At 60.9% G+C, this 57,241-nt stretch carries 47 protein-coding genes and 1 pseudogene (1 of these 48 running past the window's edge); 24 read left to right on the forward strand and 24 right to left on the reverse strand.

Going from position 1 to position 57,241, the window contains the following annotated elements:
* The 4 genes and pseudogenes from NW812_RS05055 to thrC all read right to left on the reverse strand — a co-directional run.
* Positions 1 to 607: pseudogene (locus NW812_RS05055) on the reverse strand (hypothetical protein); the annotation flags it as partial.
* 416 nt (positions 608 to 1,023) lie between these two features.
* Positions 1,024 to 1,611: a DNA-3-methyladenine glycosylase gene (locus NW812_RS05060; RefSeq protein ID WP_414394683.1), complete on the reverse strand. Its 588-nt coding sequence runs from the start codon at positions 1,609 to 1,611 to the stop codon at positions 1,024 to 1,026.
* A 17-nt stretch (positions 1,612 to 1,628) separates the two neighbouring features.
* Entirely contained in the window at positions 1,629 to 1,904 is a 276-nt protein-coding gene (locus tag NW812_RS05065) for a ubiquitin-like small modifier protein 1 (protein WP_414394685.1), read from the reverse strand.
* Positions 1,905 to 2,059: 155 nt separating this feature from the next.
* Positions 2,060 to 3,400, reverse strand: coding sequence for a threonine synthase (gene thrC, locus NW812_RS05070; protein ID WP_414394687.1), 1,341 nt, complete (start codon positions 3,398 to 3,400; stop codon positions 2,060 to 2,062).
* A 295-nt stretch (positions 3,401 to 3,695) separates the two neighbouring features.
* Between thrC and mnmG the strand changes: the two genes are divergently transcribed.
* On the forward strand, positions 3,696 to 5,630 hold the full coding sequence (gene mnmG, locus NW812_RS05075) for a tRNA uridine-5-carboxymethylaminomethyl(34) synthesis enzyme MnmG (RefSeq protein ID WP_414394689.1): 1,935 nt from the start codon (positions 3,696 to 3,698) through the stop codon (positions 5,628 to 5,630).
* On the opposite strand, the gene tsaD is transcribed toward mnmG, so the two are convergent.
* Positions 5,591 to 6,688 carry a tRNA (adenosine(37)-N6)-threonylcarbamoyltransferase complex transferase subunit TsaD gene (tsaD, locus tag NW812_RS05080; RefSeq protein WP_099812538.1) on the reverse strand — a complete coding sequence of 366 codons (1,098 nt, stop codon included), beginning with the start codon at positions 6,686 to 6,688 and terminating at the stop codon, positions 5,591 to 5,593. The genes mnmG and tsaD overlap by 40 nt on opposite strands.
* A gap of 166 nt (positions 6,689 to 6,854) precedes the next feature.
* Here tsaD and NW812_RS05085 point away from each other — a divergent pair, with 166 nt between their 5' ends.
* From NW812_RS05085 to thiD, 9 genes are all read left to right on the forward strand, one after another.
* Entirely contained in the window at positions 6,855 to 7,400 is a 546-nt protein-coding gene (locus tag NW812_RS05085; RefSeq protein WP_414394691.1) for a Photosystem I reaction center subunit III, read from the forward strand.
* A 40-nt stretch (positions 7,401 to 7,440) separates the two neighbouring features.
* Positions 7,441 to 7,560 (forward strand): Photosystem I reaction center subunit IX, encoded by a 120-nt coding sequence (locus NW812_RS05090; protein ID WP_099812540.1) that lies wholly within the window; start codon positions 7,441 to 7,443, stop codon positions 7,558 to 7,560.
* Positions 7,561 to 7,631: 71 nt separating this feature from the next.
* Positions 7,632 to 8,102 (forward strand): photosystem I reaction center subunit XI, encoded by a 471-nt coding sequence (locus tag NW812_RS05095; protein ID WP_414394693.1) that lies wholly within the window; start codon positions 7,632 to 7,634, stop codon positions 8,100 to 8,102.
* A 317-nt stretch (positions 8,103 to 8,419) separates the two neighbouring features.
* Entirely contained in the window at positions 8,420 to 8,800 is a 381-nt protein-coding gene (locus tag NW812_RS05100) for a ribonuclease III domain-containing protein (protein ID WP_414394695.1), read from the forward strand.
* 11 nt (positions 8,801 to 8,811) lie between these two features.
* The gene (gene rlmB, locus NW812_RS05105; protein ID WP_414394697.1) at positions 8,812 to 9,672 is read left to right on the forward strand and encodes a 23S rRNA (guanosine(2251)-2'-O)-methyltransferase RlmB; all 861 of its coding nucleotides are present in this window, start codon (positions 8,812 to 8,814) and stop codon (positions 9,670 to 9,672) included.
* Between the two features lie 64 nt (positions 9,673 to 9,736).
* Entirely contained in the window at positions 9,737 to 9,994 is a 258-nt protein-coding gene (locus tag NW812_RS05110) for a DUF1816 domain-containing protein (RefSeq protein WP_414394699.1), read from the forward strand.
* A gap of 8 nt (positions 9,995 to 10,002) precedes the next feature.
* Positions 10,003 to 10,308: a 2Fe-2S iron-sulfur cluster-binding protein gene (locus tag NW812_RS05115; protein WP_414394701.1), complete on the forward strand. Its 306-nt coding sequence runs from the start codon at positions 10,003 to 10,005 to the stop codon at positions 10,306 to 10,308.
* Positions 10,309 to 10,377: 69 nt separating this feature from the next.
* Positions 10,378 to 10,545 (forward strand): hypothetical protein, encoded by a 168-nt coding sequence (locus tag NW812_RS05120; RefSeq protein ID WP_414394702.1) that lies wholly within the window; start codon positions 10,378 to 10,380, stop codon positions 10,543 to 10,545.
* Positions 10,546 to 10,643: 98 nt separating this feature from the next.
* Positions 10,644 to 11,501 (forward strand): bifunctional hydroxymethylpyrimidine kinase/phosphomethylpyrimidine kinase, encoded by an 858-nt coding sequence (gene thiD, locus NW812_RS05125; protein WP_414394704.1) that lies wholly within the window; start codon positions 10,644 to 10,646, stop codon positions 11,499 to 11,501.
* On the opposite strand, the gene leuC is transcribed toward thiD, so the two are convergent.
* Positions 11,498 to 12,901 carry a 3-isopropylmalate dehydratase large subunit gene (gene leuC, locus NW812_RS05130; protein ID WP_414394705.1) on the reverse strand — a complete coding sequence of 468 codons (1,404 nt, stop codon included), beginning with the start codon at positions 12,899 to 12,901 and terminating at the stop codon, positions 11,498 to 11,500. The two genes, thiD and leuC, sit on opposite strands and share 4 nt — an antisense overlap.
* Before the next feature lie 79 nt (positions 12,902 to 12,980).
* On the reverse strand, positions 12,981 to 13,925 hold the full coding sequence (gene ispE / locus NW812_RS05135) for a 4-(cytidine 5'-diphospho)-2-C-methyl-D-erythritol kinase (protein ID WP_414394707.1): 945 nt from the start codon (positions 13,923 to 13,925) through the stop codon (positions 12,981 to 12,983).
* A gap of 175 nt (positions 13,926 to 14,100) precedes the next feature.
* On the opposite strand from ispE, the gene NW812_RS05140 reads away from it, so the two are divergent.
* On the forward strand, positions 14,101 to 15,024 hold the full coding sequence (locus NW812_RS05140) for an NAD(+) kinase (RefSeq protein ID WP_414394708.1): 924 nt from the start codon (positions 14,101 to 14,103) through the stop codon (positions 15,022 to 15,024).
* A gap of 17 nt (positions 15,025 to 15,041) precedes the next feature.
* Here the strand turns inward: NW812_RS05140 and NW812_RS05145 are convergent, their stop codons facing one another.
* The 3 genes from NW812_RS05145 to NW812_RS05155 all read right to left on the reverse strand — a co-directional run bounded on the left by NW812_RS05145 (position 15,042) and on the right by NW812_RS05155 (position 17,737).
* Positions 15,042 to 15,692: a class I SAM-dependent methyltransferase gene (locus tag NW812_RS05145; protein WP_414394710.1), complete on the reverse strand. Its 651-nt coding sequence runs from the start codon at positions 15,690 to 15,692 to the stop codon at positions 15,042 to 15,044.
* 127 nt (positions 15,693 to 15,819) lie between these two features.
* The gene (locus NW812_RS05150; RefSeq protein ID WP_414394712.1) at positions 15,820 to 16,674 is read right to left on the reverse strand and encodes an ABC transporter permease; all 855 of its coding nucleotides are present in this window, start codon (positions 16,672 to 16,674) and stop codon (positions 15,820 to 15,822) included.
* A 46-nt stretch (positions 16,675 to 16,720) separates the two neighbouring features.
* Entirely contained in the window at positions 16,721 to 17,737 is a 1,017-nt protein-coding gene (locus NW812_RS05155) for an ATP-binding cassette domain-containing protein (protein WP_414394714.1), read from the reverse strand.
* 511 nt (positions 17,738 to 18,248) lie between these two features.
* Here NW812_RS05155 and NW812_RS05160 point away from each other — a divergent pair.
* From NW812_RS05160 to NW812_RS05180, 5 genes are all read left to right on the forward strand, one after another.
* Positions 18,249 to 19,349, forward strand: coding sequence for a hypothetical protein (locus tag NW812_RS05160; protein WP_414394716.1), 1,101 nt, complete (start codon positions 18,249 to 18,251; stop codon positions 19,347 to 19,349).
* A gap of 210 nt (positions 19,350 to 19,559) precedes the next feature.
* Positions 19,560 to 24,149 carry a glutamate synthase-related protein gene (locus NW812_RS05165; RefSeq protein WP_414394718.1) on the forward strand — a complete coding sequence of 1,530 codons (4,590 nt, stop codon included), beginning with the start codon at positions 19,560 to 19,562 and terminating at the stop codon, positions 24,147 to 24,149.
* Between the two features lie 100 nt (positions 24,150 to 24,249).
* The gene (gene acsF / locus NW812_RS05170; protein ID WP_414394720.1) at positions 24,250 to 25,341 is read left to right on the forward strand and encodes a magnesium-protoporphyrin IX monomethyl ester (oxidative) cyclase; all 1,092 of its coding nucleotides are present in this window, start codon (positions 24,250 to 24,252) and stop codon (positions 25,339 to 25,341) included.
* Between the two features lie 47 nt (positions 25,342 to 25,388).
* On the forward strand, positions 25,389 to 26,870 hold the full coding sequence (locus tag NW812_RS05175; RefSeq protein ID WP_414394721.1) for a site-2 protease family protein: 1,482 nt from the start codon (positions 25,389 to 25,391) through the stop codon (positions 26,868 to 26,870).
* Positions 26,871 to 28,772 carry a tetratricopeptide repeat protein gene (locus NW812_RS05180; RefSeq protein ID WP_414394722.1) on the forward strand — a complete coding sequence of 634 codons (1,902 nt, stop codon included), beginning with the start codon at positions 26,871 to 26,873 and terminating at the stop codon, positions 28,770 to 28,772.
* An 8-nt stretch (positions 28,773 to 28,780) separates the two neighbouring features.
* Here the strand turns inward: NW812_RS05180 and lgt are convergent, their stop codons facing one another.
* From lgt to NW812_RS05195, 3 genes are all read right to left on the reverse strand, one after another.
* Complete coding sequence (gene lgt, locus NW812_RS05185) at positions 28,781 to 29,917, reverse strand: prolipoprotein diacylglyceryl transferase (RefSeq protein ID WP_414394724.1); 1,137 nt, start codon at positions 29,915 to 29,917, stop codon at positions 28,781 to 28,783.
* Between the two features lie 74 nt (positions 29,918 to 29,991).
* On the reverse strand, positions 29,992 to 30,684 hold the full coding sequence (locus tag NW812_RS05190; RefSeq protein WP_414394726.1) for a response regulator transcription factor: 693 nt from the start codon (positions 30,682 to 30,684) through the stop codon (positions 29,992 to 29,994).
* 193 nt (positions 30,685 to 30,877) lie between these two features.
* Positions 30,878 to 32,095 carry a glycosyltransferase family 2 protein gene (locus tag NW812_RS05195; RefSeq protein ID WP_414394728.1) on the reverse strand — a complete coding sequence of 406 codons (1,218 nt, stop codon included), beginning with the start codon at positions 32,093 to 32,095 and terminating at the stop codon, positions 30,878 to 30,880.
* 106 nt (positions 32,096 to 32,201) lie between these two features.
* Between NW812_RS05195 and NW812_RS05200 the strand changes: the two genes are divergently transcribed.
* Complete coding sequence (locus NW812_RS05200; RefSeq protein WP_414394729.1) at positions 32,202 to 32,561, forward strand: STAS domain-containing protein; 360 nt, start codon at positions 32,202 to 32,204, stop codon at positions 32,559 to 32,561.
* A gap of 53 nt (positions 32,562 to 32,614) precedes the next feature.
* Here the strand turns inward: NW812_RS05200 and NW812_RS05205 are convergent, their stop codons facing one another.
* The 4 genes from NW812_RS05205 to larC all read right to left on the reverse strand — a co-directional run bounded on the left by NW812_RS05205 (position 32,615) and on the right by larC (position 38,722).
* Positions 32,615 to 33,406 (reverse strand): tetratricopeptide repeat protein, encoded by a 792-nt coding sequence (locus NW812_RS05205; protein WP_414394731.1) that lies wholly within the window; start codon positions 33,404 to 33,406, stop codon positions 32,615 to 32,617.
* 113 nt (positions 33,407 to 33,519) lie between these two features.
* Positions 33,520 to 35,301, reverse strand: coding sequence for an NADPH-dependent assimilatory sulfite reductase hemoprotein subunit (locus tag NW812_RS05210; RefSeq protein WP_414394732.1), 1,782 nt, complete (start codon positions 35,299 to 35,301; stop codon positions 33,520 to 33,522).
* A 117-nt stretch (positions 35,302 to 35,418) separates the two neighbouring features.
* Complete coding sequence (locus tag NW812_RS05215; protein ID WP_414394734.1) at positions 35,419 to 37,413, reverse strand: ABC transporter ATP-binding protein/permease; 1,995 nt, start codon at positions 37,411 to 37,413, stop codon at positions 35,419 to 35,421.
* A 115-nt stretch (positions 37,414 to 37,528) separates the two neighbouring features.
* A complete protein-coding gene (gene larC, locus NW812_RS05220) occupies positions 37,529 to 38,722 on the reverse strand; it encodes a nickel pincer cofactor biosynthesis protein LarC (protein ID WP_414394735.1) in 1,194 nt (397 codons plus the stop codon).
* 38 nt (positions 38,723 to 38,760) lie between these two features.
* On the opposite strand from larC, the gene NW812_RS05225 reads away from it, so the two are divergent.
* Together NW812_RS05225 and gndA are read left to right on the forward strand one after the other, a co-directional pair.
* Positions 38,761 to 39,288 (forward strand): pentapeptide repeat-containing protein, encoded by a 528-nt coding sequence (locus NW812_RS05225; RefSeq protein WP_414394737.1) that lies wholly within the window; start codon positions 38,761 to 38,763, stop codon positions 39,286 to 39,288.
* A 90-nt stretch (positions 39,289 to 39,378) separates the two neighbouring features.
* Positions 39,379 to 40,788, forward strand: a complete 1,410-nt coding sequence (gene gndA, locus NW812_RS05230) for an NADP-dependent phosphogluconate dehydrogenase (RefSeq protein WP_414394738.1) — start codon at positions 39,379 to 39,381, stop codon at positions 40,786 to 40,788.
* Here the strand turns inward: gndA and NW812_RS05235 are convergent.
* The 3 genes from NW812_RS05235 to nadC form a co-directional block, all read right to left on the reverse strand.
* Positions 40,785 to 42,293 (reverse strand): L-aspartate oxidase, encoded by a 1,509-nt coding sequence (locus NW812_RS05235; RefSeq protein ID WP_414394739.1) that lies wholly within the window; start codon positions 42,291 to 42,293, stop codon positions 40,785 to 40,787. The two genes, gndA and NW812_RS05235, sit on opposite strands and share 4 nt — an antisense overlap.
* A gap of 39 nt (positions 42,294 to 42,332) precedes the next feature.
* Complete coding sequence (gene nadA / locus NW812_RS05240) at positions 42,333 to 43,265, reverse strand: quinolinate synthase NadA (RefSeq protein ID WP_414394741.1); 933 nt, start codon at positions 43,263 to 43,265, stop codon at positions 42,333 to 42,335.
* A gap of 137 nt (positions 43,266 to 43,402) precedes the next feature.
* The gene (gene nadC / locus NW812_RS05245; RefSeq protein ID WP_414394743.1) at positions 43,403 to 44,245 is read right to left on the reverse strand and encodes a carboxylating nicotinate-nucleotide diphosphorylase; all 843 of its coding nucleotides are present in this window, start codon (positions 44,243 to 44,245) and stop codon (positions 43,403 to 43,405) included.
* 30 nt (positions 44,246 to 44,275) lie between these two features.
* Here nadC and NW812_RS05250 point away from each other — a divergent pair, with 30 nt between their 5' ends.
* A complete protein-coding gene (locus NW812_RS05250; RefSeq protein ID WP_414394745.1) occupies positions 44,276 to 45,355 on the forward strand; it encodes an ABC transporter substrate-binding protein in 1,080 nt (359 codons plus the stop codon).
* A gap of 483 nt (positions 45,356 to 45,838) precedes the next feature.
* On the forward strand, positions 45,839 to 46,240 hold the full coding sequence (locus tag NW812_RS05255; RefSeq protein ID WP_414394747.1) for a SaoD/DsrE family protein: 402 nt from the start codon (positions 45,839 to 45,841) through the stop codon (positions 46,238 to 46,240).
* Between the two features lie 5 nt (positions 46,241 to 46,245).
* Here NW812_RS05255 and clpB read toward each other — a convergent pair whose 3' ends face one another.
* The 3 genes from clpB to phoU form a co-directional block, all read right to left on the reverse strand.
* On the reverse strand, positions 46,246 to 48,888 hold the full coding sequence (clpB, locus tag NW812_RS05260; protein ID WP_414394818.1) for an ATP-dependent chaperone ClpB: 2,643 nt from the start codon (positions 48,886 to 48,888) through the stop codon (positions 46,246 to 46,248).
* A gap of 94 nt (positions 48,889 to 48,982) precedes the next feature.
* Positions 48,983 to 51,274: a ribonuclease R family protein gene (locus NW812_RS05265; protein WP_414394748.1), complete on the reverse strand. Its 2,292-nt coding sequence runs from the start codon at positions 51,272 to 51,274 to the stop codon at positions 48,983 to 48,985.
* A 48-nt stretch (positions 51,275 to 51,322) separates the two neighbouring features.
* Entirely contained in the window at positions 51,323 to 51,964 is a 642-nt protein-coding gene (gene phoU, locus NW812_RS05270) for a phosphate signaling complex protein PhoU (RefSeq protein WP_414394749.1), read from the reverse strand.
* 135 nt (positions 51,965 to 52,099) lie between these two features.
* On the opposite strand from phoU, the gene NW812_RS05275 reads away from it, so the two are divergent.
* The 3 genes from NW812_RS05275 to NW812_RS05285 all read left to right on the forward strand — a co-directional run bounded on the left by NW812_RS05275 (position 52,100) and on the right by NW812_RS05285 (position 55,494).
* Positions 52,100 to 53,428 carry a four-carbon acid sugar kinase family protein gene (locus tag NW812_RS05275; RefSeq protein ID WP_414394751.1) on the forward strand — a complete coding sequence of 443 codons (1,329 nt, stop codon included), beginning with the start codon at positions 52,100 to 52,102 and terminating at the stop codon, positions 53,426 to 53,428.
* Between the two features lie 16 nt (positions 53,429 to 53,444).
* On the forward strand, positions 53,445 to 54,965 hold the full coding sequence (locus NW812_RS05280; protein WP_414394752.1) for an FAD-binding oxidoreductase: 1,521 nt from the start codon (positions 53,445 to 53,447) through the stop codon (positions 54,963 to 54,965).
* Positions 54,966 to 55,104: 139 nt separating this feature from the next.
* Positions 55,105 to 55,494: a hypothetical protein gene (locus tag NW812_RS05285; RefSeq protein ID WP_414394753.1), complete on the forward strand. Its 390-nt coding sequence runs from the start codon at positions 55,105 to 55,107 to the stop codon at positions 55,492 to 55,494.
* A 62-nt stretch (positions 55,495 to 55,556) separates the two neighbouring features.
* Here NW812_RS05285 and treZ read toward each other — a convergent pair whose 3' ends face one another.
* Positions 55,557 to 57,241: the 3' portion of a malto-oligosyltrehalose trehalohydrolase gene (treZ, locus tag NW812_RS05290; protein WP_414394755.1), read on the reverse strand. 169 nt of this gene lie beyond the right edge of the window; 1,685 of the gene's 1,854 nt are visible here — the last part of the coding sequence; its start codon lies off the right edge, out of view; its stop codon occupies positions 55,557 to 55,559.

Raw genomic sequence — 57,241 nt, forward strand, 5'->3', positions numbered from 1 at the left:
GCACCCCTGCCCCTGCGTGCAGCAGCGGCACTTCCACCTCGGAGAGCACCAGCAGGCTCAGGCGGCGACTGCTGCTGTCAGCGCTTCCAGAGCGGGCAGAAAGAGTCAGGGATCCCTTTCCTTGTGCCAAGGTGGTGGATCCCCGGTAGGCGACAGCCCTAAGCTCGGCTTCGCCAGCGGGCGGGTCGGTAAAGGTGAAGGTGGCTGGTTGACCCAGGCGCAGGGGCGCGTTGGCAGTCTGGCGATAGCTGCCCAGGTTAATGCTCAGGTCGATCCCTTCCACCCCCGGCCAGGTGGGGGTGCGGGCCAGCCAGCGCTCCACCTCAGAAGCCGGCAGCTGGGCCACCAGATCGGATCCCTGTTCTTGGAGCAGCAAAACGATGCGGTTGCTGGGCACCGCCAAACCCGATTGGCGGGCCTGTTCGAGCGTGAGGGCAAAGGTGGAAAGACCAAGGGGAGTTGGCGTGAAAACTGGCTGCAGGGTAGAAGGGGGAACAAGGCTGGGAGAGACATTCGAGGAAGAGAGCTGGCCGCAGGCTGAGAGGGCCAGCACCAGGGCACTGAGTGCAGGCAGGGAGAGCAGCGCAGGGGAAACCCGTCGTGGCATCGTGCAGCTCATCCTCTTCCACAAACTGGGAAGTGGCAGCAACCCAAACCCCTCATGTTGACACCGACTACCTAAAAGCCGGCAGAAATTGCCCCGCTGCCTTCCTTCCGACAGCCACGCCCCAGCGTCTATTGGGCAAGGAGAAGCCCCCGAACCACCGTCCTGGGCCTTTAACCCTAACTCTATTCAATTCATGCTTAACCTGTCTCACCCAAGGGTGAGTTGCACCCCTCACTCCCTCTATCCTTACGCAAATCCCTTTCGAAAAGCCAGCTGCAATCTGAGGACTACCGGCACCCCTAGCGCAATTCAGGTTTCTGCCGCCAAAGAGGTGAGGCTGCCCCAAGCGCCAGAGCAGCCAGAAGCATCAAGCTCCCCCACTGGCGACCCGCAGGGCTTGGGTTCATCTTGCCCTTCTAGTAGCAGGACACTGCCGGATGCCCCTTAATGTACCAGCGCCACGGGAGCTCCGCACCGCGGGTAATGCCGATGCGGGTGGTCTGGACAATGGGGAACTGTGCCTCCCAGGCAGGGGATCCCTCCAGCCAAATGCCTTCCTGGCCGACGGCCACCGGCTCCAGCCGCCAGCCGTTGTGGGATCCGTCAATGCGCAACGCCTGACAGAGCAGGCCTGGCCCCGCCGCCACCCGCGCCGGTTTCATGCGCTTATTGGCCGGGATCCACTCCGGCAGGCAATCCAACTGGGCTGCGCGGATTAGAACGGCTGACGCGATCCCCTCCGCGTCGGTGACGATGTTCAGGCAGTGGTAGAGGCCGTAGATGCGATAGACGTAGAGATGCCCTGGCGGCCCAAACATCACCTGGTTGCGGCGGGTCTTACGGCGATAGGCGTGGCAGGCCGGATCCCCAGCTGTATAGGCTTCTGTTTCCACAATCTGGGCCCGCACCTGCAGCCCATCGGCAAATTGCCGCACCAGCACCATGCCCAGCAGAGCAGGCGCCACCATCGGCGCCGGCTGGCTCAGCCAGTCCCTAGCGTCCACCGTAGGCTCACTAGCCCTCAGCCCCCTGCCACAGCAGGGACAATGCTCACCTCATCTCCATCCTGCAGAGGGGTGTCGGATCCCTTCAGGAAGCGAATGTCTTCGCTGTTAACGTAAAGATTGACAAAGCGGCGCAATTCTCCCCTCTCATCGCACAGCCGCGCCTTGATGCCTGGATAGCTTTGCTCCAGAGCCTCCAGCAGTTCACGGATGGTGGATCCCTCGCAACTCACCACCTCCTGGTTCCGGGTGAGCGCCCGCAGCGTGGTGGGAATTAACACCTTGACTGCCATAAGCCCAGTGCTTCGTCCATCAACCAACATTAGAAGACCAAGGTAGCAGCACCCTGTCAATGCCTTGAATTGTTCACGTTGGCCCCCTTGACCCGAAGGCGGGTCTGTAAGAAGGCGGGTCTGTAACAGGAAAGTTCTTGGGGGATCCCCCCTCTTCAAACCGAGGCCTCCTGCCAGTCCAGCCGCTCCAGGGTGCGGGCCCGCTCCAGCGCCTGTTCAAAGCTCTCCAGCCTAGGCGAAATTACCAGCGGGTGGCCCACATGCGCCTGCACCGCCTCCTGGGTTTTCAAGCCATTACCGGTAATATAGGCTACCGTAATCGCCTCGGGATCGAGCTGGCCGGCTTCGGCCAGGCGTTTGAGCACGGCAATGGTGGTGCCGCCAGCCGTCTCGGTGAAGATGCCCTCAGTCTCGGCCAGGAGCTTGATGCCGGCGATGATCTCGGGATCCGTGGCCGTCTCGATCTGGCCGCCGGTCTTGCGGGCAATCTCCAGGGCATAGATGCCATCAGCGGGGTTGCCGATGGCAATGGATTTGGCGATGGTGTTCGGCTTAACGGGAGTAACAAAATCCCGCCCCTCGCGGAAGGCCTGGGCGATGGGCGCACAGCCTCGGGCCTGGGCGCCGTGGAAAATAACTGGCTTCTCCGCCACCAGGCCCACCTTCACGAACTCCTGAAAACCTTTGTAAACCTTAGTGTACAGGGATCCCGACGCCAGCGGAATCACCACCTGATCCGGCAGTTGCCAACCTAGTTGCTCCGCCACCTCGTAGGCTAAGGTTTTCGAGCCTTCTGCGTAGTAGGGGCGCAGGTTGATGTTGACAAAGCCCCAGCCGTAGCGATCCGCCACTTCGGCGCAGAGGCGGTTCACCTGGTCGTAGTTGCCCTCCACAGCCATGACGGTGGGCCTGTAGATGAGGGATCCCAGTACCTTGCCTGCCTCCAGATCCGCCGGGATGAAGATAGTGCACTCCAGGCCGGCATGGGCGGCAATGGCAGCCGTGGAGTTGGCCAAATTGCCCGTGCTGGCGCAAGAGACCGTGGTAAAGCCCAGCTCCTTGGCGCGGGTCAAGGCTACCGACACCACCCGATCCTTGAAGCTGAGGGTAGGCATGTTGACGGCATCGTTCTTGAGGTAGAGGTTTTTTAACCCCAGTCGCCGCCCCAGCCGCTCCGCTTTCACTAGGGGAGTCATGCCGGTGCCGACATCGATAGGGCGCTCCGAAACCACCGGCAGGAAAGGCCGATAGCGCCAGATAGACAGCGGCCCAGCTTGGATGCTCTGCCGGCTGACGACGCTCTTGAGCCAGTCGTAGTCGTAGACCACTTCCAGGGGGCCAAAACACAGGTCGCACACGTGCTTGGCGACCGGCTCGTACTCGGCCCCACATTCTCGGCAGCGCAAACGGCTAAAGCCCACCTGCGGGTTGCGCAAGGCAGAGCTGGAGGGCAAGTCGGCAGAGCCGAGCAGGCGTTGGGAAAGGGTTGGCGTCATAGGAAGCCTTCAGCGAGAGAAATGGATCCGGCTTACCCAGCCCGAGGTCAATCCTATCACCCGCGATCTAGCCCGTCAACCAAACCCGACTAAAATAGTCTGGATTTGGCTCTGGCCAAGAGGCAGGAAGGTTCCTACCCTGGAGTGTCAAGTGACGAGCAAGGGACTGGCTGGCGCTGCTGGGGTCAAGGGCCCCCACAATCTCAGGCGTTGCCCCTCTCGCTAAACTGGAAAAACAAGCTGAAACAATCTGATGCCCTTTGGGATCCCGGTACTCACCAGCAGAAGCCAGCGTATGCTCAAAGTCGGACGGGACAACGTGGACTTTCTTGACCACTACGACGTGATCGTCGTGGGTGGGGGGCACGCCGGCTGTGAAGCGGCCCTGGCGTCAGCGCGACTGGGCTGTAGGACCTTGATGCTGACGTTGAACTTGGACAAGATTGCCTGGCAGCCTTGTAACCCCGCCGTGGGTGGCCCGGCCAAGTCGCAACTGGTGCATGAGATTGACGCCCTCGGCGGTGAGATGGGCAAAGTTACCGACCGCACCTATTTGCAAAAGCGGGTGCTCAATCGCTCGCGGGGCCCAGCAGTATGGGCCTTGCGGGCGCAAACCGACAAGCGGGAGTACGCGCGGGTGATGCGCTCGGTGGTGGAAAACCAGCCCAACCTGAGCCTTCGGGAGGGCACTGTCACCGACCTGGTGCTGGGGCGCAACGACGAAGTAGTGGGCGTGGTTACCCATTTCGGCAGTGTCTTTGGCTGTCGGGCGGTGATCCTGACCACGGGCACCTTTCTGGGAGGGCGCATCTGGATTGGCCGCCACTGGCAACCTGCTGGACGTGCGGGGGAATTTGCCGTCGAAGGCCTGACTGACACCCTGCGCCAACTGGGCTTTGAGGTAGGCCGGCTGAAGACGGGCACCCCTGCCCGCGTGGATCGCCGCAGCGTTGATTTCTCCGTGATGGAGCGGCAGCCAGGGGATCCAGACCTACGCTGGTTTAGCTTTGACCCGGAGGTGTGGGTGCCGCGGGAGCAGATGGACTGCTACCTCACCTACACCACGCCGGAGACGCACCGCATCATCCGGGAAAACCTCCACGAGACTCCTGTCTACGGCGGTTGGGTGGAGGCCAAAGGGCCACGCTACTGCCCCAGCATTGAAGACAAGATCGTGCGCTTTGCCGACAAGGAGAGACACCCTGTCTTTATCGAACCCGAGGGGCGGGATCTGCCGGAGCTCTACATCCAAGGGTTCTCGACGGGGATGCCTGAGAAGATCCAGATCCAAATGTTGCGCTCCTTGCCCGGCCTAGAGCGGTGCGTGATGCTGCGGCCTGCCTACGCGGTGGAATACGACTATCTGCCGGCCACCCAGCTCTATCCCACCCTGATGACCAAGAAGGTGCAGGGGCTCTTCTGCGCCGGCCAGATCAACGGCACCACCGGCTACGAAGAAGCAGCAGCCCAGGGGCTCATTGCCGGGATCAACGCCGCCCGGTTGGTGCAAGGCAAACCCTTAGTCACGCTGCCGCGCGAGTCCAGCTACATTGGCACCCTTATCGACGACCTCTGCACCAAAGAGCTGCGGGAGCCCTACCGCATGCTCACCAGCCGCTCCGAATACCGCCTTATCCTGCGCGCCGACAACGCTGACCAGCGCCTCACTCCTTTAGGGCGAGAGTTGGGCCTCATCGACGACCGCCGCTGGGCTCTCTTCCAGGCCAAGCAGGCTCGTATTGCCGCCGAGATTGAGCGCCTGGAAACCCAGCGGGTTAAGGCCCACGACCCCGCCGGGATCCACCTCAGCCAACTGACTGGCCAGGGGATCAAAGGATCCGCCACCTTAGCTGAGCTCCTGCGCCGCAACCAGATCCACTACGCCAACCTGCTGGAGCTGGGGTTGGGAAATGAGGAGCTGGATCCCTTTGAGCAGGAGGCAGCGGAAATTGCCGTCAAATACAGCGGCTACATCCAGCGGCAACAAGCCCAGATCGAGCAGGTGAGCAAGCAGTACCACCGCCCTCTGCCTCCCGATCTGGACTACCACTCCATTCCCACCCTCTCCAAAGAGTCGCGGGAGAAACTGGCAGCAGTCCGGCCTCTGACCGTAGGCCAGGCCGCTCGCATTGGCGGCGTCAACCCTGCCGACATCAACGCCTTGCTCATCTACCTCGAGGTGAGACAGCGTCAGAGAGCGACGGCAGAACCTGTTGGCAGCTCGCGGTAATCTTTGCGCCCAGCCGTGTAGAGAGCAGGGATCTCCTCCAGCGCCATGCGCGAAGCCACGCCCAAATCCAAGGGGGAGACCTCCCCGCGCAGCCAGTGACAGAGGCCGGCTGCCCCAATCATGGCGGCGTTGTCGGTACAGAGGGCAACAGGCGGGATCACCACCCGCAGGCCCTTTTGCTGACCCGCTTCCAGAAGGCGAGCGCGCAGCTCCCGGTTGGCAGCTACCCCGCCAGTCAGCAGCAGGGTTGAGAGGCCAAGAGCTTCGGCGCAGGCCACTGCTTTTTCCGTGAGGACGCGCGTTAGGCAGGCCTGAAAGCTGGCGGCGATGTCGGCAATGGGCAGCTCCTGGCCTTCCTGCTGCAAGTGCTGGACGAGGCGCAGCACAGCCGTCTTCAGGCCACTGAAGCTGGTGTCGTAGGGGTGGTCTAGCTTGCCTTCCGGCAGGGGAAAGCGATGGGGATCCCCTTGTTGCGCCCAGCGGTCGATCTGGGGCCCCCCCGGGTAGCCCAGCCCCAACAGCCGCGCCACCTTATCAAAGGCTTCGCCGGCAGCATCGTCGCGGGTGCGGCCCATTGTCTGGTACTCCCCGTAATCCTTCATCCAGATCAAGCTGGTGTGGCCTCCCGAAACCAAAAGGCACAGGCAGGGAGGTTGCAAGTCGGCTGTGGCCAAAAAGCCGCTGAAGAGATGGCCCTCCAGGTGATGTACCCCAATCAAGGGCTTATCGTAGAGCAGCGCCAAGGTCTTGGCCGCCATCAGCCCCACCAGCAGGGATCCCACCAGGCCCGGCGCACAAGTTACGGCAATGGCATCCACCTCGGCTACGCCTAGCCCGGCCTGCTGCAGCGCTGACTCCAGTACAAATGGCAAAGTTTCCACATGGCGGCGGGAGGCCACCTCCGGCACCACACCTCCGTAGGCTGCATGGAGGTCGATCTGGCTAGCCACCACCGAGCTGAGCTGCCGCGGGGCAAAGGTTGGCCAGGTTGGCTCCGCCTCCACCACCGCCACAGCCGTTTCGTCGCAACTGGTTTCAATGGCAAGGACACAGGCCATGGGAAAAAGGGGTGGGAATGCCTCAGGATCCTTAAGAATTGTGTGAGCTAAAACCCGAGATCCCTCCGGATAAGGCGCTCAGGAGTATGATACTAACCGTTTGGTGCTCGTTTCTTCACTGAGCATTCCTCCCCATTGAGTCCCTAGCTCAAGGACACATCCTGCCATGCGAACCCTTTTGAGTCTCCTTTTGGCCCTTTGCCTAGCGCTTGGTTTTACCCAGGCAGTGCAGGCAGAGCCCTTGATTGGCCTGAAGCCTTGTAGCGAAGTTCCCGCTTTCCAGGCTCTACGAGATCAGCGCCTGAGCAGCCTTGAAGAGAAAATCCGCAACGCTAGCCCTGAGTTGGCTCCCCTTTACCAGCAAAAGTTGGTCCAAACCGAAAAGCGTTTTGAGCGCTACAGCAAGCTGCTCTGTGGCGAAGAAGGCTTGCCTCACCTGGTTACCGATGGCCGCTGGAGCCATGCAGGTGAGTTTCTCATCCCTGGCTTACTTTTCCTCTACCTTGCCGGCTGGTTGGGCTGGGCAGGCCGCTCCTACCTAATTGCCGTTCGCGATAGCGAGGAGCCGGAGATGAAAGAAAGTATCATCGACGTTCCCTTGGCGCTGCGCTGTTTCCTCACGGCTTTGGCCTGGCCTGCCGCTGCTTTCAAGGAAATTGCCAGCGGTGAAATTCAAGCCCCAGAGGAGGCTGTCCCCGTCTCTCCTCGCTGAGGAAGGAACTGAGTCAACCCATTCCCTGTGAGAGGTCGATATGGCTGACTTCACCAAATTTCTCACCACCGCTCCAGTAGCCCTCATTTTGTTTTCCAGCTTCTTCCTTGCCCTGTTTATTGAGATCAATCGCTTCTTCCCTGACATTTTGACGTTCTAAATAAAGGGGTAGGGATCCCCACAGAGCCTCGGGGATCCCTGCTTCTCTTAGCCTGGACACAAGATTGCCTCATGCCTGAGTCCCCTGTCGACACTGCTCCCTCTGGCAAGGAATACATCACGGCCCCAGAAGGGGATCCGCAAATTGGCAACCTCCAGACACCGATTAACCACGCGCCTGCCGTTCGTCTCTTCCTAAGTTGGCTGCCGATCAACCGACCGGGAGCCAGTCCTATCTGGCGGGGTCTGGAAATTGGCATGGCCCACGGCTATTGGCTGGTGGGGCCCTTTGCCAAGCTCGGGCCTTTGCGCAACGAGCCTATTGGCCTGCTGAGTGGCTTCTTGGGAGCCTGTGGCCTCATTTTGATCCTGACGGCGGCCCTCTCTCTCTACGGCACCGTCTCCTTGCCGCGCCATGGCGGGCCAGTCCAGGGATCCCAGGCCTGGAGCGAATTGGCTGCCGGCTTTTTAATAGGGGGAATGGGAGGAGCCATCGTTGCCTACCTGCTGTTGCTCAATGGCGATCTCCTGTTTCCGCTCTGAAAGAAAAAGCTGACGGTAGCTGCTCCCTGCCCTTAGAGGGCGCACAAGCTACAGACGGAGCTAACTTGAGCCTAGGCAAAATGCCTACCAGAAGAGATGTACCTGCCAACCTACTAGCCTAGCTAATCCACGTTAAGTCAGAAGGTTCGTTGGCAAGGTTGCCGATTATGCCACAAAGTAGCGAATAAGGCGCTCCGCACCGCTGTCGCCAACGAGGACTAGAGTGAAGCCCCCCTTTCGCTAAACAGTCGGGAGCAGTTTCCATGTCAGCAGCCGTGAGCGATCCACTCCTTGGACTTGATCCCAGTTCCGAAAGATTGCCGTCGACCGAGATTCGTCGCCTGTCGCCGGCTGCCTTAGCTTACTTGGGGGATGCCATTTACGAACTCCACGTGCGGCGGCAACAGTTGTTTCCCCCAGATCGCTTAGAGCGCTACCATCAGCGGGTGGTGAGGCGGGTGTGCGGCTCGGCTCAGGCCAAGCTGCTGTTAGCGCTGCTACCATATCTCAGCCCTGAAGAGCAGGCTATTGTCTGCTGGGGCCGCAATGGTTGCGGTCGCCCACCTCGGCATCTGCCCCTAGCCGACTATCAAAATGCCAGTGGCCTGGAAACCATCCTGGGCTACCTCTACCTCACCAATCCCGACCGCTTGCGCTCCATTCTTGCCCTCACCGATGTTTTGGCTGAGATGATTTAGGTCTTCCTCTCATGCCTAAGCCTTCTCGCCTACGCAAGTTGCGGCGACCCACGGATTCCAAGCCCGAAGAGGAACAAGAGATTATCTACGGTCGCCAGACTTTACTGGCGGCCCTGCGGAGCGGTGCTACCCTCAACCGGGTTTGGGTGGTGCCGAGGCTACGGTATAGCCCCCAGTTTTTGTCGCTCTTGGAGGAGGCCAAAGCGCGCGGCACGGTCATCGATGAGGTCTCTCCCCAGCGACTAAACCTCCTTACGGGTGGAGCTAACCATCAGGGGATCGCCGCCCAGGCTACCCCTTATCGATACGTGGATCTAGAAGAGCTGGTGGAACGCAGCCGCCAGGCTAGCCCCCAGCCGGTGCTGGTGGTGCTAGACGGGATTCAGGATCCCCACAACCTAGGGGCTATTGCCCGTAGCGTAGAGGCGTTTGGCATGCAGGGGATGGTGATCCCGCAGCGGCGGGCGGCAGGGGTGACCGCGACAGTGATGAAGGTGGCAGCTGGCGCCCTCTCCACCCTGCCCGTGGCGCGGGTGGTGAACTTAAATCGCGCTCTAGAGTACCTTAAAGAGCAAGGGTTTTGGATCTATGGCACCACCAGCCAGGGAGCTGCCCCCGTCTATAGCGCCGACTTTCGCCGACCCGTCGCCTTGGTGATTGGATCGGAAGGGGAAGGCATTAGCCTGCTTACCCAGCGCCACTGCGACCAACTGCTGTCGATTCCCTTGGCGGGCCGCACGGAAAGCTTGAATGCTTCGGTAGCAGCGGGCATTGTCCTCTACGAGATCCACCGGCAGCGCTCCCCTCACCAGCTCAAACACACTGAAACATTTCTCAACAAATTCTCAACAAACGCAGTAGAATCTAAGTGACTGCAGGCAGTTCCGAATGTTTGCTGGCACTTCTTAGCGGGGGATCGATCCTGTGAGCAACCCTTTGACTAGTCTTCTGAAGAGGTTGATCAGCCTCTTGGATAGGCTGCGCGGCTTAGCGGTTTGGATTGAGATTGCCACCGACGACTGCACCTACTATTACGGCCCCTTTACTAGCCTGGAGGAAGCAGAAGCGCACAAAGGCAACTACATCGCCGACCTGAAGGCGGAAGGGGTTCAGAAGATTGAGGTTCAGATAAAGAAAATGCGCCAGCCGCAGACGCTAACCGTGGCTCGCACCTCTTCGCAGGCGGGTTCTTGAGGGCCGTCATGGTTTACCAGATAACTGTCCATCACCGGGGCCAAACCTACCGCTTTCCTGCGGCGGCGGAGCAGACGGTTTTACAGGCGGCTCTTGAACACGGCATAGAGCTGCCCTCTTCTTGCCAAGCAGGTGTCTGTACCACCTGTGCAGGGCGACTGAAGTCGGGATCCGTGGCCCAGCCTAACGCCATGATCGGGCCCGAGCTCAAGGCTCAGGGGTTTGTCCTGCTGTGCGTGGCCTATCCTACCTCCGATCTGGAGGTGGAAACAGATCAGGAGGAAGAGGTCTATCGTTTGCAGTTTGGCCGCTAGCTCTGCCCTCCCTGGTTGGCGTGAGTTCAGCGTGAGAAGACTGTGAGGCTACATTTTCTGCGTCTAGCTTTGCCCCTGAGTTTGCCGCTTTCTGCTTCTCAACTGGAGGGATCCCTTCTCCACCAAGTCGCCCGAGAGCTGGGGCAAACGGCCCGCCTCCTGCGCTGGAGTCTGACGGCGGTGGAGGGGGATAGGGTTTGGGTAGAGGTGGTGGCTACTACCGACAATGGCTACTAGATTCACGCTTAGCCAGCTTCTAGCCCCCTCTAAGGGGTTAGGAGCCAACAAGCTGATAGCTACCGGCAGTGCCCTCGTTAGCTTTTCTCGTTTAGCCAATGTCTGGATCTGAACCAGCTCCACCAGCTCCAACTTTGGCCGAGCAGCGCCCCCCTGTCGCCCTCACCATTGCCGGATCCGATAGCGGCGGCGGAGCCGGCATTCAAGCGGATCTGCGCACTTTTGCCTTCCAGCGGGTCCATGGCACTTCTGCCCTCACCTGCGTAACTGCCCAGAATACCCTGGGGGTCAACCGCGTGGATGCGCTGCCGCCAGAGGCAGTGGCTGCTCAAATTGAAGCGGTGGTGCAGGACATTGGGGTGCAAGGGATCAAAACCGGCATGTTGCTCAATGCCGAGATCGTGCGCGAGGTGGCCCGCCAAGTGGAGCGCTGGGCGCTGCAGCCACTGGTGGTAGATCCGGTAATGGTCTCCCGCACGGGGGCCAAGCTGCTGGCGGAGGAGGCCATCCAGGCCATCCGCGAGCGGCTAATTCCCCTGGCTCAGGTTGTTACCCCCAACCGCTACGAAGCCCAGATTTTGGCGGGGATGGAACTGCAGTCGCTGGCGGATATGGAGACGGCGGCCCGCCGCATCCACGCCCTAGGCTGTAAGGCTGTACTGGTCAAGGGGGGAGGCATGCCGGGAGAACTGCAGGGGGTGGACGTGTGGTTTGACGGCGAGCGGCTCGAGGTGCTCAAAAGCAAGCGGATCCCCACCCGCCACACCCACGGCACCGGCTGCACCCTCTCGGCAGCCATTGCGGCGCAACTGGCTTGGGGGAAGGATCCCCTGACGGCAACGCTGCTGGCCAAGGCCTATGTTACCGAAGCCCTGCGGCATCCTTTGGCCATTGGGGCCGGTCAGGGACCGGTGGGTCACTTCTACCCCCTTCTGGCCTCCTCTAGCTCCGACTAAAGCAGCGTCCGCACGTCCACCACTTTGCCGCTCACTGCTGCTGCCGCCACCATGGCCGGGCTCATGAGCAGAGTGCGCCCTGTGGGGGATCCCTGGCGGCCCTTAAAGTTGCGGTTGGAGGAAGAGGCGCTCATCTGCCGCCCTACCAAGCGGTCTGGGTTCATAGCCAAGCACATGGAGCAGCCGGGATCCCGCCACTCAAACCCCGCCGCCTCAAAGATTTCCCGCAAGCCTTCCTGTTCGGCCTCCTGCTTGACCCGCTCGGAGCCAGGCACCACAAACGCTTTCACTCCAGGCGCTACCCGCCGGCCTTTGGCAACCTTGGCTGCCTCCCGCAAATCGCTCAAGCGGCCATTGGTGCAGCTGCCAATAAAGCAGACATCTACCGGCGTGCCTACAATGGGATCCCCTGGCCGCAAGCCCATGTAGGCGTAGGCTTCCCTAGCCAGCTCCCGCTCACTTTCTGGCAGCTCCTCGGGAGCCGGGATCCGCTCGTCCACCCCGATATTTTGGCCGGGGGTAATCCCCCAGGTAACCGTGGGAGCGATCTCGGAGGCCTGAAACACCACCACGTCGTCATAGACAGCGTCGGGGTCACTGGCTAGGCTTTGCCACCAGGCCACAGCCTCTTCCCAATCGGATCCTTGAGGGGCAAACTCCCGCCCCCGCAAATACTCAAAGGTCACGGCGTCGGGATTGACATAGCCGCAGCGGGCTCCTCCTTCGATGGACATGTTGCAGAGGGTCATGCGTTCTTCCATGCTCATCGCCTCGACAGTACTGCCGCCGTACTCGTAGGCGTAGCCCACCCCGCCTTTGACCCCCAGCTTGCGGATGATGTGCAGGATCACATCCTTGGCGTAAACCCCCGGCCCCAACGTGCCCTGCACCTCGATGCGGCGCACCTTGAGCTTGGACAAGGCCAGAGTTTGGGTGGCCAGCACGTCCCGCACTTGGCTGGTGCCGATGCCAAAGGCAATGGCTCCAAAGGCGCCGTGGGTAGAAGTGTGGCTATCGCCGCAGGCAATGGTCATCCCCGGCTGCGTCAGCCCCAGCTCCGGCGCAATCACATGCACGATCCCCTGCTGGCCGGAGCCGCTGTTGTAGAAGCGGATGCCGTATTGGCGACAGTTGCGCTCTAGCTCCTGGATCATCTCCTCCGCCAAGGGATCCGCAAAAGGTCGCGTCCGGTTGTCGGTGGGGATGATGTGATCTACCGTCGCCACCGTCCGCTCTGGAAAAAGAACTGGCAGATTGCGCTCCCGCAGCATGGCAAAAGCCTGGGGACTGGTGACCTCGTGGATGAGGTGTAGCCCAATGAACAACTGCGTCTGCCCTGAGGGCAAGATCCGCACCGTATGGGCGTCCCAGACTTTGTCAAACAACGTCCTCTCGCTCATCTTCTTCTTGGGCCCGCAGCCAAGCTAATTTTTAGTCTGAACTACAGAGCTTTTTATCAGGGCCTGTTTCCTGGCTAGGCTAGCTAGCAATTCTAGGGGGATCATCGAGAGGGTGGGGATCCGGCTCCAGCAGAATCCCAGTGGGAGCAAACTGGGTTACCCAGAAGTCCACCTCCGGAAAGCGGCGGCGCAGGCTCTCGCAGGCTTGAGCAGCCCCCTCCAGGCTAGCCATAAGCCCAAACACTGTCGGCCCCGAGCCCGACATCAGGGATCCCAACGCCCCTACCTCCAGCAGGGCCTGGCGCAATTTTCCCACGATAGCGTACTCGGCCAAAACTGGCTGCTCCAGGTCGTTGCGCAAACTGCGGGCCAAGGCCAGCAGATCCCGACGCTCCAGAGCAGCGAGGACTTGGGGCAAGGTCGACAGAGAGGATCCCGCAGAAGGCAAGGAAGCGGCACGGTGAGCGCGAAAGGCTTGATAGGCCCAGGCAGTGGAGATCCCAAGGTGCTTGGGCTTGGCCAACAGCAGGGGGATCCCTTCCCAGTCGGCCAGCGGCTGTAAAACTTCTCCCCGTCCTGTGGCTAGCTGGGTGCCCCCCTGCACGCAAAAGGGAATGTCGGATCCCAAGCGGGCCGCCAAGTGCTGCAGTTCTCTGACCGTCAGGCCCAAGCCCCAGAGCTGGTTCAACCCCACCAGAACTGCCGCTGCATTGGCCGAGCCGCCTGCCAAGCCCGCCGCCACGGGGATCTGCTTCTCGATGTGGATCTCCACCCCCAGATTGGTCTGGCACTCCTTTTGCAGCAGCTCAGCCGCGCGGTAGGCCAGGTTGCGGGCATCTGCCGGCACTTCCGGGTGGTTACAGATTAGGTGGATCCCGTGGGGGCGGCGCTGGAGACGCACGCGATCCGCCAAAGCGATGCTCTGCAGGATCATGGCCACCTCGGAATAGCCATCGGGGCGGGATCCGAGGATCTCTAGGTAAAGATTGATCTTGGCGCGGGCGACCAGGGTACAGGCTTGCATGGGAAAAAGCGAACAACATTTTCAACTCCCCTCAGCCCGTCCAGAGACTCACTGGGGAGCTCTTCCAGCTTATCCCTGGCGGTGACCCGAGCTGGGGCCAAGGGGCCAGCTCTTTTTTGCGGCAGCTATCTAGAACTGATAGAGTTTTGGCACCGCTCTACCTCTTCCCCCTCCCATGAGCAAGCCCAAGGTCGGTATCCTCTACAACGACGCCAAGCCTGCCGCTAAACGCAGCAGCGAAACCCTTTCCCGCTGGTTTCAGGAGCAGGGGTGGGAAGTCTGTGTGGCCCCCAATTGGGGCGGCGTCCTCGGCTACGCCAAGCTTGACAGTCCCGTCTGCTTGACCAAGGTGGACAGCCTGGCCCCCGCCGGCTTTGACGAGAACATGAAGTTTGCCGTAGTGCTGGGGGGAGACGGCACCGTTTTGGCAGCAGCCCGGCAATTGGCTCCCAAAGGGATCCCCTTGCTGGCCGTGAACACTGGCCACTTGGGCTTTCTGACGGAGACCTACCTAACCCACCTAGAAGAGGCGGCCAAGGCAGCCATTGCCGGCGAGTACATTCTGGATCGCCGTAGCATGTTGCTGGTGCAGGCCTACCGCGACAACGAATTGCGCTGGGAAGTGCTTAGCCTCAACGAGATGGTGCTCCACCGCGAGCCTTTGACCAGCATGTGCCACTTTGAAGTCACCATTGGGGAGCACTCCCCTCTGGATGTGGCCGCCGACGGCATCATTTTAGCCACCCCCACAGGTTCCACCGCCTACGCCCTTTCTGCAGGAGGACCGGTCATCACTCCCAGCCTGCCGGTGCTGCAGTTGATCCCTATCTGCCCCCACTCGATGGCCTCACGGGCTCTGGTCTTTCCCGATTCGGAAGAGGTGTGGATCAGCCCCGCTAGCCCTCAGCCGCTGGTTTTGGTAGCGGACGGCAATGCCGGCTGCTACATCCTGCCAGAAGACCAAATTCGCGTCGTCCGCGCCCCCTACTGCACAGACCTGATTCGCCTACGCCGACCGGAGTTCTTCCGGGTCATGCGTGAGAAATTGGGTTGGGGCCTGACCTATGCTTCTAAGCCTACCTCGGTAGAGCTGCCCTAGCTTTCGCTTACTGCCTCTTAAGCTGCAGCTCGCCGCCCAACCACGGCGTAGAAAGGATCCCTGCCCCCTCCGGCCAGAAAGGCAAGCCAACTCAGGGGAGCAGGCCGCTGGATGACTTCGACGATCTCAAACCCCGGCACCGCCTCGAAATAGCGCTTGACCAGCTCCACCCGCTCTGTCTCCGAGCTGTCCCGCCAGGCCTGGATTGCCTTCTGGAAAAACATGCGATTGGAGAAGCTGACAATAAACAGGCCCTGGGGCTTAAGGATGCGATGCACCTCGGCAAACACTTGCTCCGGCTGCTGCAGGTATTGCACCGAAACCGCGTTCAGCACGGCATCAAAAGTGCAGTCCGGGAAAGGCAGGAGTGGGTTTTGGTTGAGGTTCTGGACGAAGAAATGGTTAAGCCGAGGGTTAGCCGCCAGTTCTTCGGCATTCATCCCATGCCCTTCCACATGGGCAAAATCCATCTCCGGCGGCAAATGGGAAACCCAACTGCTCATTAGGTCGAGAATGCGGGTCTGGGGCTGCAAGTAGCGGCGGTAGAGATCCGTGAGCTGGCCGATGAAGCCAGCATCTACATGGGTTACGAAGCGGGGGTAGCTGTAGAAGAGGGCATCGTCGCTGGGATCCAACTTGGAGCGCTGCCAATCTTCAAGAACTGCCATGGCCAAAATCTCCAACGTCCTCCGAAAAGGAGCCAGGTAGCAGGACAAAAGGAGAAGTCTGCTTCTTGCCATTGACTTTGAAAGGCACAAGACCAACTCGGCTTCCCCGAGCCAGTCCCAAAGCCCCTCAGGCCAAGCCCTTGCGCAGCACCCCCTGCACTAGCAGCACTGACACCACCACAAACCCCGTCAAGAGCCCCAGGGATCCCGCTAGGGTGAGATTGCCCCAGGGAGCCTGTAGCACCACATCGGCAAAGCTCCAGGTGCTGGTGCGGTAGACGTGGCGAATTGGCTCGATGGCAAAGGTGAGCGGGTTAAGGCTGGCCACCCAGCGCAGCCAGGTGGGCATGAAGCTGAGGGGAGCCAAAGCCGTGCTGGAGAAGATCAAAGGCAAGTTGACCAGAAAGATAAAAGCCAGCAACTGCTGGTGCCCCGGCATGGCAAAGGCTAGGCCCAAGCTCAGGGCAGTGAAGCCCAAGACCAACAGGCCCACAATCAAGGCCACCACCGCCAAGCCCCGCACGTCTGGGATCCCGCCGCCGAGGACGTAGTCTGCCCCCACGATTGCCGCCGTCTGCAGCAGCGCCACGCTGACGATGAACAGGCTGGAGGCCAGCACAATGGAAAAGCGAGAGGTGAGGGGAGCCACCAGCAGTCGGTTTAAAAATCCGAACTCCCGGTCGAAAATCACCGGCACCCCGGCATTCAAAGCCCCGCCAAAGGCCGTAAACACAATCACGCCTGCTCCCAAAAACTGGGTGTAGTTTTGCCCGGCCCCAAAGATGCCAGTAGGGGCATTCTGAAACAAGGCTCCAAACAAAATCAACCAGAGCAGCGGCTGGATGATTCCAACCAGCAGGGTTACAGGGCGACGCTGCAGTTGGATAAACAAGCGGCGGGTGAGGGCAAAAGTTTCCTGCCAAAATTCTGCTGTCAAAAGGGGAATTGGGCTGGATTGAATTGGGGAAGCAGCAGAGGTCATACGAAGGCTCCTGCAAACTTGGTAAGGATTGGGAATCAGGGAAAAACTACTTTTTCTTGCCTAAGTTGGACTCGACAGCTGCCAGCTCTGCATCCAGGAGGGTTTGCCCGGTTGCCGCCAAATACACGTCGTCCAGGCTGGGGCGAGATTGGGTACTGCTGAAGACCTCCAGCCCGTGGGCCTCAAGGTGGGCGCGGATCTGGCTGAGGGGATCCTCCCCATTCCGCTGCACCACCAAGTTGAGGGCATTGCCCTGGGCGCTGTTGATCACCACCTTTTGGACAAAGGGCAGAGAGGCCAGCAGTTCGGCACCCCGCTGGGCCAGTTCTGGCGGGGCAAACTCCTGCAGCTTGACGGTGATGCGCTCGCCGCCGACACGGGCTTTCAGCTCTTCTGGGGTTCCTTCGGCGATCACCTTGCCGCGGTCGATGATGGCCACCCGGTCAGCCAATAGATCGATCTCTTCCAGGTAATGGCTGCTGAGCACCACCGTGACGCCGGTGTTTCTAAGCTGGCGCAGAAAGTCCCAGATGGCCTGCCGGCTGGGGATATCCAGGCCCACCGTGGGCTCGTCCAAAACCAGCACCTGGGGCTGGTGGAGCAGCCCTGCCGCCAGATCTAGGCGTTTGCGCAGACCGCTGGAGTAGGTGCCGATGCGTTGGTCGGCACGGTCGGCTAGCCCCAGCAATTCAAGGACGGTGGCAATCCGCTCTCGGGCCAAGGGCCGCGGCAGGTGGTAGAGGTCGGCCTGCAACTGCAGCAATTCTCGCCCCGTCAGCACCTTATCCAAAGCCACCTCTTGGGCAACAAAGCCCAGCTTTTCGCGTACCGCCCTGGGGTTTTCGTTGACCGGGATCCCGCACACCTCGATCCGGCCCGCGTCAGGGCGCAGCAGGGTGCACAGGCAGTGCAGAGTGGTGGTTTTGCCGGCGCCGTTGGGGCCAAGAATGCCGTAGATCTGGCCGGGCTCTACTTGGAAGGAGACATCCGCTACAGCCACCGTGGAGCCGTAGCGCTTCTGGAGGTGTTGAACCAAGACCGCAGGGGTATTTGACATGGGCATCCACCTTTCGCTCCCTCTAGGCTAGCAAGCTGCATAAGAAACCGAGCCTAGGGCTCTCCTCTGGTCCCTGATTCACTGGACAATCTAGTCCTTGATTCACTGGACAATGAGGACTCGGTCCCGCTGACGCGAGCGCCACTGCGTGGCGTAACGAACTTTCTGCCTTGACGTGGATTAGCTGCGCTAGTAGACTTGCAGGTGCATCTTTATCTGGTAGGCACTTCGCCTAGGCTAAAGTAGGCTCCGTCTTTAGCCTGTGTGCTCGATCAAGAGCAAGGAGCAACTACCTGCAGCAAGGCCTACGGCCCGCTATCGCGATCGCGGGGAAGTCACACCTGCGGAGATCCCTCTGGCGGGGTAGTAGAGGTGAACTCTACTACTAGCTACGGGTCGTGGAAGCAGGAAGAAAGCCTCAACCTGGATCAAAAGTCCGCTTTTGTCCGGGGTTGTATAAGTCTTTCAGAGCGGTATAGTGGTACAGGCCATTGGGCAGGTTGCGGGCGGCAAACCCTTGCCAACTGTTGTGGAGATGAGTGCTGAAGCCAAAGCTTGCCTGCCGGCCTGGAAAGACCGAGCTTTCCCCAGAAAGGGGGGATCTGGTGCAACCTTTGTAGCTTTAGTAGCCTTTGCCCTTGGCCTAGTCGGCTGCGGGGAGGCAACAACTCCGCTTAGCCCGCTAGAAAACGCCTTTTTGCAGGCCGATGACTTTGAAATTATGGGGGGATCCCCAACAGCAGGTGCGGTGGGGCCTTATCTCCAGTTCAACGTGCGGCGGCGGCGGGACAACCAGATCTTGAATCGCCCTTTTAACGTCTATGTGGAGAACGCAGGGCTGGCGGAAGGGCGACCTCCTCTAGTCGATAACCAAAACCGTCCCATCCTGCTCCAGCGCTCAGTGGCCTTTTTGGGCAATGGCCTGGATCTAAACAGGGATGGCCAGCCGGATCCACCTCCCCAGGATCCCCCCAGCCTTGACAGCGGCCCCTTGCTGCCCTACGCGCCCCCCAACAACTGGCAAAGCCGGGCCGTCCTCGCTTACGTCCCTGGCCAGGCCAACATCCCTGGACGTGGCCCTAGCGACCGCTTTGGTATCTACTTCTCTTCCCTCTTGCCCTACAGGGGTCAGCTTCGCTTTCGCATCCGCGACGAGCTAGGCAACGCCCCTGCCCGCCTCTTTGAGATTACTTATCCCCCAGCACCCAGCCGGGCCAATGTCACTGTCACCTTGACCAACGTCAGCGCCAGCGCCCAGGAACCCGTGCTCATTGCCATCTGCAACCAGTTGGGAGCTGCTGCCGTGGTGGGCTTGCGGAGCGGCACCTTTACCGAGCTAGTGGATCTTTTGCCAGCCCCCGGCTTGCCAGTGGAGCCCAGCTTGAGTGAGCCCATCCGCTACGTGGCCGAGGCCTATCAGTTCAACCGAGAGCGAGCTGTTATCCGCGTCTCCCAGAATCCTGAGGATCCCAGCCGGATGAGCGTTCCTCTCTTGGGATCCGAGGGCGCGACTGGGCGGGCCGACCTAACGATGGTGAGCGCTAGTGGGGATCGCCTCACCTGCTTTAACGAGCAGCTCTCTAATCTGCGAAATGTATTTCCCGACTTCTTTAGGTAAAAAAATTGCCACTTGGCAACCAGGCGAACCAAGGCAAGCTGGGGCATTTGCCCTGGTTTTGTTCATAGCAAACCTTTTGGCCTTTCTTTCCCCATCGGCAAAGTCCAGCCTGCCTTGGGTCTGCCCCCTTTTCCTGTAGGATTGATTGCGATATGCTAGTCTTCCATATCTCAAAAGGCGTGGACTGCTCCAAGGCTGTTTCTTCACCCTATGAATCCGGCTCCCATCCTAAACGCAAGCTGGCACTTCCAAGAGCGGGATAGCTGTGGCGTCGGGTTTTTGGTAGATCGCCAGGGAAGAGCCAGCCACGAGCTGCTGCAAAAAACCCTCGCTGCCCTTGCCTGCATGGAGCACCGCGGCGGCTGCGGCGGGGACAGCCAAAGTGGGGATGGAGCCGGTATTGCTACAGCTATTCCCTGGAAGCTGCTGCAGGCAGAGCTTGAGGCCATTCGAGCTTGGGATCCCAGCCGCAGTGCAGTGGGCATGCTGTTTTTGCCTCAGGATCCCGCTGACTGCCAGGCAGTGCGCCAGCTCATCGACGACTACTTGGCTACTACGGAGTGGGGGCAGCCCATCTGGCGCCAGGTGCCAGTCAATCCAGACTGCCTGGGGCCGATGGCACGGCAGACTCTGCCCTCCATCTGGCAGATGCTGCTTACTCACCCCACGCTGGAGGGAGACGAGCTGGAGCGGCAGCTTTACCTCTTGCGGCGGCGCCTGCGGCGACAGGTGGAGAGCCGGTTTGGCGTTCATTCCCTCTACTTTGCCTCCCTCTCCTGCCGGCTGATTGTCTACAAGGGCATGGTGCAGTCAGCCGCGCTGGGCCAGTTTTACCGCGATCTACAAAACCCCCTCTACACCACTGCCTACGCCACCTACCACCGCCGCTTCAGCACCAACACCCTGCCCCGGTGGTCCCTGGCCCAACCCTTCCGCTACCTCTGCCACAACGGCGAGATCAATACCTACCTGGGCAATGTCAACTGGATGGCTGCCCGCGAGTCCTCTTTGGCCCATCCCTTTTGGGGCGAGGCTATTGAGGAGCTCAAACCCGTCATTGACCCCGGCACCAGCGACTCAGCAGGCCTGGACGCGGTCTTCGAGCTCTTGATTGCCTCGGGCTACTCCAGCCAGCAGGCAATGATGGTGCTGATCCCGGAGGCCTACCGCCACCAGCCGGAGTTAGCCAATCGTCCCGAAGTGGCCGACTTCTACGAGTTTTTTGCCGGCCTGCAGGAAGCATGGGATGGGCCGGCCATGGTGGTTTTCTGCGATGGCAAGACTATTGGAGCCACGCTGGATCGCAATGGCCTACGCCCGGCCCGCTACGCCCTTAGCCGCGATGGATTGCTGGTGGTCGCCTCGGAAGCGGGGGTGGTTTCCCTGCCGGAAGCCGAGATCCTAGAAAAGGGGCGGCTGGGGCCAGGGCAGATGCTCATGGTGGATCTGCAAAGCGGCCAGCTCTACAAAAACTGGGAGATCAAGACCCAGGTGGCAGCTCAGCACCCCTATGGGGAGTGGTTGAAGACTTACCGCGTTCAGCTTCCTAGCCAAGACTTTGAGAGCGCCCCGCAGCTTACCGAGGAGCAACTCCTCCAGCTGCAGACGGCCTGCGGCTACTCCTTGGAAGACGTGGAGATGATCATCGAGGAGATGGCGGCCACAGGCAAAGAGCCGGTTTTCAGCATGGGGGATGATGCGCCGCTGGCGGTGCTCTCCACCCAGCCCCACCCCCTTTATGACTACTTCAAGCAGCGCTTTGCCCAGGTGACCAACCCCCCCATCGATCCCCTGCGGGAAAGCTTGGTGATGTCTTTGGACATGTACCTGGGCTCCAAAGGCAACCTGCTGCAGATCCGGCCCGAGCATGCTCGCCTGCTGCACCTACGCAGCCCCGTGCTCAACGAGGCGGAGCTGGCCGCCCTGCAGCGCACGCCCTTTCCTTGCCGCACGTTGCCGACCCTCTACCCAATCGCCGCCGGGCCAGCAGGAATGGCTGCCCAAGTGCGGGCCCTGTGCCAAGAGGCAGCGCAAGCAGTGCGGGAGGGAGCAGAGATCTTAATCCTCTCGGATCGGGGCCTCAGCGCTGAGCAGGCCTTGATCCCGCCTCTGCTAGCCGTGGGAGCCGTCCACCATCACCTCATCCAGGAGGGGCTGCGCCTACGCGCTTCTCTGGTGGTGGAGACGGCCCAGTGCTGGAGCACTCACCACTTTGCTTGCCTAATTGGCTACGGGGCCAGCGCCGTCTGCCCCTACCTGGCCTACGAGGCGGTGCGCCAGTGGTGGCACAAGCCCAAGACCCAGACCCAGATGGCCAGTGGCAAGCTGCCCCAGATTTCTGTGGCCGAAGCCCAATTGCGGTACCGGGCAGCCATTGAGGCGGGGTTGCTCAAGATCCTCTCCAAGATGGGCATTTCCCTCCTCTCCAGCTACCACGGGGCCCAGATCTTCGAGGCCATCGGTCTCAGCCAAGAGGTGATCGACCTGGCCTTCCGCGGCACGGTGTCGCAGGTGGGGGGAATGACGCTGGCGGACTTGGCTCGCGAGGGCATGGTAAATCACCAGCGGGCCTTCCCCCAGCTCACCTCGAAAAAGCTGGAGAACTTTGGCTTTATCCAAGCGCGGCCTAAGGGCGAGTACCACATCAACAGCCCAGAAATGGCCAAGCTGCTGCACAGGGCCATCGCCTCTGGGCAGCCCGATCACTACGAGATCTACCGGGCCTATTTGCGCAACCGCCCCCCCACGGCCCTACGGGATCTGCTTGACTTTCGCAGCGACCGGGATCCCATTCCCCTGGAAGAGGTAGAGCCCGTTACAGCCATCTTCAAGCGTTTTACCACGGGGGGGATGTCGCTAGGGGCCCTCAGCCGCGAAGCCCACGAGACCCTAGCCATTGCCATGAACCGCATCGGTGGCAAGTCTAACTCCGGCGAGGGCGGAGAGGACCCAGAGCGCTACCTCCCCATCACCGATGTGACGCCGGAGGGGACCTCGGCGCGGTTCCCTCACCTTAGGGGCTTGCGCATGGGGGACAACGCCAGCTCGGCAGTGAAGCAGGTGGCCTCGGGCCGCTTTGGCGTAACCCCTGAGTACCTGGTCAACGCCCAGCAAATCGAGATTAAGATTGCCCAGGGCGCCAAGCCAGGCGAGGGCGGGCAACTGCCCGGCTCAAAGGTCAGCCCCTACATTGCCAAGCTGCGCCGCTCCAAGCCAGGGGTAACCCTGATCTCGCCGCCGCCCCACCACGACATCTACTCCATCGAGGATCTGGCCCAGTTGATCTTCGACCTCCACCAGGTCAACCCCCAGGCGCAGGTGTCGGTGAAACTGGTAGCGGAGGTGGGCATCGGCACGGTGGCAGCAGGGGTAGCCAAAGCCAATGCCGACATCATCCAGATCTCTGGCCACGAGGGAGGCACAGGGGCTTCCCCTCTCAGCTCCATCAAACACGCAGGCTCACCCTGGGAGCTGGGCTTAGTGGAGGTGCATCACGCCCTCTTGGAAAACGGCCTGCGGCAGCGAGTGATTTTGCGAGTGGATGGCGGCCTGCGCACCGGCTGGGAGGTGGTGATGGCGGCCATGCTGGGAGCAGAGGAGTTTGGCTTTGGAACCGTAGCCATGATTGCCGAGGGGTGCATCATGGCGCGGGTGTGCCACACCAACAACTGCCCGGTGGGGGTGACGAGCCAAAAGGAGGAGCTGCGCAAGCGCTTCCCTGGCACTCCAGATCAGGTAGTAACTTTCTTTACCTTTGTGGCCGAGGAGGTGCGCCAGATCCTAGCCCGCCTAGGCTACCGCTCCCTCAAAGAGGTCATTGGGCGGGTGGATCTGCTTTGCCCCCGCGCCGACGTGGCTTTGGAAAAAACCCAGTCTCTCCAGTTGGACTGTCTGCTGCGAACTCCTCCTGGCTTTGATCCTCACCGTCAGCCCGAGTGGCTAGAGCATGAACCGGTGCACTCCAACGGCCCGGTGCTGGACGAGCAGATCCTGGCCCGGCCTGAGGTGCAAAAGGCTATTGAGACCTGCGGCACAGCCACGTTGGAACTCCCCATCGCGAACACCGACCGCTGTGTGGGCGGGCGCATCGCCGGCACCCTGGCTCGGCGGTATGGGGATGGGGGCTTTGCCCAGCAGGGGGGGCTGTTGGATCTGCGCTTTGTGGGCACAGCCGGCCAGAGCTTTGGGGCCTTTACCCTGGCGGGCATGCGCCTCACCCTGACGGGAGAAGCCAACGACTACGTGGGCAAGAGCATGTGCGGCGGCGAAATCGTCATCCTAGCTCCCCCAGAAGCCCCACGGGATCCGGCGGAAAACGTGATCCTGGGCAACACCTGCCTGTATGGAGCCACGGGCGGATCCCTGTTTGCCAACGGCCAGGCGGGAGAGCGCTTTGCCGTACGCAACTCCGGTGCCCAGGCAGTCGTCGAGGGGGCTGGCGACCACTGCTGCGAATACATGACCGGCGGCGTGGTGGTGGTGCTGGGCCGGGTGGGCCGCAACCTGGGGGCAGGCATGACCGGCGGCCTGGCCTACGTGCTAGATGAGGAGGGCAACTTCCCCGCCAAGGTCAACGGCGAGATCGTGCGCATTCAGCGGGTGCAAACCGCAGCAGCGGAAGCGCAACTCAAGGGCCTGGTCCAGGAGCACTACCGCCGCACCCATTCCCCCAAAGCTGAGCGCATCCTCAAGAACTGGGAGCGCTACCTCCCTCTCTTCTGGCAGGTGGTTCCCCCTTCCGAAGAGGGCAGTGAGCTAACGGATCCCGCCCGATCCCAGCCAGCGGCAGTGCAGTCGTAGGAGTTTCAGGGTCTGTTGGTAACACTTCTTATCCCCACGGCAGCTAAGGGAACTGGTAAACTGCGAGGGTGTAGCTGGTTTTTATCTGTTTTAGCTACCTATGAGTTCCAGCCTGGAAGCCGCCAAGATTCAGGCGCGAGTACCCAAGGAGACTATCCTGACACCGCGCTTCTACACCACCGATTTCGAAGCCATTGGCAAGATGAGCCTAGGGGATCGGGAGGCCGACTTCCGAGCCATTCTGGAGGAGTTTCGCGCCGACTACAACCGCCACCACTTTGTCCGCGGCGAGGAGTTTAACCAAGACTGGGAAAGTCGCCTCGATCCGGAGGCGCGTCGGCTGTTTGTGGAGTTTTTGGAGCGCTCCTGCACGGCAGAGTTCTCCGGCTTCCTCCTCTATAAGGAGCTCTCCCGCCGGCTGAAGGAGACTAACCCAATTTTGGCCGAGTGCTTTGCCCTCATGAGCCGGGATGAAGCCCGCCACGCCGGCTTCCTCAACCGGGCCATGGGCGACTTCAACATGGCCTTTGATCTAGGCTTTTTGACCAAGCACAAGTCCTACACCTATTTCGCGCCCCGCTTTATCTTCTACGCCACTTATCTGTCTGAGAAGATTGGCTACTGGCGCTACATCCTCATCTACCGCCACCTAGAGGCCCATCCTGAAAACCGCATCTACCCCATCTTCAATTTCTTCAAGAACTGGTGCCAGGACGAGAACCGGCACGGCGACTTCTTTGCCCTTGTGCTTCTTAGCCAGCCACGGCTGCTCAGGGGATGGGTAGCTGAGCTCTGGTGCCGCTTCTTCCTGCTGTCGGTGTTTGCCACCATGTACCTCAACGACGTGGGCGAGCGCCCGGGTTTCTACCGCCTCCTCGGCCTGGATCCCCATGTCTATGACATGGAGGTGATCTACAAAACCAACCGCGAGGCGGCTAAGGTGTTCCCAGTGGTATTGGATGTGGAAAACCCTGAGTTTGTGCGGCGGCTGCAGAAGTGTATAGCCAACAACGCCAAACTGAGGGAGATTGAACGGGGATCTGGCCCCTTCAAGGGTCTGCGCAAGCTGCCGCTTTACCTCAACAACGCCTACCAGTTCCTGCGGCTGTTCTTACTCAAGCCGCGCAAAGCTGGCTTCTACCTGTGGGAGGAGCCAGAGCCTCGTTTTGAAGGAGCAGCCGTTTCCGCCTAAGCCCTCTTGCCCTAGCTGGATACCCGTACAGCCTTGCTAGGTCAGCCATGAACATTGCTGCTGAGATTACACCGCTCTTTTTGCTGGGAACGCTGGCCTTTTTGGGTTGGGGCTTCTGGCGAGCCCGCCGGCGGGGATCCCTAGCCGTCTGGATGTGGCTGCAGGGATCCCTGCTCCTTTTGCCGTGGGTGATCTTCCTGGGGCTGCTGCTGGTGGGAGTTTACCTTAACTTTGCCGGCTTCTTGCTGCTCTTGCTGGTGTTTACGGGGCTCTACATTGCTGTGGGGCGCAAAACCCGCCAGTTGGTCCAGCAGGAGCTGCAAGCGCGGCGGCAGCAGTTGGCTAGTTTAGAGGGGCAACCAGAAGGGGCAGCAGAGGCGTCGACCCAGGCTGCGGCGGAGCCAGCAGGGTTTCTGCGCAAGATCTCCGCCGAGGATTTGCAAGCTATTCAGTCCATCTTCAGCCTGGACACCTTTTTTGTTACTGAAACCATCCCCTATGGGGAGGGGGCCATCTTTAAGGGCAACCTCCGCGGGGACGCCGAGGTGGTCGTACCCCTACTGGTGGAAAAGCTCAAAGAGCGCGTGGGCAGCCGCTACCAACTGTTTTTGGTCGAGGATGCCTCGGAAAAGCCGGCGGTGGTGGTTCTGCCAGACGAGATAGTTAACTACCGCGCCTCGAGGGGAGCCCAGATTCTGGCCGCAGGCCTAATGCTAGCTAGCTTTCTGGCCACCCTAGAGGTGGGGGCCAACTTGCTGGGCTTCCGGCTGTTGGAGGCGCCAGGGCGCTGGGTGGAAGCTCTGCCCGTGGCAGCTGGGATCTTTGCCATTTTGCTGGTGCACGAGACCGGACACCGCTGGATGGCCGGCAGGTATGGGGTGCGCCTCAGCCCCGCTTTTGTTATCCCCAGCCTAGGGATTGGCACCCTGGGATCCCTAAACCGGATCCAATCGCCGGTGCCCAACCGCAAGGCCCTCTTCGACATCGCCTTTGCTGGACCAGCAGCGGGCGGCCTCCTTTCCTTGGTGGTGCTGCTGGTTGGCCTGAAGCTCTCGGGCGCTGGAGGCGTGTACGTGCCTACGGAGATCTTTCGCAGCTCCATCCTGGTGGGCACCCTGGCGCGGCTGGTGCTGGGATCCCAGCTACAGGCGGAGCTGGTGCCCATTCACCCCTTCGTGGCCGTGGGCTGGATTGGGCTGGCCATCACCGCCTTGAGCCTGCTGCCTGCTGGCCAGTTGGACGGGGGTCGCATTGTGCAGGCCGTGTATGGGCGCAAGACAGCAGCCCGCGCCACGGTGATTACCCTCATTGCGTTGGCCGTGGCAGCCATCAGCAACGTCTTGGCCCTCTACTGGGCGCTGCTCATTCTCTTTATTGCCCGTGAGCCGGAGCGTCCCCCGCAGGATGAGATTACGGAAACCGACGGCCAGCGGGATGCCTTGGCGCTGTTAGCCCTCTTTTTGATGGTGATGACCCTGTTGCCAATTGCCCCCGCCCTGGCGGGCTTCCTCAACCTCCCCAACGGCTAAATGTCGCTGCCAGGAAAAGGCTTGGGCCCCAGCCGAGAGGACCAAGAAAAGCACCTGCAGGCCCTGCTGGTTCAGGCTGTCCACCATCACCAGCGGGGGCAACTGGAAGAGGCCATCTCCCTCTACCAACAGGTGTTGCAGGCCCGGCCCGCCCACCCGGAAGCGCTGCACCTTTTGGGGGTCTGCCGACAGCAGCAGGGAGTCCTAGAGGAAGCCATTGCCCTGATGCAGCAGGCCCTAGCCCAGCAGCCGTGGTTTCCCGACGCCCACTACAATCTGGCAATTGCCCTCAAGCAGGTAGGTTACCTGGAGGAGGCAAAAGCTCACCTCCAGCAGGCGTTGGAGCAGGGGGAGTGGGAGGCGGCGCTGGTGCCGCTGCTGCAGGCTCTGGAGTTGCAGCCGGACTTTACCGATGCTGCCCATATCCTGGCCATCTTGTTGCGCGATTGCGGGCAAGAGGAGGAAGCGGCCAAGCTGTTCTACCAACTCTGGCAAGCGGATCCAGCCGACTTGGCCGCCGCCCTGGGCTGGTGTGTCAGCCAGTTGCCCCTGCTCTACGACGCCCCGGAACAGATAGCAAGCGCTCGCCAGCGCTACCGCCAGGCCCTAGAAGAGGTCAAGGCCCGCTGGGAGCAACTGCCGCGGGATCCAGAAACCCTGGAGCAAGCGGCTGCCGGCGTCGGCTCTGTCCAGCCTTTCTTTTTGCCCTACCAGGGCCAGAACGACCGCGAGCTGCAGCAACTGTACGGATCCCTAGTGGGGGAGGTCATGGCGGCTCGCTACCCCCAGCCTTCCCTTCCCCAGCAGCGACGTCCTGGGCGGCTTCGGGTAGGCATCGTCTCCGGCCTGTTCCGGGATCACTCGGTTTGGAAGATCCTAACTCGCGGCTGGGTAGAAGCTTTGGATCGCTCCCAAGAGGCCCTCTACGGCTTCCACACCTCGGCCATCCAAGACGAGATCACGCGCTCCCTGCCCTCTCGCTTTGAGCAGTTTGTGGCCGGATCCCGCAGCTTAATGGAGTGGCAGGCAGTCATTCGAGAGGCCCAACTGGACGTGCTCCTCTACCCAGAAGTGGGCATCGACCCGGTCTGCGCTCAACTGGCTGCCCTGCGTTTGGCGCCGGTACAGGCCATGGCCTGGGGCCATCCCCAAACTTCCGGTCTACCAACAATGGATGTCTTCATCAGCAGCGAGCTGATGGAACCGCCGGACGGGGCCAGCCACTACACTGAGCAGCTCCTGCTCCTGCCCGGCCTCGGCACCTACTACATCCCCTCGGAGGTTGCACCTGCTTCTGTAGACTGGCAGGCCTGGGGGGTGGATCCCGACAGGGTGCTCTACCTCTGTGCCCAATCCTTGTTCAAATACCTGCCCCAATACGATGAGGTGTTCCCCCGCATTGCCCGGGAGGTGGGGCAGTGTCAATTCCTATTCCTCCAGGGCCGCCTTTCCCAAGGGATCCGCCAGCGCTTTTGGCAACGGCTGCAGCGAGCCTTCCGCGCCTACGGCCTGGCCGCCGAAGACTATGTGCTGCTGCTGCCGGAGCTCTCGCCCGCCGAATACGCTGCCTACAACGCCCTGGGGGATGTTTACCTAGACAGCATCGGCTGGTCTGGCGGCAACACCACCCTGGAAGCCTTGCCCCACGGCCTGCCCATTGTTACCTTGCCGGGATCCCTGATGCGGGGCCGCCATACCTACGCCATCCTGCAGCAAATGGAGCTCCACGAAACCATTGCTTCTAGCCTGGATGAGTACGTTCAGATTGCCGTGCGGCTGGGCTTGGACGACCGCTGGCGTGAGAAAGTGGGCCGGCAGGTAAAAGCCCGCCAGGAACGGGTCTACCGGGATCCCGCCCCCATCCGCGCCCTGGAAGCGTGGCTGCAAACTCTGAAGAGCTGAGGGGGAGTTTACTGGCCGGAGTCCCGACCTTCCAGACGGCAGAGCAGTTGCCGCATCAATAGCTCCCGCTGGCCCAAAGAGAGGTGGGGAGCAACCGCGCTGGAAAAATGGGGCATGGCTAGGGTGACGCGATCCAGCAAGTCAGCACGGCGATGTTGTTGCTGGATGGCCCAGGCCCGCTGCACAAGGTCTGCGGCTGTTTCCAGCTCCAGCCCCGCCTGTTCGGCTAGCCAAGCGGCTAATTGTTCCAGGTCGGGATCAAAGCGCAGCCGGTACATGTAGATTAGCATGCCGATCCCGAGCACTAGGCCTACGGCGCTGGCCACATAGGCAGCCTTAACGGAAGTTCCCGGCAGATAGGCCACCGCCGACACGCGTAAGATTTCATAGGGGATGCGAATCAGGCTGTAGCCGACGACATAGGTCCAGACCCAAGTGCCATCCTTAAGCTTGGGAAAGCGCCAGAACATCCCCATCAAGAGGGCAAACAGAACCAGGTTAAGGAGGCTTTCGTAAAAGAAGATGGGGTGAAAAAACTCAAACTGGCTGTGTTCCGGCTCGCGGGCCTCGGGAGGGATATATATCCGCAAAGGCCAACTGCTGTCAGGAGGAATGGGGGCACCGTAGGCCTCGGAGTTGAACAAATTGCCCCAGCGCCCAATGGCTTGGCCTAAGATCAAGCCGGGGGTAATCACATCGGCGTACTTCCACCCGTTGATCCCGGTGGCGCGGCAATAGAGGTAAAGGGCAAGCGCCCCCGCCAGGATCCCACCGTGGATGATGATGCCTCCCCGCCAGATGGCAAAGGCCAAGAGGGGATTGTCTCGGAACTCTGACCAATGGGTGAGGACGTAGTAAAGTCGGGCGCCCAGAAACCCCGACACCACTAGCCACAAGGCCAGGGCCTCGACCCGCTCGCTGGCCTTGCCCGGCTCTTTCTCGAGGTGACGGGCCTCTGCTAGGGCTTTGGTCAGGATTAGGCCAACCAACACGGCAATGCCCATCAGCAGGCCGTACCAACGCAAACCTAGCCCGCCCACCAGGGGAGTGCTGGGGGGAAAGCGGAAGACGAATTCCCCGGGCGAGCTAAAAGTAAGGCCTAGCAGCTCAGTACCCCGTAGATTCATCCCCAGCACGCTCTGCACCCCCAATCCCCCAACTTAGTTCCAGCAGTTGGCTTCCACGCCGCGCCAGTAGGACGAATTTTCCGGTCGCGCTCCTAGTCTCGCAACACGTAGCCTACCCCGCGCACCGTCTGGATGAGGCGCTTCTCTCCTGGAGCTTCGATCTTAAGACGCAAGTAGCGAATGTAAACCTCGATGATGTTAGAGTCGCCTGCAAAGTTGTGCCCCCACACATGCTCCAGAATCTGCTGGCGGGTGAGCACCTGGCGGGGATGTTCCATGAGGTAGCGCAACAGCTCGTATTCTTTAGCGGTCAGCTCCACCTGGCGCTCTCCCCGCCTCACCTCCCGCGTCACGGGATCCAGCGTTAGATCCATGAACACCAACTGGCCATGGGGGGATCCCTTGGGGTGCTGCAAATAGATCCGTATCCGCGCCAGTAACTCCTGAAGGCTAAAGGGTTTCACGACATAATCATCCGCCCCAGCCTCCAGCCCTGCCGCCCGAGCTGCCACCTCATCGCTAGCCGTCATTAGCACCACCGGCACGCGGTCGCCCGTCAAGCGCAACTGGCGACAAACCTCCAACCCCGAGATCTCGGGCAACATCCAGTCCAAGAGCACCAGGTCGGGGTTTTGGGTGCGGGCTGCCGCTAGCCCCGCCGTGCCATCGCCGACCACGCTGACTCGGTACCCTTCATAGGTCAGCCCAGTTTCCAGAAAACGGGCCAACTTGGCCTCATCTTCGATCACCAGAATGTGGGCAGAGGAGGATTCCGGCTCGGGCATATTCTCTCCAGAAGAGGCGGGAAATCGGCTCCCTGCCCACCAGCATACCTTAGCCGTAGGGATTGACAGGCGGGGTAACGTGAAGCCTGCGCCAGCTACGTGTCCCACAAGCGGCTGCTGCCTGAAGGAGAGATTTGCTGCAGCTACAGGATCTCCCAGCTATCCCCGAAACCGAGGGTGGCGAACACTTAGATTAACCCCCACTCCTCCTACGCTCGGCTGATGACGAGTAGGTGCGCCCGCGCCAAGAGCGGGGCCGGCTGAGGGCCGACAGGATCACTCGCAGGACGGCCAAGGGATCCGCCAGCGGCGAAGCCCAAAACGTCCAGGGGGGATCTTGGTAGGAGCCGCGAATGCCCACAAGGACTCCCAGTCGCAAGGCAACTAGGCCCAGGTTAAGACCCAGCAGCACCTGCTCCGTTAGGGAAAAGGGGAACCCCAGCCCGGCCTTGAGCCCCAGACCCCCAACCGCTAAGACTGGGATCCCCTGGGTAAGCACCAGTAGGGCGATATCCCCCCACAGTTGGGCTGCAGGAGTGGCATCTTTCAAGTCCAGGGATCGGCCCCACTCCCGCCAAGTTTCGGCCAAAGAAGTGTACATGCGCACCTTGAGCAGGTGCCGACCGTTGCAGAAAGCGACCTTAAAGCCGGCTGCCGCAATCTGCCGCACCAGGGTGACATCGTCGCAGAAGGAGGCCCGCGCCAGCGTGTAGCCGTTCATGGCTTCTAGCACCGAGCGGCGCACCAACATGCACTGCCCATTGGCCATCGTCCGCTCTGGCAGGGTAGTAGCAGTGTCCCCTGGCGCTCCATAGCGGTAAATTAGGGTTGCCAAAAGAGCTGGTTGGAGCCAGCCTTCCCCCCAGTGCTGCAGGATAAACTGCGGCGCCAGGGTGAGGAGATCCAGCCCTTTGGCCTGGGCAGTTTCCAGCAAGCGCTCCACCAAGCCCGGCTGGGGGCGGGTATCGGCATCAATGCCCAAGATCCACTCAGAAGCGGGATCCGCATGGAGAAATCCGTAGTGCAACGCCCAGGGACGACCCACCCAGCCGCTGGGCAGGGGATCGTCGGTCAAGAGGCGAAAGCGGGGATCCCGCTTGGCCATCTGCAGCACTTTTTCGCGGGTGCCATCCTGGGAGCAGCTATCCACCACCAGTACCTCGCGCACGACCGATCCCTGTTGGTGCAGCCCTTCTAGACAGGGATCCAGGCGCTCGGCTTCGTTGAGGGTAGGCAGCAAGACGCTGACCAAGCCCGGCGGAAAAGGGATCCCCGGTTGACCAGGAGGAAGAGGAGAAGGACGCCACAGAGAGGGCAGCAGCCGGGCCAGCAACACCGCCGCCATCGGCAGCTGTAGGGCCAACAAACCCAAGGCAGCCGCATCCTCCATCGGGATCGCGTGCGTATCCATTAGAGCTACCTTCCTACCTCCAAGTTGCCCAGCAAGGCCCAAGCCGGTGGCTTTGGTTCAGAATCAAGGTGACCCTTGCCCTCGGCTTTTTCTTTTTTAGCCCTTTGTGGACGTTTCCACTCAGCTTAGCCCCGGGGGATCCCTTGTCGCCCTTGTCAAGCTTCCTGCAGGACAGCTGGAGCGTGCTTTGGTGCAGAAAGAGCTGAGTCAGATTCTCGCCGAGAAACCCAAGCACCTCTTGCTGGATCTGAGCCAGGTTACGCAGATCGACAGCAGGGGAGTTTCGGCTTTGGTGTGGGCAAGACGCGCCTGCGCCGCCGCCGACTGTCATCTCAAGCTCTGCGGCCTAGGAGAACAAGCCAAGCTGGTTCTCAAGGTTACCCGTCTGGACTCTCTCTTCGAGACTTATCCGTCGGTGGAAGTGGCTCTCAAGAATCTCTCCGACGCCTATAAGGGGGACGGCTAGTTGCAAGTTCTGCTACCTACATCCTCAGGCAGCAGTCCCCTACTCTCTACAGCCTAAGGCTGGTTTCTTTGGGCATAGAGCTTGGCCTGTTGCCGGATTTCCTCCCGCACCTTGGGCGGGGCCAGGCGGGCTGCTTGCTCAAATAGCTCAGGGGCTTTTGCCCGTAGGTTGTCGTCAGTGGCGGAGCTAAGGGCCATCGCCTTGCCTAGGATTGGGGCATAGTCACTGGGATCCTCCGCAATTAACTGGTCGTAAAGAGCTATGGCTTTTTCGGTCTGATTGTTGCGGGCATAGACAAAGGCCAAGCGCAGGCGGACGTCGCTATCTTCCGGGACTTCCTTCAGATAGTTCTCCAGCAGGCCAACAGCTTCAGAAGTGCGGCCCAAAGCTAGTTGAACCTCAGCCAGCTCCTGGAGGACTTGGCTATCTTTGGGATCCTTTTTGTAGAGAACTTGAAGTTGCTCCAGCGCCCCTTCCAGATCTCCTGTATCCCGCTGAATTTGAGCCAAAAAGGCTCGCAGTTGCCGATTTTCCGGCTCCAGTTCCACTAGCTTCTTCAGCGGCTCGATTGCCCCTTGCGGCTCGTTGAGCTGCAGTTGCGTGTCGACCAGTCCCCGCAGGGCAATGGGGTTGTCCGGCTCCCGTTCCAGCACGGCGCGATAGCCATCCGCCTGGGCCCGCAGTTGCTCGGTAACCAAGCTAGCGGTGTCCTGGGAGTCCGAAGGTCCTAGTGCCTGGAGGATAGGACCAAAGGAGAAGCCCAGGAACATCGCTAGGCCGACCACCGCCACCAGGGCTTCTAGGAATTTGCGGAGGGGCGATTTGTCAGGTTTGGACTGAGGCATGAAGGAGCTCGCACAAAATCTCTCTGTACTCTATCATTCGCTCCCTTGGAAGCCCAGCAGCCTCTCGGCTAGACCTTAGGAACTCATTTTGACCTCCGTGAAGGGCAGCTCCCTTAACTTTGAACCTGCTGGAGCTGCTGCACCTGGGCCTGCAGGTAGGGGATCCCCACCCGGTGGCAGTAGTCGCCAAAGCGCTCTTGGGGCTGGCGCTCCTGCTTGTAGATCTGCAGGAGAATCCGCATCAGGGGCACAATTTGGCTAACATGCACCCGATCCTGAAACGGCTGGGCCAAGCGATCCCCTCGCGGGCTAGCCCCCAGCCAGATTTGGTAGTAGCCATCGGGGGCGGATCCCACCAATCCCAGCTCCGCCAAGTAAGGGCGGGCACAGCCGTTGGGGCAGCCGGTCATGCGCACCAAAAAGGGCGAGTCCTGTAGCCCCAGCTCCTGCACCACCTGATCCAACTGGCGAATCAAGCTGGGCAGGGCCCGCTCCGACTCGGTGATGGCTAGGCCACAGGTGGGGAGCGCCGGACAGGCCATGGACAGCCTCACCAGCTCTGGGATCTCCTCCTTGGAGGGGACTCCGTGGGACTTGAGGATCTGGTTAATGGCCTCTCGCTGGTGCTCCTCGATGTCGATGAGGATCACGTCCTGCGTGGGGGTAAGCCGCAGGTGGAGAGCAAATTCCTCCACAATCTTGCGCAGTGCCGTTTTGAGCTGCCGCTCCGGCGTATCTTGGATGCGGCCATTTTCAATAGAGATGCCCAAAAACCAACGGCCATCCCCCTGCTCGTGCCAGCCCAGGTAGTCGTCGCTGTTGGGGACAAACTTAGGCATGCGCCGAAAGGGCAATAGCTTCTCCCCCAGGTACTGCTCGACCACGCGGCGAAACTTGTGGATCCCCCAGTCGCGCACAAGATACTTCAGCCGCGCCTGCTTGCGGTCGTAGCGGTTGCCGTGATCCCGCTGCACGGCCAAGACCGCCTGGCAAACCCGATACACCGTCTCTGGCGGGGCAAAGCAGAGTTTCTGGGCCAAAAGGGGCTCCGTCTCTTCCTTGCCATGGGTGCGCCCCATCCCTCCGCCCACCACGATGTTGAAGCCCTTGAGGTTGCCCTTGCGGTCGGTGAGCACAATTAGGCCCAGATCCTGGGCGTAGATATCGACCGTGTTCTCTCCAGCCACGGTGATGGCGGTCTTGAACTTGCGGGGCAAGTAGACTGGGCCATACAGAGGCTCCGGCCCTTCCAGCCTTACCCCATTGCCGACAAACTGCTCGGCTTCCCGGACTTCCGGATCCACCGGCGGGATGGGAACTGGCTCCCCATCTACCCAGATCTCATAGTAGGCAGAGGTCTTCGGCGCCAGGAGATCTGCCAGTTTGCGCGCATACTCCTGGGCATAGCGGTAGGCAGGCCGGTTCTTGTAGGGGGCAGCCGGCGCCGTGATGTTGCGGTTGACATCTCCACAGGCAGCCAGGGTGGATCCCATCTGCCGAATAATGCTGGCCACTGTGGCCTTGAGATTTTTCTTCAGGATCCCGTGTAATTGCAAGGTTTGTCGGGTGGTGGCGCGCAAGGTGCCGTTGCCATACTCATCGGCCAGCCGATCCAGGGTCAGATAGAGCTGTGGCGGCACATGCCCCCCCGGAATGCGGGTGCGCAGCATCATCTGGTAGGCCCGCTCCAGTCCCTCCTGCTTTCGCTGCTGCCGCAGATCCCGGTCGTCCTGCTGGTAGACACCGTGGAACTTCAGCACCTGCACCGCCGCTTCGCTGAAGTGGGTGGTGTCTTGGGCCAACTCCTGCTGCAAGGGATCCCGCAGAAAGTTGCTTTCAGCCTTGATGTGCTCTACTTTGGAGCGCTTGGCTTCGGAGGTGGCAGAGGAGGTCATCTAATTCCCCAGTAATCCGGTCGGAATACCTGTGAAACAGGGTATCACCTCTTGCCAGCAACGTCCAGTTTGGCTTCTCCACAGCCTGCCGTAGCGCTTACAGCCGGCCCCAAAGCTCTAGCCAGCCAGCCCCAAGCGGGCGCTGTAGTCTGCCGCCGACCAGAGTTTCCAGGCAGAGTTGCCCTGCAGCTCCAAGACAAGGTCGTGGTAGGCCAGGAGGGTGGGGCGGTGGCCGACACTGACGTAGGTGGTGTTGAGGCGTTGCAGTTGCAGGTAGAGCAGTTTTTCGTTGGCCACATCCAGGGCGCTGGTGGCCTCGTCCAAAATGGCGTAGCGGGGCCGTGTAATTAAGATGCGGGCAAAGGCCAGGCGCTGCTGTTCGCCCAAAGAGAGAGTGCTGGCCCAATCTTTCTCCACGTCGAAGCCGCCCACCCGCTCCGGCAAATCAGCGAGGTTAACTTGGGCCAAGATCTGCAGGAGCTCCTCGTCGGTCAGATCCCGGCGACGGCCTGGATAGAGGAGTTGATCCCGCAGGGATCCCAGGAGCATGTAGGGCTTCTGGGGCAGGAAGAGCATCTCGCCGGTGTCGGGACGGGCGATGGATCCCTGGCCGTTGCTCCACAGGCCAGCAATGGCTCGCAGCAGGGAGCTCTTGCCGCTGCCGCTGACCCCTACAATCAATAGCCGTTGGCCTGCCTCCAAACTTAGGGACAGATCCCGAACCAAGATTCGTTCCGAATTGGGCGTAAGCAAAGTAACATGCTGCAGCGCCAGGTGGGGGGCAATGCGGGTTTGGATGGCGCTTTCTCGAGGACGCAGCTGGCGCAGGGCCGGATCCTCCAAAGCTTCGTAAAAGGATCCCAGGCGGTTGATCCCGGCGGCAAAGCTGGAGATGCTTTGGATCTGGTTGGCCACAATCGAAAGGGCGCTCAGCACCTGGCTAAAGGCAATGGTGGCCTGGGTGATGGTGCCAAAATCCCGCACGCCGCTAAAGTAAAGAGGGGCCACAATCACATAGGGAACGATGCGGGTAAAGTAGTTATAGGCGTACTGAAAGATATCGATAATTGCTTGCCAAATGATCAACAAATTAAAGTTGCGCAAGGCAGCAGCGAAGCGATTCAGGATCTGTCTTAGCTCTAGGTTTTCGCCCTGGTAAAAGGCAATGGACTCGGCGTTGTCTCGCACGTGTACTAGGCTGTAGCGAAAGTCGGCCTCGTAGCGCAGTTGATCGAAGTTAATTTTAATCAGCCTGCGACCAGCCAAAACGGCAATGCCAGTGCCAATGGTAGCGTAGATAACCAATCCTATCGCCAGCACGCGGGAAATGCTGTAGAGAATGCCGGTGAAGGCGTAGAGAGTGAGGATTGAGTCGAGAATATCCAACAAAAAAGAAAGGGTGGTGCCAGTAAAGGAGCGAACGTCTTCTGAAATGCGCTGGTCAGGGTTATCGATTTCGGTGTTGGCAGCGTTGGAATCCAGCTCGTAGTAGGCCCGCCGGTCAAAGTAGCGATTCAGGAAGTAGTCGGTTAGCCATTCCCGCCAAAACAGGCCCAGCTTTAGCCGCGTATAGCGGTAGATCACCAAGATGGGAATGGCTGAGATGATCAACACCCCGTAGATGATCAAAAACTGCCAGAAGGTGCTCTCTTCCTTTTGCTGCAGGGCAGTGTCGATAAAACGAAAGATAAAGCTAATCATTACATTTAGCCGGTTTACTGTTAGGGACAGAAACAGCAAAAAGGTAAGGAGCACCCATTGCAACCAGCGCCGATGGATCTGCCTCCATACCACCCCAAACGCCAGGCTGCTTAGGGCCAAGCTGGCTGCTGCCACCCATAGCACTGGCGAGGCTAGGTTTCTCTCTGTTTGCTCGACCAAGCCTGCTGCTAGGGTTCGGAAGAACTCTGGAAAAAGGGCCTTTCCAACCAGGGTTACCCCAATCTCGACAAAGAACATGAGGGCAACCACAAACACCATGGATGCTGCTAGCAGGCCAAAGAAAATCCAGCCTCCATAGCGCACCCGCGGGTAAAAATATGGCTGAGCTACGGTGATAAAGCGGTCCCAAAGTTTGCGGTCGAAGTTAAACTGGTAGGTCTGGGAGTCCATGTTGGCAGCCGTCGGCAAGAGCGTGGGAGCCTTACAACATCTTCCAGGCTAGCAGGCCAGGGATCCCCATCTCTGTTCAGCAGGAGCAACTTCTCTAGCTGGCAAGTCCGACTGGCTAGGCGGGATCCCCTTGCAGCCGCTCTTGCCATGCCGCGTGGGCCGCTAGCCACACCGTCTGCACCGGCACGCGGAACTCTTGGGCGCGGGCCACACAGTCGCGAAACTCCGGCTGGGCGTTGACAATGCGGCCGTGGTGGCAGGCCACCTTGACGTCCACCAGGCCGTAGGGAGTTTCCACCCGCTCGATCCGCCGCTCCAGGACGGTGCGCTGCTGCAGGGAGTGGCGAATGCCCAGGGTGGTGGTTTCCCGGAAGAGGAGATCCTGGCACTCCAGCACGCGATCCGGCGGGCAGATGACCGTCAGTAATACCCCTGGTCGTCCCTGCTTCATGGTGATGGGCTGGGTAAACACGTCCCAGGCACCCAGGGCCAGCAACTGCTCACAGGTGTAGGCAATCACTTGAGGGTTGAGATCGTCAATCTGGGTTTGTAAGACCGAGACAATCTCGGTCGGCTCATGCCCCTGCGATTGACCAATCCAAAGGCGAAAGATGTTGGGAATGGGCAGCTCACGGCTGCCAGCCCCCCGCCCCACTTTTTCCAGCCGCAGCGGTGGACAAGGCCCAAACTCTTCTGCCAGCGCCACTGCCAAGGCTGCCCCGGTGGGGGTAACCAGCTCGGCTTCCACGCCGTTGCTGAACACTGGCACACGCCCCATTTCCCACAGCTCAATCACCGCCGGAACGGGCACCGCCAGGTGGCCATGTTCGGTGCTGACCCAACCGCCGCCAATGGGGTGGGGAGAAGAGATCACCTGCTCCACCTGCAGCCAGTCGAGGCCAACACAGGTGCCGACGATATCCACCAGGGCATCGACAGCCCCCACCTCGTGGAAATGCACTTTTTCCAGGGGAACCTGATGAACTTTTGCCTCCGCCTGGGCCAGCTTCTCGAAAACCTTGAGGCTGCGGGCCTTGACCGCAGGGGCCAAGTGGGATCCGGCAATCAAAGCCCGGATCTCCAACCAGGAACGGGGGGGCGGGGATCCGTCCAGTACCTCCACCACCGCCTGCAGGGCAGGCTGCCCACAGCGCTGCACGCGACTCACCTGCAGGTTGTATTCCCCCCCGATGCCCAAGGCCTGGAGCTGCTGGTTGAGATACTCCAGGGGCACCCCGCAATCCAGCAGCGCCCCCAGGCACATGTCGCCGGCAATGCCCGCTGCGCAGTCAAAGTAAGCTACTTTCATACCAGCATGATAAGAACTCGCGGAAGAAGTTGAGCGCTTTGAAGCGTCCTGAGGCAGCAAAAGCCAAGAGGGGATCCCAGCTGCGGATCCCCCTGGGGATCCTGCTGGCGGCGACGCTGCTGCTGTGGGGTCTGTGGGGATCGGCGGCGAACGGCCAGACTCGCCTCAACTTCAACAACGCCGATCTGCGAGGGCAGGATCTGTCGCGTCAGGATTGGCGAGGCAGCAGCTTTGTCAGCGCCAACCTGCAGGGTGCCGACCTGCACGGGGCTAACCTCACCGGCGTGGTCTTCACCAAGGCCAATCTGGCGGGGGCCAACCTGGCTGGGGCGGATCTGAGCAACAGCCTGCTGGATCTGGCCAACCTAGCGGGTGCCGACCTCCGAGGAGCCAACCTCAGGGGAGCAATCGCCGCGCGGGCCGTTTGGGAAGGGGCTCAGATTGCCGGCGCCGACTTCAGCGAGGCCTATGTGGATCGGGCGGCCCTGCGGCAGTTGTGCCAGCGAGCGGAGGGATCCCATCCCGTAACCGGAGTTTCCACCCGCGCGAGTCTAGGCTGTCCTTGAAAGCCGGCAAAGGTAAAGAAAACAGGATCCCTAGAACCGGCCGCTCGGATCGACCTCTAGATTGGGTGAGGTGTTGATGGTGCCCCAACCATGAGCAAGCCCAGCTTTGCGGTGATTGGCCTGGGAGTGATGGGGGAAAACCTGGCCCTCAACGTCGAACGCAACGGCTTTCCAGTTGTTGTCTACAACCGCACCCGCTCCAAAACCGAGCAGTTCATCCAAGGGCGAGCCCAGGGCAAACAGATTACCCCCGCCTATAGCCTGCCGGAGTTGGTGCAACAAATGGAGCGGCCCCGCAGAATCTTGATCATGGTCAAGGCAGGCCCAGCGGTGGATGCTCTCATCGACGAGCTCAAACCGCTGCTGGAGCCGGGCGACATCCTCATCGATGGCGGCAACTCTCTCTACAGCGACACCGACCGGCGCGCCGCGGCCCTGGAGCCTACTGGGATCCACTTTGTCGGCATGGGGGTGAGCGGCGGGGAAGAAGGCGCCCTCAACGGCCCCAGCCTCATGCCTGGCGGCAGTCTGGAAGCCTACCACTTACTGGAGCCCATCCTCACCAAAATTGCCGCCCAAGGGCCGGACGGCCCCTGTGTCACCTACCTGGGGCCCAAAGGGGGCGGGCACTACGTGAAGATGGTGCACAACGGCATCGAATACGGCGACATGCAACTCATTGCCGAGGTCTACGACCTCATGCGCAGGGGGCTGAAGCTTTCGGCACCCCAGATGCAGGAGATCTTCCAAGCCTGGAACGAGACGGAGCTGGAGTCGTTTCTGATTGAGATTACCGCCAAGATCTTGGGGACGCTGGATGCGGAGACGGGCAGGCCGCTGGTGGACCTAATTTTGGACAAGGCAGGCCAGAAGGGCACGGGCCTGTGGACGGTCAAGGACGCCCTGGATTTGGGGGTGCCAGTGCCCACCATCGAGGCGGCAGTGCAGGCCCGCATTCTCTCGTCGATGAAGGAAGAGCGGGTGTCTGCCTCCAAGCAGTTGCAAGGGCCAGGAACCACCTTTGAAGGGGATCCCGAGCGCTTCCTTCAGGATCTGCGTGCCGCTCTCTATTGTTCCAAGATCTGCTCCTATGCCCAGGGGATGGCGCTGCTGCGGCAAGCCACCGTTGCCCACGGCTACATCTACACCTTTAGCGAGATCCCTCGCATCTGGAAGGGGGGCTGCATTATCCGCGCCCGCCTCCTGGGCAAAATCCAGGCAGCCTACCAGCGGGATCCGGAGCTGGTCAACCTGCTTCTGGATGAGGAGTTCAAGCAGGCCATCCAGGAAAGGCAGGGATCCTGGCGGCGGGTGGTGGCCACCGCAGCAGCTTTGGGGATCCCGATCCCGGCCATCAGCGCCTCCCTGGCCTACTACGACAGCTACCGCACTGCCGAGCTGCCCCAAAACCTCACCCAGGCCCAGCGGGATTTCTTCGGCGCCCACACCTTTGAGCGCATCGACAGGCCGGGGGTTTTCCACCACACCTGGAGCGCCTAGAGGGAAGCCCCACCTAGACCCAGGGGCGTCTGCTTAACCGTAAAGCCCCACACTTCCGTATGGAAAGGCTCTCCTTCTTGGGGGAAATCCTTGCGGAAGTGGGCTCCGCGGCTTTCCTCTCGCAACAGAGCCCCTTGCGCCACCAGGCGGGCAAGCAGCAACAAACTCCCGGCCTCGACCTCTTCCCGGCTGGCCCAGGGCTTTTCCTCCAGGGGTAGGGCCTCTGCAAAAGCCAGAAAAGTCCGCAACTGCTCTCCCTCCCGCACCACGCCCAGGGCTTCTCCCACCTGCTGCCTGAGCTTGGGAAGCAGAGAGGGCGGCGCCGTCAGCACTGGTAGAGCCTGCACCTGCCGCGGTGGATCCTGGAGGTCCCGTAGGGCGACTAGGGCAGCCCGCTTGCCCATGACCAGCCCCTCCAGAAGGCTGTTGGAAGCCAAACGGTTTGCCCCGTGCAGGCCTGTAGAAGCCACTTCCCCCGCCGCGTAGAGGCCCGGCAGGCCCGTGCAGCCAAAAGCATCCGTTCGCACGCCGCCCATGACGTAGTGGGCAGCGGGAGCAACCGGCAGGGGCTCTCTTTTGGGATCCAGCCCCAAAGCGCGGGCAGAGGCAACAACGGTAGGAAAGCGCTCTTCCAGATGGGGCACAGCTTGGAGGTCCAGGTAAACTCCCCCCGTCCGCTGCTGCTCCCAGAACACTGCCTGGGCCACCACATCCCGCGGCGCTAGATCCCCCAGCTCCGCATAGCGAGGCATAAAGCGCTCCCTCCAGGCGTTGAGCAGCACGGCCCCCGCCCCTCGGGCGGCTTCACTGACCAGGGCTCCATTGGGCAAAACGGTGGGGTGAAACTGCACAAACTCGAGATCCCTGAGAATGGCCCCTGCTCGCCAGGCCAGGGCCATGCCATCGCCAGTAGCTCCCGGCGGAGCTGTGGAGAGGGGGAAGAGGCTGCCAAACCCGCCTGTAGCCAGGAGAACCGCCCCCGCCCTTACCTGAAGAAAGCCCTCCGGCCCGAGGAGCAGGGCTCCTCCCACTCTCTCCCCTGCCATCAAAAGGCTGAGGGCTGTGTAGCCCTCCAAAGGCGGCTTGCTCAGGCGAGCCAGCAGGCCTCTGAGAAGCCATAGCCCACTTCGATCCCCTCCCAGATGGCGTACCCGCGCCCGCGAATGGCCCCCTTCCCGCACTGGCTCAGGGTGGAAGGGCAGATCCCAGGACAAAAGCTTCTCCAGATGAAAGGGCGCTTCCTCCAGAATGGAGCGGGCCACTTCGGCCTCCACCAGGCCCCGGCCTGCCTGCAGGGTGTCCTGGAGGTGGGCCTCCACATCCGCCGCATCCAGCGGAAAAGCCACCCCCCCCTGCGCCCAAGGAGTGGATCCCGAGGGGAGGGGATCCTTGCTCACCACCAGGGCTCTGGCCCCCTCCGCTTCCGCCCACAGGGCTGCATAGACCCCTGCCACCCCTGCTCCCAGGATCAGGAGGTCTGTTTCCGCCGGGAAAGCCGTGGACACCACTGGACAAAACCGCCCCTCGACCGGGGCGCCCCCCTTCTAGGCTCCCGCCGGCACCGACAGCATGGCCAGGAGGGACTTGCGGGCTTTTTCGGCCACCGCCTCTGGCACTTGGATTACATGGCGCATCTCCAGCAGGGAGCGATAGATCTTTTCCAGAGTAATTTTTTTCATGTACTCGCAGACGGCGTCTGCTTTGACAGGGATAAACCTCTTGTTGGGGGCCTCTTTTTGCAGCCGGTGGAGAATGCCCACTTCGGTGGCGACCACAAACTCGCGGCTGGCCGAAGTTTTGGCATAACGCACCATCCCCTCGGTAGAAAGGAGCTTGGCGTCCGGCTTGAGAAATAGACAACTGGAGCCACAACTGCACTCGGGGTGGATGAGGAACTCCGCCTCTGGGTGCCTCTCTGCCATCGCCTTGAGGTGCTCCTCACGGATGCCGACATGAACGTGGCACTCGCCGGGGAACAGGTCCAGCTCCCTCCCCGTTGCCTGGGCTACATAGGCCCCCAGGAACATATCCGGCACAAAAAAGATAGGGCGATCTGGCGGCAGGCTAGCCACCACTTGAACGGCGTTGGCGCTGGTTACGCAGACATCGGCTAGGGCCTTGATCTCGGCAGCGGTGTTGACGTAGGCAACCACCAGGCCTTCTGGGTTGGCCTCTTTCCAGCGCTGCACATCCTCCGGGCGGATGCTGTCGGCTAGGGAGCAGCCAGCCTCCAGATCCGGCAGCAGCACCGTCTTTTCCGGGTTGAGGATGGCTGCCGTTTCGGCCATGAAGTGGACGCCCGCAAAGACGATGACCTGGGCGTTCGTCTTCTGCGCCTCACGGGCCAGGCCCAGCGAGTCTCCCACAAAGTCCGCCACCTCTTGCACCTCAGGGAGTTGGTAGGAGTGGGCTAAGATAACCGCCTGCCTTTCTCGCTTGAGCCGAGCAATTTCCTGCACAAGGGTTGCTTCTGTCATCCTATCTAGGCCGGCCATCGGGTACAGAGCCTGACTTGCCGGGCTGCCTGCCAAAAAATCCTAGACAAAGCGTTGCCCAGCAGCCGGGCTTGGGCTATTTACCTAGCCTAGCATTAGAAACAGCCCCCGCTCAGACCTCAAGGCCGCACCACCAGCAAGGAGAGATCCAAGGCCTTGGCTGAGTGAGTCAGGGCCCCCACACTGATGTAATCCACGCCTGCCTCAGCCGCTTGCCGGGCGCGCTCTAGGTTCATGTTGCCGCTGACCTCTAGGGGAACTTTCCCCCCCACTCGTTGAACGGCAGCCCGGATCTGCTCCAAGGGGAAGTTATCGAGGAGGATCAGATCGGCGCCTGCTGCCAAAGCCTCCTCCAGCTCTTGGAGGTTGCGCACCTCAATCTCGACCTTGAGGTGGTGGGGGGCACCTGCTTTGGCCCGCTGGATGGCTGCCGAGATGCCGCCTGCGCCGCGGATGTGGTTTTCCTTGATCAAGATGCCGTCGAAGAGGCCAAAGCGGTGGTTTTTGCCGCCCCCGACTCGAACGGCGTATTTCTCCAGGGCGCGCAAGCCAGGGGTGGTCTTGCGGGTGTCCAAAAGCTGGGCTGAAGTTCCCCGCAGCGCCTCTACGTAGGTGCGGGTGAGGGTGGCAATGCCGGAAAGCCTTTGGAGAAGGTTTAGCGCCAGCCTTTCTGCTGCCAGAATGCCCCGCAGGGATCCCTTGAGCTGGACTACCTCCTGGCCAGCAACCACAGAGGCTCCTTCCTCTACCTTGGGGGCGAACTGCACCTGGGGATCCACTAGCCGGAAAACCCGCTTGGCAATCTCCAAACCCGCTAGGATCCCTGGCTCCTTTGCCAGGATCACTGCCTCGCCCTCCACGCCAGGGGGCAGGGTCAGCTCACTGGTGAGATCGCCGTGGCCGAGATCTTCCCATAGCCAGGCGCACAGGGTCTCCTCTGGGATGTAGAATGCTTGCATCATCTTCTGCAGAAGTGAGTTGCTTATTTGCTTATGGCCTCGGCTGGATCCCCTAAGTCCAATAGTGGCACTTTCAGCCGTCGTCGGTTGCTCAAAGCAGGAGCTGCCGCGCTGGGAGGCAGTTTGCTGGCCGCAGCAGGTGCTCAAGCGCAGCGGCGAACTTCCCCCACCCTCATCGTGGCGCAGAGATCCAAGCTCGACCGAGTTTCCTATGCTACCAACTGGTATGCCCAAGCGGAGCATGGCGGCTTCTATCAGGCGGTGGCCACAGGCATTTACCGCGAGTACGGGCTAGACGTCACCATCAAGATGGGCAGCCCCCAGGTCAACATCACCCAGATTTTGGCCGGTGGAGCTGCTGACTTTGCCATGGGGGGAAGCGCGGGAGTCATCAACGCTGTGCGGGAGGGGATCCCGCTCATCTGCGTGGCGGCTATTTTCCAAAAAGACCCGCAGGTTCTCCTGGCCCATCCCGGCACCAAGCGCCTGGAGGAGCTCAAGGGCCGACCCATTTTCGTGTCCAAGGGGGCCTTTACCACCTACTGGCCCTTCCTGAAAGCCAAGTACGGCTTTACTGACGACCAAACCCGCCCCTACAACTTCAACCCTGGCCCCTTCTTGGCCGATCCCAGCTCCGCCCAGCAGGGGTATCTCACTTCTGAGCCTTTTGCTATCGAAAAACAGGGAGGGTTTAAGCCAGTCGTTTTCCTCCTGGCCGACTACGGCTACAACCCCTATGCCACCACCATCGAGACGCGGCGCCAACTGGTGGAAACCAAACCTGACTTGGTGCAGCGATTTGTCGATGCCTCCATCAAGGGCTGGTACAGCTTTCTCGAGGATCCTCGCCCCGCCTATCGCCTCATCAAGCGGGCTAACCCAGAGATGACCGATGAGCAGTTGGCCTACAGCTTTGAGAAGTTGAAGGAGTACGGCATCATTTTGTCTGGCGACGCCCTGGAAAAGGGCATTGGCGCCATGACCCACGAACGTTGGCAAAGCTTCTTTGAGACCATGACTGTAGCAGGCGTCTTTGAGCCAACTATCAACTACCGAGCTGCCTACACCCTGGACTTTGTCAACAAAGGTCCTGATTACTACAAGAAGAGCTAGGCCTATGCCCTGCAGCGGCCCGGTAACCTCCCTAGGGGCAGATAGCGATTGTTGGCTTGTCTAAGTCAAGATTGACACCCTTGCTAGCTTTCCCTTAGCTCAGCCTTACATCCCTCTGGTTTGGCTAAAATCCGCAGGAACCCTCGTGCCCAGTTTGGCTTGTCGAGCACCTTGGCTTAGCGAGCACGTAGAGGGAGGGAACAATCTTGCTTGCGCCAGTCGAGGGTCGTAAGCGATTTGAGTGGACGATGGGCAGCTCCCCGAGCGGAGGGTGAGCGGGTTTGGGAAAGCGGCAAGACGGCTTCCACGACCTCTTGGTCGGTCTGGAACTGGTGCCAGTAAGGCTTTGGGAGGCAGAGCTCTAGAAAAAAGCTAGAGTGAGGGGCTTGAACCCGCCCTCTCTGCATCGCCGTGGGCGCAAGTGGCTTGCCTAAGTGATAATCAGTGATAATCATAACTGGTGACGATTGGAGCCAATTAGCCGTGAAAGTTGCTTACGTATTCATTACCCCCCGCGGCGGCACCTACAAGCTAGGCCAGATGATCCTGCCGCAGCTTGAGGCGGGAGTCCACGGCGCAGAAGTGGTGGGCATGTTCTTTTTCGACGACAACTGCTTTGTCTTGCGGCAGGGGGATCCCATCGGCGAGCGCCTAGCCAAGATTGCCGAAGCGCAAAACATTTTGCTGATGATGTGCGACATGTGCGCCCTGGAGCGCAACCTGGCGGAAGGGGAACCCAAGTGGTGCGACGCCCAGGGACGTGGGCGCAAGGAGCCGGGCTACTGCGTTCCTAAAAACGTGGTCAAAGGCGTGCAGGTGGGCTGCTTCCCCGACCTCTACGCGGCCTTGAAAGACAACCCACCTGACCAAGTGATCAGCTTGTAACAAGCCTAGCTGACGGCTACGGCCGCAGGCGGCTCCTGGCGGGGCTGAGAGCCAATCTTGCGGAAGACCAGCCGCTCGTTGGCCACATCTACCAGAATGCGGTCGCCGGGCAGGAACTCGTTTTCCAGCAGCTTGGTGGCGATGGGGTTTTCGATCTCCCGCTGAATCACCCGCTTCAGGGGGCGGGCCCCAAACATGGGGTCGTAGCCCAGCTCGGCCAGGTAGTCCTTAGCCTCTTCGGTAAGCAGGAGCTCGATTTGCTGATCCGCCAGCAACTGCTCCACCCGCCGCATCTGCAGACTGACGATCTGGCGGATTTGCTCTCGGGTGAGGGCGTGGAAGATGATGATCTCGTCCACGCGGTTGAGGAACTCCGGCCGGAAGTGCTGCCGCAACAGAGTCAGCACCTGGCTTTTCATCTCCTCATAGCGGCTTTCGTCGCCCCCGATTTCTAGGATGAGCTCGCTACCGATGTTACTGGTCATGATGATGATGGTGTTTTTGAAGTCTACCGTCCTGCCCTGGGAGTCGGTGATGCGGCCATCATCAAGCACCTGCAGCAGGATGTTGAAAACATCGGGATGGGCTTTTTCCACCTCGTCAAAGAGCACCACCGAGTAGGGGCGGCGCCGCACCGCTTCGGAAAGCTGCCCGCCTTCTTCGTAGCCCACATAGCCCGGCGGAGCACCGATGAGGCGGGAGACCGAGTGTTTCTCCATATACTCCGACATGTCGAGGCGCACCATCGCCTCGGAGCTGTCGAAGAGGAATTCTGCCAAGGCGCGGGCTAGCTCGGTTTTGCCGACGCCAGTGGGGCCCATGAACAGGAACGAGCCAATGGGCCGATTGGGATCCTTGAGGCCGGCCCGGGCCCGCCGGATGGCTGCCGCTACTGCCGCTACCGCCTCGTCTTGGCCCACCACCCGCTGGTGCAAATGGGCTTCTAGGCGCAGCAGCTTTTGCTTTTCCGACTCCATTAGGCTAGTGACCGGGATCCCGGTCCAGCGGGAAACAATCTCGGCAATGTCTTCGGGCGTCACCTGTTCCCGCAGCAAGGGCTCGCCGTTGGCCTGCAGCTTGGCCAGGTAGGCCTCCTGTTCTTGGATTTGGCGCTCCAATTCCATCAGCTTGCCGTATTTGAGCTCGGCAGCCCGATTGAGGTCGTACTTCTGCTCGGCTTGCTCAATCTGCAGCTTGACGGCGTCCCGCTCGGCCTTGAGGTTTTGCAGGCGCTCGATGGCCTCTTTTTCCATTTGCCAACGGGCGCTCAGCTCCCGCTGCCGCTCCATCAAGTTGGCTAGCTCCTGCTCAATTTTGCCCAGGCGCTCCTTGGAGGCGGGGTCATCTTCTTTCTTGAGGGAGAGCTCCTCCATCTGCAGTTGCATGATGCGCCGGTCAATCTCGTCTAGCTCGACGGGCTTGGAGGTAATCTCCATCTTGAGCTTGGCCGCTGCCTCATCCACTAGGTCAATGGCCTTGTCAGGCAAAAAGCGCTCGGAAATGTAGCGGTTGGAGAGAACCGCCGCTGCCACCAGGGCCGAATCGCTGATTTTTACTCCGTGGTGCAGCTCGTAGCGCTCCTTGAGGCCGCGCAGGATGGAGATGGTGTCTTCCACGGAGGGCTGATCCACATACACCGGCTGGAAGCGGCGCTCCAGGGCAGCGTCTTTTTCAATGTACTTGCGGTACTCATCCAGGGTGGTGGCGCCAATGCAGCGCAATTCACCGCGGGCCAGCATGGGCTTGAGCAGGTTGCCAGCATCCATGGCTCCCTCGGCGGCCCCTGCCCCTACCACCGTGTGCAGCTCGTCAATGAAGAGGATGATCTGGCCCTCCGATTCGGTAACCTCCTTCAGCACGGCCTTGAGGCGATCTTCAAATTCGCCGCGGTACTTGGCCCCAGCAATCAGGGATCCCATGTCCAAGGCAATGACCCGCCGGTTTTTCAACGACTCCGGCACATCTCCCCGGTTGATGCGCTGGGCCAGGCCCTCGACAATGGCGGTTTTGCCCACGCCCGGCTCGCCGATGAGCACGGGGTTGTTTTTGGTGCGGCGGGAGAGCACCTGAATGACCCGGCGGATCTCCTCGTCCCGCCCAATGACCGGATCCAGCTTCCCTTCGCGAGCAGCCTTGGTAAGGTCGCGGCCATAGCGCTCCAGGGCTTCGTAGCGGGCCTCCGGGTTTTTGTCGGTAACCCGCTGCTTGCCTCGCACTTGCTGAATGACGGGTTTAAGGCGCTCGACCGTCAAGCCCAGGGGTGCTAGAACCCGCTTGCCCACCCGCTCGTCGTCTAGGGCTCCTAGGAGCAGGTGCTCCACCGAGATGAAATCATCGCCATACTCTTTGCGAAACTCCTCGGCCCGATCCAGGGTGGTCTCCAGGCCGCGGCCCAGGTAGAGCTGATCCACCCGCGCCAATTTTGGCTGCTGGTTGATGAAAGCCTCGACGCGATCCCGCACCCGCCTTGGCTCAATGCCAGCCCGCTGCAGAATTATTGGGGTAAGGCCGCCCTCTTGGTCCAAAAGCGAGATAAGCAGGTGCTCGGTTTCCAACTGCTGCTGTTGGTGGCGTCGGGCTACATCCTGGGATTGAACCAGGGCGCTCCAGGCTTTCTCGGTAAATTGGTTGGGATTGGTGGGCTGCATAGGAGTTCGCAAGGTGTTCTCTCAATCCAGATATCGCCCATTGGGCCAAAGTTGGAGTTCGTAACAACCGTCCCTCGGGGGAGGGATCCCCGCCTCATTCCTCCTCTTCGCAGGGCCGTCCCTCGCCAATCACCGCCAGGTCAATCTGTTGGCGGTAGTAATCCACGTTCTTGACCTGCACCTCCACCCGGTCCCCAAGGCGGAACTGGCGCCGGGTTTTTCGCCCCACCAGGGCTTGTTTGCGGTATTCGTACCAATCGTTTTTCAAGGTGCTCACCCGCACCAGCCCTTCTGCCAAAATGGGGTCTACTAGCACGAAAAAGCCGTAGCTCTGGACGCTGACGATCAGGCCGGGGAACGTCTCCCCGAGGTGTTTTTGCATAAACTCGCACCGCTTCAAGCCCATCAGCTCCCGCTCTGCCTGTTGGTGGAGCTGATACCCCGCCTGGATTTTGGGCAGTTGCGCTTGGAGAAAGGCCTGCCACTCCTCCTGCACTTTTGGCGGCAGCACCTGCCAATCAAGTTGGTCGTAGCCGCTGGGGCTGTGCAGATCCACCACGGTTTTGGAGCGAGGGCTACGCCGATTGCGCCCTTTGCTTAGAGCCAGACCCAGAGCCCGCAAGTTGAGCAAATCGGCATAGCGGCGCAAAGGGGCAGTAAAAGAGGCATAGGGCTCTTTGAGACCCAGGCCAAAATGTCCATCCTGCAGAGGCTGCAGGCAATACTCGACGGGGGGCAGAGTAGCCAACAGCTGGGCCACCAAGGCTGGGCTAGTCCCCGCGGCCAACACATCGGGGGCAGTGATGCGGGCACAGATCCGCTGCCAATCGGCCAGCGTTACCGTCTCCGGCTCCTGCAAGTTCAGATCCAGCTTCATGGCGTTGGCCAGGCGCAGGAAGTTCTGCAGGGCCTCAGCGGTGGGGGGCTTCTGCACGCGGGCCAAAGAGGGGATCCCCAGCCGGCGCAGGTGGTGGCCCAGAACTTGGTTGGCCAGCAGAAGAATTTCGGTCATCAGGGCGTGGGCGCCAAAGCGATCGCTAATCAGGAGGGGCCCGTAGCCGCTCTCGTCGGCAGAGTAGGGGGTGAGCAGGTCCAAAAGCGGCAGGTCGAACCCGCCGGCTTGGTGGCGCTTGACCCGCAGGATTTGGCTAAGACGGAGCAGGTTTTGCAGCAGGGCCATCAATTCTGGCACCTCCTCCTCGGGGCCAAGATCCGCAGCAGTGGCCAAAAGCGCCTGCACCTGGCCGTAGGAGAGGTGGGCCCGTGACCGAACCAGGCTGGGGTGGATCTCGAAGTTCCGCACCACCCCCTCGGCGTCAATGGTGATTAGCAGCGAATAGGCCAGGCGCTCCTGCTGCGGCAAGAGAGCCAGGCGGCTATGCACTTCCGGCGGGAAAAGGGGCAGCACCACGCTATCCAGGTAAACCGTGGCGGTGCGCCGCTGCGCCTCCTGCTCCAGCGGGTGATCCGGATCCAGCCAGTGGGCCACGTCGGCAATGTGCACCCCTAGCAGCCAGTGGCCCTCTTCTTGCCGCTGGAGGGAGACGGCCACATTGGGCTCGAGGCCGTGGGGGTGCTGCAAGTCCAGCGGTTCTAGGGTGATGCAAAACCAATCCCGTAGATCCAGACGGCCCTTTTGGTCAGGGCGGCTTAGCTTTTTGGGCAAGGCTGCTGCCGCTTCCAACACCGCCGGGGGAAACTCCTGGGGCAGGTCGTACTTACAGCAGACCAGATCCACGTCGATAGAAGCCTCGGGACCATGGCCCAAAATCTTGCGGATGCTGCCCACCGGCGGCAGGTTGCCAAGGGGGTAGCGCTTCACCTCTACATAGGCCAGCCGACCCTCAGCCAGCTCAGAAACAGGCGCTGGGGAGGAGGGATCCGGCTCGCTCAGGACGAGCTCGAACAGCAGCCGGTCGTCCAAGGGCACTACCCGAAAGCCTTCCTCCGTCTGCTTGAGACGGCCCACCAGCGTAGGGTTGGCCCGCTCCACTACAGCCACCACCTCTCCCTCAGGGCTGCGGCGGCGATTGCCTTCTTTGGTAATCCGGGCTATCACTTGGTCGCCATTCCAAGCGCCATTGAGGTTGCTGCCGTGGATGTACACGTCCTCCGCCCCCGGTTCATCCCGAACGGCAAAGCAAAAGCCCTTGTTGGAGCAGCGCAACCGCCCCACGACCAAGGATTCATCCGGCTTACGCCGGTAGCGAGGCGGATCCCCCGCTCGTTCAAGAAACCCCGCCCGCACTAGTCCATCGAGGGCAATGTCCAGCATTGCCACTGCTTCGGGGTCAGAAGTTGGCACAAGGGCTAGCAGCGTCTCTCTATCGCTCCATTGCTCGGCAGGTTGGGAGAGAAAATGATGAAAAATCCGAGAGAAGTCCATTGCAGGGAAGCAGAGAGGAGCAGAACCTGCAAACTCAACGCCTTGAAGCTAGTCGCGGTGGCCCGTGACGATGAACGCCACCCGCTGGCCAATGTTGGTGCTGTGGTCAGCTAGCCGCTCCAGGTAGCGAATAGCCAGCAACATCAATAGGATAGGCTCGATGGATCCCTTGACGTCAGACTGCTGCGCCAACGTATTGTAAAGGTTGGTGTAATCTTCATCAACGGCGTCGTCCTCCCGCTTGAGTTGTCGGCCCAGCTCGGCATCCAATTCCGTCAGGGCCGCAAGACTATGGCTGAGCATTTTCTGGCAGCGCCGCATCATCACGCGAATGCGCCCCAGCTGGGGCGGCGGGGGGTAGAGAGCCAGGCGCAAAGCCACCTCAGCCAAGTCTTTGGCGTAGTCGCCAATTCGCTCCAGATCCCGAACCAGCTGCATCAGGGTGCTGATCCAGCGCAGATCCCGCGCCACTGGCGAGCGCAAGGCGATGAGGTCAATACAGTCTTTCTCGATTTGACGATAGAAGCGGTCGATTTGCTTGTCTTGGTCGATGGCCTGTTCGGCGGCAGCTAGGTTCTGTTCAAAGAGAGCTTGCTGAGCCAAGACTAGCGATTTTTCCGCCAGCGCCCCCATGCGCAGCACATCCTGCTGAATCCGCTTGATCTGAAGTTGCAGCTCAGCTTGCTCCATGGCTTTCTCCCTGGGAATAGCTGCTGTCGTTTGCAGCTTCCAGAGCCTGTAAATTTCATTTTAGATCTTGAATCATGGCAAACTTTTCTTGAGCAGTGGAAAACTGGCTCCCACTCTCCGCGCTGGAGGACAGGGATGAGCCGTCTCCCCATTGTCGTTTTGGACGATGACCCTACCGGATCCCAGACTGTCCATAGCTGCCTGCTGCTGACCCGCTGGGATCTGGAAACGCTCAAGTTGGGGTTGCAGGATAGCTCGCCAATTCGCTTTATCCTCACCAACACGCGATCCCTGCCAGCGGCGGAGGCTGCCGAGGTGACGCGGTCGGTCTGCCGGGCCCTGAAACAGGCCATGGGGGAGCTGGGGTGGGAGCGGGCCCTTTTTATCAGCCGCTCCGACTCGACGCTGCGCGGGCACTATCCCTTGGAGACGGATGTGATGGCGGCGGAGCTGGGGCCTTTTGATGCCCACTTCCTGGTGCCAGCCTTTTTTGAAGGAGGGCGCATCACCCGCAACAGTGTCCATTATCTACGGGTGGAGGGCCGCTGGGTGCCAGTCCATGAGACGGAGTTTGCCCGCGATGCGGTGTTTGGCTACCACCACAGCTATTTGCCCGAGTATGTGCAGGAAAAGACCCAGGGGCGGATCCGGGCCGAGCAGGTGGTGCGATTGACTCTAGAGCAGATTCGCGCTGGCTGTCTGGAGCAGCTTTTAGGCCTAGGGGGGAATGTCTGCTGTGTGGTGGATGGAGAAACCCAGGCAGATCTGGATCGTTTTGCCCAGGATGTCTGGGCAGCTCTGGAGCAGGGGAAGCGCTTTTTGTTTCGCAGCGCCGCCAGCCTCTTGACGGCTTTGGCCCAGTTGCCGCCGCAGCCAGTTCCGCCAGAGGAGATGGGGCAGTTTGTCCGCTCTGACCGGCCAGGGGTGGTGATCGTGGGATCCCATGTCCAAAAGACCAGCCAGCAGTTGGCCCGCCTGCTCCAGGAGCCAGGGATCCAGGGCATCGAGGTGGAGGTAAGGCGGCTCTTGGAGCCGGGGAAGGAAGCCGAGCTGCTGCCGGCAATCCTGGAGCAAGTCCACCGCGCCTACGGGCAGGGCCTGACGCCGGTGGTCTACACCAGCCGGGAAGAAGTGGGGTTTGACGGCGCCAACCCGGAGGCACGCCTGGCCTTTGGGCAGAGAGTTTCCCGCCTGTTGATGGCCATTGTGCAGGGGCTGCCGGAAGGGATCGGCTATCTCATCAGCAAGGGCGGCATTACCTCCAACAACATCCTCAGCGTTGGCCTCAACCTGCCAGCGGTGCGGCTGCTGGGGCAGATCTACCCAGGGATCTCCATGGTGCTCACGCCAGCAGACCATCCCCGCTTTCCCAACTTGCCGGTGGTGCTGTTTCCGGGCAACGTGGGCGAGGCGGATACGCTGGTTTTGATCTACCGTCGCCTCCGCAGCCGCGGCTTGGTCTAGCCTAGTCCTTCCCGCCATGGCTGAACTCGTCTCCCCACCTGAAACTCTGCCTGCCTTGGAGGCCTGGTGGGGATCCCTGCGGCAGAAACCAACGGTGCTGCCCCCGGCGGTGGTTCACTGCTGTTCTGAGAGCCTGGGCAGCCCCGATGCCGATGTGGTGATTGCCGGCGGCACCCTGGGGCTTCTCTTGGGAGCGGCCTTGGCCAAGCGGGGCTGGCGGGTGATCCTAATCGAGCGCGGCATCCTGCGGGGGCGGGAGCAGGAGTGGAACACCTCCCGGCGGGAGCTACAAGTGCTGTTGGAGCTGGAGCTGCTCACCCCAACCGAATGGGAGGCGGTGCAGGTGACCCACTACCCCCGAGGGCGCATTGGCTTTGGGGAGGGCCCTACCTGGTGGGTGGAAGGGGTGCTCAATGTGGGCGTGGATCCGGTCAGCTTGCTGGAGTTCCTCAAGCAGCACTTCCTAGACTGGGGAGGGCAGTTGCAGGAGCAAACTGGCTTTCTTGGCGCCACAATCCACCCCGACGGGATCCGCATCCAGACCACCACCGGCCAGCTCAGCGCCCAGCTCCTGGTGGATGCCATGGGGCACCGCTCCCCCATCGTGGCCCAGGCCCGCCAAGGGCAGCCGCCGGACAGCGTCTGTCTGGTGGTGGGATCCTGTGCCCAGGGTCTGCCGGAGCAACCCACGGGGGATCTGTTCTACAGCTTTACCCCAGCCCAGAACGGCTACCAGCCCTTCTGGGAGGCCTTCCCCGCCCGCGAGGGCCGCACCACCTATCTGTTTACCTACTGCGACCGGGATCCCCGCCGACCGAGTCTAAAGAGGCTCTGGGAAGACTACTGCCGGCTACTGCCTGCCTACCAGGGGGTTGAGCTGGAGCAAATCCGCTGGGTGCGCAAGCTGTGTGGCGCTTTCCCCGCCTACCGGCGCAGCCCGCTGCAACTGCCCTGGGATCGCCTTCTGGCAGTAGGAGACAGTAGCGGCAGCCAGTCGCCTTTGAGCTTTGGCGGCTTTGGGGCAATGTTGCGCCATCTGGATCGTCTGCAACAGGGAATCCACGAGGCTCTAGCCCAGCGGCAGTTGGATCGGCCGGCCTTGGCCCTGCTGCAGCCCTACCAGCCCAATTTGGCGGTAACCTGGCTGTTTCAAAAAGCAATGATCCCTCCTTTGGGAGAGGAAAACTGGGATCCCCATAGCATTAACCGCTTGCTGAGCAGAGTCTTTGAAGCCATGGTTGCCGCCGGACCCCAGGTGGTGCAGCCCTTTTTGCAGGATGTGGTGCAGCTTGGCGGCTTGGCCCAGGCCCTGTGGGGGGTGATGAGCCGAGATCCGGCACTGGTGGCCGCGCTCCTGCCTCGGCTGGGGCTGCCGGAGCTGCTGGACTGGGTGGGGCACTTTGCCGCCCTTGGCCTCTACGAGCTCTTGCAAAGGCTAGCCGACCGCCTGGAAGTGGATCCAAAGGACTACTTCTGGAAACGGCGGCGAGAGGCCTGGCGCTACGGCTGCGGTCAAGATTACAAGTTACTTCCATAGTGATATCGAAACATTGTCAATGTGATCAAGATCACCATTGCGTTTCACGACATCACCATTACGTTTCACGACGTTTGATATCCACAGTGGAAGAGTTGGGAATTCTTTATCCATCCACTCGTCAGTGTAGGAGTTAGCCATGGTTATTCTCGACTACAGCGATGCAGAGAGTGGCTTCTGGGCTTCGACTCCTCAGGGTTTGGTGGAGGTGATCAGGTTTCAGAATCACTTCTACGCCCGTCGGCAAGTGTACAAACACGCCCAAGACGCGATATCTGCCTGTCGCGCCGACATTGAAAGGGGATTTCTTAGCATTGTGGTGCAGTTTGAGAATCACGCGGAAGTGTGGGCTCAACTGTCGCCGGGCGTACCCGTGCAGTCCCAACCAGAGGCTGCTCCTACGGGCAACCCTGCCAAGCCCAAGCTGACCTATCGCGGCCAACCGGTGAGCGAACCTTCCCGAAATCCCAGCCTCGCCCGCAGGCCCTTGCCTGACTCCCTCTATTTCCGCGGCGTGAAGATCGGCTAGACCGTTTCCGTTTGCCAGGTCTGGAGCGGTCGAGATTTCCCTTCTGGCCGCAGCCATCTGCGTTAGCGGTGCAAAGCACCATAGAGGCCCACCCCATAGGGTGGCACTTCAACGGGATCCCCTTGGCTTTTTGCCGGCAGGGAGGATCCAGGGCCCAGCCACTGCGCCTCGTGGCTGTCCAAAAGCTTCTCCCAACTGCCGCCGCGCCAATCGGTGTAGGTGGCCGGCTGATCGGGGCTGAAATTGAAAAGGGCAAGCAAAGACTGGGATCCCTGGCGGCGGTGCAGGGCCAGGCCAGAGCCGGAAAACAGCTCCACTTCCACCCCCTCCCGCTCTAGGTGCTGGAGGGCGGGTTGGGTTTTGCGCAGCCGGATCAGGGTCTGGTACCACTTCCAGAGAACCTGGTGGTGACCGGCCTCCTTCAACTCCCAGTTCAGCTTGGAGCGCAAGAAGGTCTCCTCTGCCTGGGGATCCGGGGGCTCGCCCTGCCAGGCAAAGGCGCTGAACTCGCGGCAGCGTCCCTGGCGCACTGCTTTCACCAGGTTGGGATCCCCGTGGCTGATGAAGTAGAGAAAGGGGGCTACCTCCCCATACTCTTCCCCCATAAACAGCAGCGGCAACATAGGAGCTAGCAGCAGGGCAGCGGCGGCCAACTTCAGGCCCGCAAAGGAGGTGAGCTGGCTGAGGCGCTCCCCCAACATGCGGTTGCCCACCTGGTCGTGGTTTTGAATGCAGATGACAAACTGGGATCCCGGCCTGCTGACGGCGGAATTGCCGTGGCGCCTGGCACGGTAGCGGGAGTACTGGCCAGAGTAGACGTAGCTCTCCCGGTAGGCCTTGGCCAGGTGCTCCAATTGGCCGAAGTCTTGGTAGTAGCCTGTCTTTTCCCCAGTAAGCAGGGTGTGAACCGAGTGATGAAAGTCGTCGCACCACTGGGCGTCTAGCCCGTAGCCCCCTTGCTTGCGGGGGGTGATGAGGCGGACGTCGTTGAGGTCGCTTTCAGCTACAAGCACCCTGGGCCAGCCCGTGCGCGCTTCTAGGGCATCCACCCGCTCCGCCAATTCCTGCAAAAAAGGGTAGGCGCTGAAGTCGTAGATGGCATGCACCGCGTCCAGCCGCAGGCCATCTAGGTGAAACTCCTCCAGCCAGTACTCGGCGTTTTGCAGGAAAAACTCCCGCACCCCGTCCGAATAGGGGCCGTCGAAGTTCATGGCCTTCCCCCACGGCGTACGGTACTTGTCGGCAAAGTAGGGGCCGAAATCCCCCAGGTAGTTCCCCTCCGGACCCAGGTGGTTGTAGACCACATCCAAGACGACAGCCAGGCCCTGCTGATGGCAGGCGTTCACCAACGCTTTCAGGCCCGCTGCTCCCCCATAGCTAGTCTGCACGGCATAGGGATAGACGCCGTCATAGCCCCAGTTGCGCTCCCCTGGAAACTGGGCTACCGGCATCAGCTCCAATACGTTGACCCCCAGCTCCACAAGTTGCGGCAGGCGAGGAATGATGGCGGCAAAAGTGCCCTCCGGGGTAAAAGTGCCCACGTGCAGCTCGTAGAGGATCCACTGGGAGAGAGGGATCCCCTTCCACCCCTGATCCTGCCAGTCAAAGTGGGGATCCACCACCCGCGAGGGGCCATGGACGCCGTAGGGCTGGCAGCGGGAAGCGGGATCTGGCCGCTCCACCACCCCCACTGCGGTGTGCAGGCGGTAGAGGTAGTCCACCGGCCCAGGCGGGATCCCCTCCACCT

The sequence above is a fragment of the Synechococcus sp. O70.2 genome, assembly GCF_047462135.1.
Lineage (GTDB): Bacteria > Cyanobacteriota > Cyanobacteriia > Thermostichales > Thermostichaceae > Thermostichus.

What these genes read in the sequence shown, in the direction of transcription:
- NW812_RS05215 (WP_414394734.1), bottom strand. Translation starts at nt 37,413, where the DNA reads ATGGACTCCCAGACCTACCAGTTTAACTTCGACCGCAAACTTTGGGAC.
- NW812_RS05140 (WP_414394708.1), top strand. Translation starts at nt 14,101, where the DNA reads ATGAGCAAGCCCAAGGTCGGTATCCTCTACAACGACGCCAAGCCTGCC.
- NW812_RS05175 (WP_414394721.1), top strand. Translation starts at nt 25,389, where the DNA reads ATGAACATTGCTGCTGAGATTACACCGCTCTTTTTGCTGGGAACGCTG.
- NW812_RS05285 (WP_414394753.1), top strand. Translation starts at nt 55,105, where the DNA reads ATGGTTATTCTCGACTACAGCGATGCAGAGAGTGGCTTCTGGGCTTCG.
- NW812_RS05265 (WP_414394748.1), bottom strand. Translation starts at nt 51,274, where the DNA reads ATGGACTTCTCTCGGATTTTTCATCATTTTCTCTCCCAACCTGCCGAG.
- NW812_RS05275 (WP_414394751.1), top strand. Translation starts at nt 52,100, where the DNA reads ATGAGCCGTCTCCCCATTGTCGTTTTGGACGATGACCCTACCGGATCC.
- NW812_RS05155 (WP_414394714.1), bottom strand. Translation starts at nt 17,737, where the DNA reads ATGCCCATGTCAAATACCCCTGCGGTCTTGGTTCAACACCTCCAGAAG.
- NW812_RS05195 (WP_414394728.1), bottom strand. Translation starts at nt 32,095, where the DNA reads ATGGATACGCACGCGATCCCGATGGAGGATGCGGCTGCCTTGGGTTTG.
- nadC (WP_414394743.1), bottom strand. Translation starts at nt 44,245, where the DNA reads ATGATGCAAGCATTCTACATCCCAGAGGAGACCCTGTGCGCCTGGCTA.
- NW812_RS05095 (WP_414394693.1), top strand. Translation starts at nt 7,632, where the DNA reads ATGCCTGAGTCCCCTGTCGACACTGCTCCCTCTGGCAAGGAATACATC.
- NW812_RS05145 (WP_414394710.1), bottom strand. Translation starts at nt 15,692, where the DNA reads ATGGCAGTTCTTGAAGATTGGCAGCGCTCCAAGTTGGATCCCAGCGAC.
- NW812_RS05250 (WP_414394745.1), top strand. Translation starts at nt 44,276, where the DNA reads ATGGCCTCGGCTGGATCCCCTAAGTCCAATAGTGGCACTTTCAGCCGT.
- NW812_RS05115 (WP_414394701.1), top strand. Translation starts at nt 10,003, where the DNA reads ATGGTTTACCAGATAACTGTCCATCACCGGGGCCAAACCTACCGCTTT.
- ispE (WP_414394707.1), bottom strand. Translation starts at nt 13,925, where the DNA reads ATGCAAGCCTGTACCCTGGTCGCCCGCGCCAAGATCAATCTTTACCTA.
- thrC (WP_414394687.1), bottom strand. Translation starts at nt 3,400, where the DNA reads ATGACGCCAACCCTTTCCCAACGCCTGCTCGGCTCTGCCGACTTGCCC.
- leuC (WP_414394705.1), bottom strand. Translation starts at nt 12,901, where the DNA reads ATGAGCGAGAGGACGTTGTTTGACAAAGTCTGGGACGCCCATACGGTG.
- NW812_RS05150 (WP_414394712.1), bottom strand. Translation starts at nt 16,674, where the DNA reads ATGACCTCTGCTGCTTCCCCAATTCAATCCAGCCCAATTCCCCTTTTG.
- NW812_RS05180 (WP_414394722.1), top strand. Translation starts at nt 26,871, where the DNA reads ATGTCGCTGCCAGGAAAAGGCTTGGGCCCCAGCCGAGAGGACCAAGAA.
- NW812_RS05190 (WP_414394726.1), bottom strand. Translation starts at nt 30,684, where the DNA reads ATGCCCGAGCCGGAATCCTCCTCTGCCCACATTCTGGTGATCGAAGAT.
- mnmG (WP_414394689.1), top strand. Translation starts at nt 3,696, where the DNA reads ATGCTCAAAGTCGGACGGGACAACGTGGACTTTCTTGACCACTACGAC.
- acsF (WP_414394720.1), top strand. Translation starts at nt 24,250, where the DNA reads ATGAGTTCCAGCCTGGAAGCCGCCAAGATTCAGGCGCGAGTACCCAAG.
- NW812_RS05210 (WP_414394732.1), bottom strand. Translation starts at nt 35,301, where the DNA reads ATGACCTCCTCTGCCACCTCCGAAGCCAAGCGCTCCAAAGTAGAGCAC.
- NW812_RS05205 (WP_414394731.1), bottom strand. Translation starts at nt 33,406, where the DNA reads ATGCCTCAGTCCAAACCTGACAAATCGCCCCTCCGCAAATTCCTAGAA.
- thiD (WP_414394704.1), top strand. Translation starts at nt 10,644, where the DNA reads ATGTCTGGATCTGAACCAGCTCCACCAGCTCCAACTTTGGCCGAGCAG.
- NW812_RS05085 (WP_414394691.1), top strand. Translation starts at nt 6,855, where the DNA reads ATGCGAACCCTTTTGAGTCTCCTTTTGGCCCTTTGCCTAGCGCTTGGT.
- tsaD (WP_099812538.1), bottom strand. Translation starts at nt 6,688, where the DNA reads ATGGCCTGTGTCCTTGCCATTGAAACCAGTTGCGACGAAACGGCTGTG.
- gndA (WP_414394738.1), top strand. Translation starts at nt 39,379, where the DNA reads ATGAGCAAGCCCAGCTTTGCGGTGATTGGCCTGGGAGTGATGGGGGAA.
- NW812_RS05280 (WP_414394752.1), top strand. Translation starts at nt 53,445, where the DNA reads ATGGCTGAACTCGTCTCCCCACCTGAAACTCTGCCTGCCTTGGAGGCC.
- phoU (WP_414394749.1), bottom strand. Translation starts at nt 51,964, where the DNA reads ATGGAGCAAGCTGAGCTGCAACTTCAGATCAAGCGGATTCAGCAGGAT.
- rlmB (WP_414394697.1), top strand. Translation starts at nt 8,812, where the DNA reads ATGCCTAAGCCTTCTCGCCTACGCAAGTTGCGGCGACCCACGGATTCC.
- nadA (WP_414394741.1), bottom strand. Translation starts at nt 43,265, where the DNA reads ATGACAGAAGCAACCCTTGTGCAGGAAATTGCTCGGCTCAAGCGAGAA.
- NW812_RS05165 (WP_414394718.1), top strand. Translation starts at nt 19,560, where the DNA reads ATGAATCCGGCTCCCATCCTAAACGCAAGCTGGCACTTCCAAGAGCGG.
- larC (WP_414394735.1), bottom strand. Translation starts at nt 38,722, where the DNA reads ATGAAAGTAGCTTACTTTGACTGCGCAGCGGGCATTGCCGGCGACATG.
- NW812_RS05065 (WP_414394685.1), bottom strand. Translation starts at nt 1,904, where the DNA reads ATGGCAGTCAAGGTGTTAATTCCCACCACGCTGCGGGCGCTCACCCGG.
- NW812_RS05090 (WP_099812540.1), top strand. Translation starts at nt 7,441, where the DNA reads ATGGCTGACTTCACCAAATTTCTCACCACCGCTCCAGTAGCCCTCATT.
- clpB (WP_414394818.1), bottom strand. Translation starts at nt 48,888, where the DNA reads ATGCAGCCCACCAATCCCAACCAATTTACCGAGAAAGCCTGGAGCGCC.